This window comes from Pseudomonas sp. PvP089 (genome assembly GCF_017875165.1).
Classification (GTDB): Bacteria; Pseudomonadota; Gammaproteobacteria; order Pseudomonadales; family Pseudomonadaceae; genus Aquipseudomonas; species Aquipseudomonas fortuita.
Window position 1 is genome coordinate 1,482,501 of the sequence record NZ_JAGGME010000001.1, and the last position, 57,420, is coordinate 1,539,920.

Sequence of the window (57,420 nt, forward strand, 5' to 3'; positions counted from 1 at the left end):
TCAAACCATGCACCGAAGCTACGGGTATCACCTTTTGGTGATGCGGTAGAGGAGCGTTCTGTAAGCCTGTGAAGGTGAGTTGAGAAGCTTGCTGGAGGTATCAGAAGTGCGAATGCTGACATGAGTAACGACAATGCGAGTGAAAAACTCGCACGCCGAAAGACCAAGGTTTCCTGCGCAACGTTAATCGACGCAGGGTTAGTCGGTCCCTAAGGCGAGGCTGAAAAGCGTAGTCGATGGAAAACAGGTTAATATTCCTGTACTTCCAGTTATTGCGATGGAGGGACGGAGAAGGTTAGGCCAGCCTGGCGTTGGTTGTCCAGGTTTAAGGTGGTAGGCTGGAATCTTAGGCAAATCCGGGATTTCAAGGCCGAGAGCTGATGACGAGTTGCCTTTAGGCGACGAAGTGGTTGATACCATGCTTCCAAGAAAAGCTCCTAAGCTTCAGATAACTGGGAACCGTACCCCAAACCGACACAGGTGGTTAGGTAGAGAATACCAAGGCGCTTGAGAGAACTCGGGTGAAGGAACTAGGCAAAATGGCACCGTAACTTCGGGAGAAGGTGCGCCGGCGAGGGTCAAGGACTTGCTCCGTAAGCCCATGCCGGTCGAAGATACCAGGCCGCTGCGACTGTTTATTAAAAACACAGCACTCTGCAAACACGAAAGTGGACGTATAGGGTGTGACGCCTGCCCGGTGCCGGAAGGTTAATTGATGGGGTTAGCGCAAGCGAAGCTCTTGATCGAAGCCCCGGTAAACGGCGGCCGTAACTATAACGGTCCTAAGGTAGCGAAATTCCTTGTCGGGTAAGTTCCGACCTGCACGAATGGCGTAACGATGGCGGCGCTGTCTCCACCCGAGACTCAGTGAAATTGAAATCGCTGTGAAGATGCAGTGTATCCGCGGCTAGACGGAAAGACCCCGTGAACCTTTACTATAGCTTTGCACTGGACTTTGAATTTGCTTGTGTAGGATAGGTGGGAGGCTTTGAAGTGGGGACGCCAGTTCTCATGGAGCCATCCTTGAAATACCACCCTGGCAACTTTGAGGTTCTAACTCAGGTCCGTTATCCGGATCGAGGACAGTGTATGGTGGGTAGTTTGACTGGGGCGGTCTCCTCCCAAAGAGTAACGGAGGAGTACGAAGGTGCGCTCAGACCGGTCGGAAATCGGTCGTAGAGTATAAAGGCAAAAGCGCGCTTGACTGCGAGACAAACACGTCGAGCAGGTACGAAAGTAGGTCTTAGTGATCCGGTGGTTCTGTATGGAAGGGCCATCGCTCAACGGATAAAAGGTACTCCGGGGATAACAGGCTGATACCGCCCAAGAGTTCATATCGACGGCGGTGTTTGGCACCTCGATGTCGGCTCATCACATCCTGGGGCTGAAGCCGGTCCCAAGGGTATGGCTGTTCGCCATTTAAAGTGGTACGCGAGCTGGGTTTAGAACGTCGTGAGACAGTTCGGTCCCTATCTGCCGTGGACGTTTGAGATTTGAGAGGGGCTGCTCCTAGTACGAGAGGACCGGAGTGGACGAACCTCTGGTGTTCCGGTTGTCACGCCAGTGGCATTGCCGGGTAGCTATGTTCGGAAGAGATAACCGCTGAAAGCATCTAAGCGGGAAACTTGCCTCAAGATGAGATCTCACTGGGATCTTGAATCCCCTAAAGGGCCGTCGAAGACTACGACGTTGATAGGTTGGGTGTGTAAGCGCTGTGAGGCGTTGAGCTAACCAATACTAATTGCCCGTGAGGCTTGACCATATAACACCCAAGCAATTTGCTGACGCAGATTGCGGTGGTGAAGATGATACGAACCGAAAGTTCGCAACAAACCACAAACATCACATATCCGAATTCGCTGGGCTGTCCATCTGGACATTCTGGCTACAGAATTTCTTGACGACCATAGAGCATTGGAACCACCTGATCCCATCCCGAACTCAGCAGTGAAACGATGCATCGCCGATGGTAGTGTGGGGTTTCCCCATGTGAGAGTAGGTCATCGTCAAGATTCATTTCGCAAAACCCCTATCTGCGCATGCAGGTAGGGGTTTTGTCTTTGTGGGCAAAAAATTCAGCCCAGCTCGAATCCCTGTGGGAGCGGGCTTGCCCCGCGAACACGGGCGAAGCCCGTGCCATTCACCTCGCTGCTTGTTTCGCGGGCACGCCCGCTCCCACAGCGACCGCGTATGCTTTCATAGTCGCTGCGACAATATTGCAGTCACATTAACGTGACTTTCCCGTACCAACCCTACGTCAAGACTTTGATTCAGGGCACTCCTGCCCCTGAACCTGGTGATGCCAGCGCACCGTGCTGCGCATTTCCGGACTTCCACCGTCCCATCACTTGAGGTAGCAAGCAAGATGGCCAAGGCCGCCGATGTCGTTGTGCAATGCCTGGAAAACGAAGGTGTCGAGTATGTGTTCGGCATTCCCGGTGAGGAAAACCTCGACCTGCTCGAATCCCTGCGCAAGTCGAAGATCAAGCTGGTACTGACCCGCCACGAGCAGTCTGCAGGCTTCATGGCTGCCACCTACGGCCGCCTGACCGGCAAGACCGGCGTCAGCCTGTCCACCCTCGGCCCCGGCGCCACCAACCTGGTCACCGCCAGCGCCTACGCCTACCTGGGCGGCATGCCGATGATGATGATCACCGGCCAGAAGCCGATCAAGAAGTCCAAGCAGGGCCGCTTCCAGATCATTGACGTGTGCGGCATGATGGACCCCATCACCAAGTACACCCACCAGTTCGCCTCGGCCGACAACATCCCGGCCCGCATGCGTGAAGCCTTCCGCCTGGCCGAAGAAGAAAAGCCGGGTGCGGTACACCTGGAACTGCCGGAAGACATCGCCGCCGAGCAGACCGACGCACTGCCGATCCCGCGTAGCCTGCACCGCCGCCCGCTGGCCGAACACAAGGCTGTCGAAGCGGCGGTGGAGAAATTGCAGAACGCCCGTAACCCGATCCTGGTGATCGGCGCCGGTGCCAACCGCAAGATGACCGCCAAGGTCCTCAAACAGCTGATCGACAAGACCGGTATCCCGTTCATCACCACCCAGATGGGTAAAGGCGTGGTCGACGAGCGCCACCCGCGCTTCCTGGGCAACGCTGCGCTGTCGTCGGGTGACTTTGTTCACCGCGCCGTCGAAGCCGCCGACCTGATCATCAACATCGGCCACGACGTGATCGAAAAGCCGCCGTTCTTCATGGTCCGTGGTGGTACCGAAGTCATCCACATCAACTTCCGCTCCGCCGAAGTCGATGCCGTGTACTTCCCGCAGGTCGAAGTGATTGGTGACATCGCCAACGCCGTGTGGCAGATCAGCGAAGCGCTGAACGACACGTCGCACTGGGACTTCACCCGCCTGCTGGCCATCCGTGAAGCCAACGAAGCGCAGATCGCCGAAGGGGCTGACGACAACCGCTTCCCGGTCTACCCGCAGCGCCTGGTGGCCGACATCCGTCGTGTACTGCCGTCCGAAGGCATCGTTGCCCTGGACAACGGCATCTACAAGATCTGGTTCGCCCGTAACTACAAGGCGCACAAGCCGAACACGGTGCTGCTGGACAACGCCCTGGCGACCATGGGCGCCGGCCTGCCATCGGCCATGGCGGCACACCTGGTGCACCCTGACCGCCCGGTGATCTCGGTGTGCGGGGACGGCGGCTTCATGATGAACAGCCAGGAACTGGAAACCGCAGTCCGCCTGGGCATGCACATCACCGTGGTGATCCTGCGTGACGATGGCTACGGCATGATCCGCTGGAAGCAGGCCAACATGGGCTTCACCGATTTTGGCCTGGACTACGGCAACCCGGACTTCGTCAAATACGCCGAAGCCTACGGTGCCAACGGTCACCGCGTGGAAAGTGCCGAAGGCCTGCTGCCACTGCTGGAACACTGCATCAAGACCCCGGGCGTGCACGTGATCGACTGCCCGGTCGATTACAGCGAGAACGACCGCATCCTCAACAGCGAGCTGCGTGAGCGTGCGCTGGCGGTGTAAGGCATAACGCCCGCATCGTAACTTCAAGCTGGCATCCACATGAGCCTTGCGGTTCTGTGGGTGTTGGCGGGTGGTGCATAACCACCCCTGAACTGATCTCGCAATTGGTCATTCTCAGGTTCTTCAACTCATGGAGAACACCAGAACATCACAGTTGGTTCTATAAGATTGCAGGGGATTGCCGTTTCAAGGACCTGCCTATCTGGGGCTTGCGGCCCTGGACGAAAGCTTCTTGTATCTGGACGTCGGCATGGGAGGGATCTCGCTTTATGACCACCTTCTGAAAAGAGCTGACGGGCTGCTGACAGATACGTCCGTGTGCGCGGTGCAGAGGCTGGAAAATGGCCGGGTCAGGGTCGGATATCGCCTTCTCAGTTGACGCCGGGTGGATCGAGCCGTGTTTGCGCACGGCAATTGATACGGTCATCAACCTCTGCAACAACACTTCAGCGCAATTCAATGGTGGCTTTACCCTTAAGCACTACCCACATTATCAGGTTGGGAAATAGCGGCGTACGGGGCATTTTGTAGGGGGAGTCCTACTGCGATCATGCGATTGCCCTACGGTCCCATAGGACCCTCCTGACTGTCCCTCCCAAGCCCAACATCGCTTTACTGGTGTCCTTCCAAAACAACCACAAAAAGGAAGCCGCCATGTCTGAGTCCTGTTCCCCCGTCAGCCCTGTACGTATCGCTGTCATCCAGTACGACCCCCAGGTCGGTCTTGAGCATTGTGAGCGCAACTTGGGTAATGGTCTGGCACTGGCCCGGCGCGCAGCACGCGAAGGCGCCAACCTGATAGTGCTGCCTGAGCTGGCCAATACCGGCTACACCTTCAACTCCCGCGCCGAAGCCTATGCCCATGCACAGACGCTGCAGGACGGCCCCAGTCTGAAAGCCTGGGCAGACTTCGCCAGGGAATACCAGGTTTACCTGGCCGCAGGTTTTTCCGAGCGCGACGGGCTGAAGCTCTACGACAGCGCCGTACTGTTTGGCCCTGAAGGCCGGCTCGGGCACTACCGTAAGGCGCACCTCTGGAACCAGGAAAAACTTTGGTTCACCCCCGGCGATCTGGGGTTCCCGGTATTCGAGACGCCGATTGGCCGTATCGGCCTGCTGATATGCTGGGACATATGGTTCCCGGAAGTCCCGCGTCTGATGGCGGGGCAAGGCGCCGACATCATCTGCAGCCTCAACAACTGGGTATGGACCCCGCCACCCTTGTTCGATAAAGCAGGGCGCTGCATGGCCTCGTACCTGACCATGACCGCAGCGCATGTCAACAACGTTTATATCGCCGCCGCGAACCGTGTCGGGAGCGAGCGGGGCGGGCGCTTCCTGGGGGGCTCGCTGATCGCCGGTACCAATGGCTGGCCGATCGGCGAAGTGGGCAGTGCAGAGGCCGAAGAAATTCTCTATGCCGATGTAGATCTGAGCAGTGCACGCTCGGCGCCGATCTGGAACAACCTCAACGACCTGCCGCGGGACCGGCGTATCGACCTCTACGATGCCAATCTTGGTTACCGCTTGCACGCGCCAATGCCACGTTGAGGAGTCGCAAATGAACACGCTACTCTTCTCAGGACAGCAGCGTTGGCCTGTGTTGATTTTTGCCTGTCTGCTGCTGGCGCTCGTTGCGAGCCTTGCCCATGGGCAATGGCCGGATTATGCAGTAATGGTGGCGACGCTCGATCAGCCCCTGAGCCGCTTGCGCTGGATCGTCGGTGATATCAGTGAGGTGGCATTCTACAAGCATGAGCTGCCCGCACTGGGCCTGCTGCTGGGCGCTTGCCTGGCGCACTGGGCCCACGTGCGAGGGTACCGCTGGCAGGGCTTTGCGATTTGCTATGGCAGCGGGTTATGGCCATGGGTGTTCACCAGTTCGTTCCTGGGCTTGCTGCTCAGCCACGCGTTGTGGGGGTGGACCTTGGCCAGTGGCAACTGGCAACCCACCTTCGTCGCCTTCGTGTCATTGCCGGCGGCCATGGTGATGCTGTTTGGTGCGGGCTGGCGGGTGACGATCACGGGGGCGGTACTGGGGGCTCTACTGGTCACACCGGCCAGCCTGCTGATAGTCAACTACCTGTGCTATCCCCTGCAATTGCCAGTGGTAGTTGGCAACGTGAGTGGCATGGCAGTGGCAAGTGTCGTGGCTTTCATCCTGTGCAAGCGCTTCCCTTCATGGGTACGCCAATGCCGTGAACCCACCCCAGTGGAACCGGTCGTCAACAAGCCAGACTACGGTGTGGTCTGGACGCTGCGGCGCGGGCTGGCCGATTTCAGCGAAGCGCCTTTTTTTGGCAATGAACTGGCCAGCCTCGGGCTGCTGCTGGGCGTGTTGCTGGCGTACCTGTTGGCCCCGGCTGCACCGTCATACGGTTCGATGCTGGTGATGCAGATAGTGGCTGGGCAGGCCCTGGCATCGCTGGTTGGGGTCGTAACCTGGCGAGGCCAGTGGCAAGCCCGCGGGTGGTACCCTACTTACATTCCGATCGTATCGGTCGTCCCGGCCGCATTGCTGACGCATGGCGGCGGCTGGCAAGTGGCGATGGCCAGCGCGGTGCTGGGTGCGCTGGTGGCTCCGCCGCTGGCGGTGGCGATCACGCAGCGCTTGCCTGCTTATGTGCATGGCTACATCGGAAACGTGGTATCGATGGCCATCAGCACCTTGGGGATCGTACCTCTGGTTGGGTTACTTGTGGGGGGAGAAGCATGAGTGAACATTCGAGCCTGCCCAGGCTGTCGATCGCCAGCCTGGGGGGCACAGTCAGTATGCAGGCGGGGGCTGTTGGGTGTGGTGTAACGCCAAGCCTCGACTGCGAGCAGCAATTGCTTAAAGTCCCCCAGTTGCGCGAGATGGCGCAGTTGAACGTAGCTTCACTGTGCCTGGTCCCGAGTGCATCGCTGGCCTTCGCGACGTTGCTGCAAGTGCGGGCATGGGCCCGGTGCGAGGTGGAGCGCGGAGCCCAGGCTGTGGTAGTGAGTCAAGGGACCGACACCCTTGAGGAAACGGCCTATTTTCTGGATCTGCTCTGGCCGTTCGATGCGCCATTGGTGATGACCGGTGCCATGCGCTCGGCCAGCCAGCCGGGCAACGATGGCCCGGCCAACCTGTTGGCTGCGGCTCAGGTTGCATTGGCACCGGGCAGCTGCGGGCGAGGTGTGCTTGTGGTGATGAATGACCAGGTCCACTGCGCGGCAAGGGTTCGCAAGACCGCCAGCATGGCGATAGCGGCATTCGAATCGCCGGGGTGTGGCCCATTGGGCGAAGTGGTGGAGGGGGCTGTGCTGTATCACCATGCGCCAGGACGCCGGGAAGTGCTGCCGTTACCGCATCGCACCGACCAGCGCGTTGCCCTGCTGGAAGCCTGCCTGGACGCAGACACGGCGCTGCTGCACGCGGTGGCCACATCGGGTTATGAAGGCTTGGTCATCGCCGGCTTCGGCGCTGGGCATGTCAGCGCGAGTTGGTCCGATGTGCTGGAACACGTGGCGCCCACCTTGCCGGTAGTGGTGGCCACACGCACAGGTAATGGGCCAACCGCCCGGGCAACCTATGGATTTGCCGGTGCAGAGATCGATCTGCAGAAAAAAGGCGTGCACATGGCCGGGCAACTCTGCCCGCGCAAGTGCCGCATCTTGCTGTGGCTGCTGATCGGCACCGACCGGCGACATGAGCTGCAGGACTGGTTGCACGCCTGACCGATCTGCCCGCGCCATGTATCACGCGGGCAGCCCTTGCGGCCTTGCTGTGCTAGGGTGCACACACTTTTGCTTCCCAGGATTCTGACCCATGCTCCCCGTACTCAGCGAAAAAGAACTCGACCGTCTCGAAGACCTGTTGATCACCTACGGCAACGACTATTCCGTGCTGAACCTGGCCGAGCTCAATGGCTTTTTCACAGCACTGGCCAGCTCGCCGGTGACCGTTTTCCCCGAGCAATGGCTGCCCGCAGTGGCCGGTGGCAAGGTACCGAAGTTCAAGAAGCCAGCGCACGAGGAAGCGTACACCGCGTTGATGTTGCGCTATGCCAATCAGGTGAATGAGGAACTGTCTGACAACGTCGACCATTTCGAGCCGCTGTTCGAGGAAACCGAGGGCGAGGCAGGCACGGTGATCGTTCTGGAGGAGTGGTGCTTCGGCTATATGCGCGGCACCCAGGTTGCCGGTTGGGGCGAGTTGCCGCCAGAGCAGGACCCATTGCTCAAGGCCATTTCCCTGCATGGGCTTGAAGATAACTTCGAGCTGCTAGACCAGATGAGCGAAGCCGATATCCAGGACTGTGTTCCGCAGGTGGTCGAGGCTGCACGTGGATTGTTCCGGCATTTCAAGAAGTTGCACTGACCTGATGTTTGTTTGCTAGCGCTGGCCTGCCCGTACTTGCGCAGAGGAAACCATTATTCCGCCCCGCGAAATTATGGTTTCCCTTGCGCGCTGATTCTGCTGCCAGCCGATCCAGTGCAGCATAGGCTCCACCAGCCCATCCCGGTGCTGACCAGGAGCAAAACCCATGTCGAACCCGATCAAGCTCTACAACTTCCCCAAGTCTGGCCATGCCCACCGCATCGAATTGATGCTCTCGCTGCTCAACCTGCCCACCGAGCTGGTGTTCGTCGACTTGGCCAAAGGCGCGCACAAGCAGCCGGATTTTCTGGCCCTCAACCCGTTCGGCCAAGTCCCGGTCATCGATGACAACGGCACGGTGATCGCCGATTCCAATGCCATCCTCGTCTACCTGGCCAAAAAGTACGACAACGGCACCTGGTTGCCCGAAGAACCCGCTGCCGCCGCCCGTGTGCAGCGCTGGTTGTCGGTGGCTGCCGGCCCGCTGGCCTTTGGCCCCGCTGCTGCGCGCCTGGTGACCGTGTTCGGCGCTGCGTTCAACACCGACGAAGTCATTGCCCGTGCCCATACCCTGCTCAAGGTGATCGACGCCGAGCTGGCCAAGGCGCCATTCCTGGCGGGCAGCACGCCCACCATCGCCGACATCGCCAACTACTCGTACATCGCCCACGCCCCCGAAGGCAACGTGTCGCTGGAGCCCTATGCCAACGTGCGCAGTTGGCTGGCACGGATCGAGTCGCTGCCGGGCTTCGTGCCCATGCCACGTACTGTGATCGGGCTGCAGACCAGCGCCTGATACCTCCCCTTCGAGAGGAACGCCACCATGCAACAGCCCCCGGACCACCGCCCCTCGCCCTGGCATGCGGGCGAGAAAACCCTGCAGGAAAAGGCCGGTGTAGCAGAGCGCATGGAGGCGTTCGGGCAAAAGGTCATTCGTGACTACATGCCCGACCAGCACCGTAGTTTCTATCACCAGTTGCCGTTCATGGTCGCCGCCAGTGTGGACGCCTTGGGTCGGCCTTGGGCCACCCTGCTGGAAGGGCCGGAAGGGTTCGTCAGTTCGCCCGACCCTCGCGTGCTGACGATCGACACCACGCTGCCAGCAGATGACCCCGCCACGCCGGGGCTGGTAGCCGGGCAGGCGGTCGGCCTGCTGGGTATCGAACTGCACACCCGTCGGCGCAATCGCATCAACGGGCAGATCCGCCAGGCTGCCGAAGGGCAACTGCAGGTGAGGGTGGAGCAGTCGTTCGGCAACTGCCCGCAGTACATCCAGTTGCGTGACTACACCCGTGTCGCCGAGCCCGCCCAGGCGCGTGTCGATGCGACAACGCTGGACGCCAAAAGCGTCAGCATGATCCAGGCCGCCGACACGTTCTTTGTCGCCAGCTATGTCGAGCAGGGTGACAGCCAGCGCTCTGTGGATGTCTCTCACCGTGGCGGCCGGCCAGGGTTCGTCAAGGTCGAGGGTAATCGGCTGATCATTCCCGACTACGCGGGCAACCTGCACTTCAACACCTTGGGCAACTTGTTGGTGAACCCGCGGGCCGGCTTGCTGTTCATCGACTTCAGCAACGGCAACGTGCTGCAGCTGTGCGGGCGTGCCGAGGTGCTGCTGGACAGCCCGGCCATCCAGGCCTTCGAAGGTGCCGAGCGGCTGTGGACGCTGGAAGTGGAGCAGGTAGTGTGGCGCCCGGCGGCGGTTTCCCTGCGTTGGGCGTTCAAGGAGTACGCACCGACCAGCCTGATGACGGGCACCTGGGCCGAGGCAGATGCACGCCTGCAGCAACGCCAGCGACAGCGTCAATGGCAGGCCTGGCGTGTGCTGCGGGTGGAGCAGGAGAGCCGCGATATCCGCTCGTTCTACCTTGAGCCGCCGAGTGATAGCAGTGTGGCCTTTGCGCCAGGGCAACACATTCCGGTGCACGTGCAGATCGACGGTGAGGCCGCGATGATCCGGACCTACAGCTTGTCGAGCGCACCGTCCGATGGCTACCTGCGTATCAGCGTAAAAGCGCAGGGGCCCGCCTCTCGGCACCTGCATGAGCGCGTCAAGCCAGGTGATGTGCTGGATGTGCGCGCGCCTATGGGCAGTTTCACACTGGATGAGCAGAGTACGCGCCCGCTTGTGCTGATTGGCGCGGGTGTGGGGATCACGCCGTTGCTGGCCATGCTGCGTGAGCAATTGCGCAAAGGTCATGCACGGCGAATTCATTTGTTCCATGGTGCTCGCAGCCTCGCCGACTTGCCATTCGGGCGGGAACTGGCGGGCCTGCGCCAACAGGCTGGGGGCTTGCTGCACGTTCATCGCGCCCTGAGTCAGCCAGAAGACCATGCCGTGGTCGGGCAGGATTATGAGTTTGTCGGCCGGCTGGGTATCGAGCAGGTCAAGGCGACGCTGGCGCTGGACGACTACGATTTCTACCTGTGCGGCCCGGGCAGTTTCACTCAGGACCTGTATGAAGGGCTGCGTTCGGTGCATGTGCCCGATGCGCGCATTCACGCTGAAGCCTTTGGGCCGTCGACGCTGCGGCGGCACACGGATGCAGGCCAACCTACCTTGCAACAGCCGCCCTCGGCAAGCGAGCCAGTACCCGTGTACTTCGCAGCGTCGGCCAAGGAAGCGCGATGGGTACCGGGCAGCGGCACCCTGCTGGAGCTGGCCGAGGCACGGGGGCTTGCGCCCGAGTTCAGTTGCCGGGGTGGGTCGTGCGGTACCTGCAAGACCAGGCTGGTAAGCGGCCAGGTGCATTATCCGAACCCGCCGGCAGAGCTGCCGGGGGCGGGATCGGTGCTGATCTGTTGTGCGGTGCCGGCGCAGGTGGAGGAGGGGGTACAGGCGCTGGTGCTGGATATCTGATATGCCTGTCCTGGCCTCATCGCCGGCAGGCAGCACAGAACAGCCGAATATCCGATAATCCCGGCACCCCAAATATTCAGGAGCCCGCATGGACCAGATCCACCTGATGAAGGTGTTCGTCGCGGTAGGTGAGCTGGAAAGCTTCGCCGCTGCCGCCCGGCGCCTGGACATTTCCCCGGCCGCCGTCACCCGCGCCGTCAGTGCCCTGGAAGACCAGCTTGGGGTCAAGTTGCTGCTGCGCACTACCCGTAGTGTGCGGTTGACCGAAGCTGGCGGCCGCTACCTGGAGGACACCCGGCATATTCTGGCCAGTATCCATGAGGCCAACGAAGCGGCCGCCGGCATTAACGCCACCCCCAAAGGCGACCTGGCAGTAACCGCCCCGATTCTGTTCGGCAAGAAGTTTGTCATGCCGTGTATCGTCCGCTACCTGCAGCAGTACCCGGACGTCGATGTTTCTGCCTACTTCCTCGACCGCGTGGTGAACATGGTCGAGGAGGGCATGGACGTGGCCGTGCGCATCGGCCCATTGCCCGACTCCGGGTTGAAGGCGTTGCGGGTCGGCAGGGTACGGCGCATGTTGTGTGCGTCCCCCGACTACCTGGCGCGCCATGGCGTGCCGAAGCATCCCTCCGACCTGGCCGGGCATGCCGTGATCGGCACCACCAACCTGTCGCCCCGTGCCGGCTGGCGCTTTGGCGTGACTGAAGAGCCAACCCTGGTGCGCATGAAGCCGCGCCTGACGGTGACCAGCAATGACGGGGCGATCGCTGCCGCCAGCGGCGGGCTGGGGATTGCCCGCCTGTTGTCGTACCAGGTGGCAGATGAGCTGGCCAGTGGGCAGTTGCAGGTGATCCTGGCGGAGTACGAGGAGGCGCCCTGGCCGATTCATGTGTTGCATCGCGAGAGCAAGTACGGCTCTGCCAAGGTCAGGGCCTTCATCGACATGCTAGCGCAGGCGCTGCGGGCCCAACAGCTGGACTGAGATCGTACAACACGGGGCGAAACATTAAGAAATAATAAGTGTTGTACGATGACCTATGACGTGGCACTCTTTCGCCTGAAACAATTTGTCGCAAATACCGCTGCCGGTGTTCGCGCCAATCGCTCGCCAGTCTAAAAACAAGAAATTCAGGTGAACCATGAAGATGAAAGGCATCCGTTGGTGGATGGTCAGCCTTGTCACGGCTGGGCTCGTCGTCAACTACCTCGCCCGCAACACCCTCTCGGTGGCCGCCCCCACCTTGATGACCGACCTCTCCATCAGTACCGAACAATACGCCAAGATCGTCGCCAGTTGGCAGGTGTGCTACGCCCTCATGCAGCCGGTAGCCGGCTGGTTCATTGATTTCATTGGCACCAAGCTGGGCTTTGCCGTGTTCGCCATGGCCTGGTCGCTGGCCTGTGCTGGCGCGGCCCTGGCCACCGGCTGGCAGAGCATGGCCTTCATGCGCGGGCTGCTGGGCATGACCGAAGCCGCCGGATTGCCGGCCGGGGTCAAGGCAACCACCGAGTGGTTCCCGGCCAAGGAGCGCTCGGTGGCGATCGGCTGGTTCAATATCGGCTCATCGCTGGGCGCCTTGCTGGCACCGCCGCTGGTGGTGTGGGCGATTCTGCACAGTGGCTGGCAGCTGGCATTCGTGATTGTTGGCGTCTCCGGCATCGTCTGGACCCTGCTGTGGATGCTGTTGTACAAGCACCCGCGCGACCAGAAACGCCTGAGTGATGAGGAGCGCGACTACATCCTGGCCGGGCAGGAAGCGCACTTCAAACAGGACAGCCGCGAGAAGGGCGCGTGGAAGCGCATCTTCAAGGCGCGCAACTTCTACGCCATCGCATCGGCGCGGATCCTCTCCGAGCCGGCCTGGCAAACCTTCAATGCCTGGATTCCACTGTACCTGATGACCGAGCGGCACATGAACATCAAGGAAGTGGCGATGTTCGCCTGGCTGCCGTTCCTGGCTGCCGATATCGGTTGTGTGCTGGGTGGGTATCTGAGCCCGCTGTTCCACCGCTACTTCAAGGTGTCGTTGTTCACCTCGCGCAAGATGGTCCTGGTGTTTGGGGCCAGTTGCATGATCGGCCCGGCCTGCATCGGCCTGGTGGAAAGCCCTTACACGGCGATCCTGTTGCTGTGCATTGGCGGGTTTGCCCACCAGACGCTGTCAGGGGCGCTGTACTCCATCACTTCCGACTCGTTCAGCAAGGACCAGGTGGCCACGGCGACCGGCATGGGCGGCATGTGCGGTTACCTGGGGGCAGCAGCGTTTACCCTGGTGTTCGGGGTGCTTGTCACGCAGATTGGCTACAGCCCGCTGTTCGTGGTGCTGGCGGCGTTCGATATTGTGGCGGCAGTGCTGGTGTGGAAGGTGGCGCGGGAGGTGCGGGGAGATGTATCCAGCAAGCCAATGGTGAGGGCTACCGAGGCATTGGCTTAAGGCGTGAGAATTTGGGGCCGCTTTGCGGCCCATCGCTGGCAAGCCAGGCTCCCACAGGTACTGCGCATCCGGTCGGGTGGGAGCTGGCTTGCCGGCGATGGGCTGCGCAGCAGCCCCCATCAAGGCAACACAATCAAAGGGGTCGATACTGCATCCTGAACCCCAGGCTCATTCCTTCCCCCCGCTGCAACAACCGCAACCCCGGCCGCCCTGGCAGGTGATGCGCATTGACCGGGTGGCTTACCGGTTCAAAGCAGAAAAAACCTTGCCCCTGCGGGCAAAACAGCAAGAATTGCTCAGCCCCGCTGGCACTGCACGCCAGTCGATAACCCGCGCTTGGCTGTTCGATCACACACTCTCCGGGCCAGCCACTGAAGGCATGATCGACCACCGTCTCGGGCAAACGGCCCAAGGCATTGAAGCACCACTGCTCGGGCACCTGGGCCTGGTACGACGGCAAACGCCCGGGCTCGGCCAGCCACACCTTGCGTGCCGTGGCATACAGCTGGGTATCGGGATACCGCGGAAAGTAAGGGTGCAACCCCAAGCCATACCAGGTTGCCGCCTCATCCAGATGGGTGACATGCAGGTCCAGGTTCAGGCACCCCTCGTGCAAGTGCACGTCCAGCGTGGCCAGGTAGGCAAACGGCACTTCACTGTGCAGCGTCAGGCGCGCGCGTCGCTCGCTGTGGTGCTCCACCTGCCAGGCCTGCTGCCAGGCACTGCCATGAATCGGATAAGGGTCATGCCCGGTATTCGGTGCCAGTGGCTGCCAACCCTCGGGCCGGGCAAAACCACCCTCCGCAATACGGTTGGACCAAGGCGCCAGCGGGTAGCAGGCGAGGCGTCGTGGCGTACCACTTTCCAATGCGGCCAGGTCGGAATGGCGCAGCAGCGCTTGCCCGCTCGCTTTCACTTCCCAGTTGACCAGGCTGGCGCCCAGCTCCGGAGCCAGGCTCAGGCGGGTCAGGCGGTCCTGCAGGTGCAGTTCGGTCACAGCCATTCAAGGCTCCTTTCAGATGAACAATCAACTGGCCCGACGGTAGGTGAGCAGCACGATGCCGCACACCACCACGGCGCCGCCGAGTAATTGCAGGGTGCCGAGCTGCTGGTCGAGCAAGGCCCAGCCCAGCAGCAGTGTGGCGATGGGCTCGACGTTCATCACCGGTGCGTTCTGCGCCATGTTCAGCTTTGGTACGCAGACGAACAGCAAGGTGAAGGCCAGGCCATACAGCACCACCAGGCAGGCCAGAGCCACCCAGCCACTGCTGCTGCCCGGCAGTGACAAGCCTGACGGCATCACGCCGCTTGCGCCTGCAACCAGCATGCTGGAGAACACGATCAGCAAGGTCAGCAGGCTGCGCACGGGGCCGCGCACGCTGGCCAGCTTGTGGTCGGTGATCCACAAGGCGCAGGCAAAGGCACAGGCGGCGCCAAAGGCCAGGCTGACCCCAGGCACCCAGTGCGGGTTGGCCACGCCGCTGTCGGCCAGGCGTGCCGGCACATCCAGCGCCAGCACCAGGCCGCACAGGATCAGGCCCATGAACAGCACGGTGCGGCCCGTGGGGCGAGCGCCGCCCAGCGCCCAGGTGAGCAGCGCCAGCAGCATCGGGAAGGTGTTGCCCACCAGCAGCGCCAGGGCTACCGGAATGCGCGCCACCGCCGAGTACAGGCACAGGCTTTGGGTGGCGATCAGCAGGCCGAGCAGCAGTTGCCAGTGCCGGGTGCCTGCGGGCAGGCCCAGCGCCTGGCGTTGCCACAACAGCAGGCAGGCCAGCACCAGCAAGGTGATGCCTGAGCGGCAGAGAATCGCCAGCAGCACGCCGGTGCCGTCATCGAAGGCAATGCGCGCGGCGATGTGGTTGCCGGCGAATGAACAGGCCAGCAGGGCGAGCAGGGCGATGGCCAGTTTGCGCGGGAATAGAGGTACAGCCGAGGAGGGAACAGCCATGTGCAGGATCCATTTGCAGAAAGAACCAGAGGGCTGCTTTGCAGCCCATCGCCGGCAAGCCAGCTCCCACAGGGGTTGCGCAGGGCTGGAAGGCTGCACAATCCTGTGGGAGCTGGCTTGCCGGCGATGGGGCGCAGAGCGGCCCCGATTGCAGTTACAGCACCACGCTAGGCAGCCACAGGGAGATGGCCGGTATGTAAGTCACCGCCATCAGCACCAGGAACAGCGCCAGGTAGAACGGCAGCAGCGCCTTCACCGTCGACTCGATGCTCACCTTGCCGATGGCCGAGCCCACGAACAGCACGGCGCCCACCGGTGGCGTTATCAGCCCGATCCCCAGGTTCACCAGCATGATCATGCCGAAGTGCACCGGGTCTACACCAATACCGGTAATCACCGGCAGCAGGATCGGCGTAAGGATCAGGATCAGCGGCGCCATGTCCATCACCGTGCCCAGCAGCAACAGCATGAAGTTGATGCACATCAGGATCACATAGCGGTTGTCCGACAGGGTCAGGAACGCCGTGGTGATCTTCGACGGGATCTGCATCAGGGTCATCACGTAGCCGAAGCTGGCGGCGAAGCCGATCAGGATCATCACGATGGAGATGGTCCGTACCGTGCGGTGCATCAGCTTGGGCAGGTCGCGCCACTTGTAGTCGCGGTAGATGAACATGGTCACGAAGAATGACCACACCACCGCCACGGCTGCCGATTCGGTCGCGGTGAACACGCCCGACAGGATGCCGCCGAGAATGATGACCATGGCCATCAGGCCCCACAGCGCCTCACCGGCAATCTTCAACGCCTGGCGCAGCGGGATCACTTCGCCCTTGGGGTAGTTGCGCTTCTTCGCGAAGATCAGGCACAGGCCCATCATCACCGCGCTCAGCAGCAAGCCGGGCATCACGCCCGCCATGAACAGCGAGGCAATGGATACCGTGCCGCCCGCCGCCAGCGAGTACAGCACTGAGTTGTGACTGGGCGGGGTCAGCAGCGCCTGCACCGAGCCACTGACGGTCACGGCGGTTGAGAATTCACGCGGGTAACCTTTGCGCTCCATCTCCGGGATAAGCACAGAGCCCACCGAGGCGGTGTCGGCCACCGACGAGCCGGAAATTGCGCCGAAGAAGGTCGAGGCCATGATGTTGACCAGCGACAGGCCGCCACGCACGAAGCCCACCAGCACCCCGGCAAAGGCCACCAGCCGTCGTGACATGCCGCCTTCGGCCATGATTGCGCCGGCCAGCACGAAGAACGGAATGGCCAGCAGCGAGAACTTGTTAACCCCACTGGCCACCTGGATCATCATCGCTTGCAGCGGGATGTCGATCCACCAGGCGCCGATCAGCGCCGACAGGCCCAGGGCGTAGGCCACCGGCATACCGATCAGAATCAGCACGATGAAACTGCCCAACAGAATGAACGCTTCCATTTATGCAGCTCCTTCGTTTTCTTCGACCAGGTCAAAGCGCACGACCTTGCGGTTGCTCTGATCGCCCAGCAGGAGTTTTTCCAGCACGAACACCAGCGTCAGCACGCCGCCGACCGGGATCGGCGCGTAGGTCATGCCCACCCGCACACCGGGCAGCGAGGCCAGCGACTGGTTCCAGGTGGTGATGCACAGCCGGGTGCCGTAATAGGTCATGAACACGCACACCACGATCATCAGCAGTTGTACCAGCAGGGCGACCAACTGGCGCTGCAGCGGCGGCAACCGGTCGGTGATCATCCCCACCGCCATGTGCGCCCCGGCGCGATAGCTGGCGGCGGCACCAACGAAGGTGAACACCACCATCAGCAGGATCGAGACTGGCTCTGGCCAGCTGGAGCCGGTGCCCAGCACGTAGCGGGCGAAGATGCCCCACGGGATGATCAGCGTCATGGCCAGGATCGACAGGCCCGCGATCCAGATGCAGCTGCGGTACAGCGTGTCGTTCACGCTCAGGAAAAGCGATTTCATAGGCATCACCAAAGCGGCAGGGCGGCGGGCGCCGCACTGCCGAGGTCGTCTTGGAAGGGGCTGGTATTACTGGACGGCGTCGATACGCTTCATCAGGTCGGCGTACGGCGCGCCGTACTTCTCGCGCACCGAAGCGGTGGCGTCATAGAACGGCTTTTTGTCCACGGTAATGAACTCGACACCTGCGGCCTTGAGCTTCTCTTCGCTGGCGGCGGACTTGGCATCCCACAGCGCGCGTTCTTCCATCTGCGCCTCACGTGCAACCTTTTTCACCAACGCCTGCTGCTCGGGGCTGAGCTTGTTCCAGGTGGTCTTGGACATCACCACGGGTTCCGGCAGGATCAGGTGGCCGGTCAGGGTGTAGTACTTGGCGCTCTGGAAGTGGTTGTGCTCAAGCAGGGTAGGCGGGTTGTTCTCGGCGCCATCGATCACGCCGGTTTGCAGGGCGCTGAAAATTTCCCCGGTGTCCATGGCGATGCCGTTGCCGCCCATGGCGTTCATCATGTCGATGAACAGCGGGTTGCCCTGTACGCGAATTTTCATGCCCTTGAGGTCTTCCAGGCTGCGTACCGGCTTCTTCGTATAGATGCTGCGCGAGCCGCCGTCCATCCAGGCCAGGGCTACCAGGTTGAAATCGGAGTTGGTGATCTTGTCGAGGATTTCCTGGCCGATCTCGCCGTCGATGATCTTGCGCATGTGATCATGGTCGCGGAACACGAACGGCATGTTGAACACGTTCACGTCCGGCACCACCGGGCCGACGATCCCCAGGCTGACGCGGGTCATCTGCACGGCACCGATCTGCGCCTGTTCGATCACTTCCTTTTCCGAACCCAGCACACCGCCGGCAAACATCTTGAAGGTGATGTCGCCATTACTGGCCTGCTCGAGCTTTTTGCCCATGTTCTGTTCGGCGACCACGGTCGGGTAGCCGGCCGGGTGAATTTCGGCGAACTTGATGTCCAGTGCCGAAGCAGGCATGGCCACGCTAAAGGCAAACGGGAGTACGGCAAGGAGTAGCTTGCGTTTGAACGTCATGATGAAACTCCGTGGTTTTTATTATCCGGTTTCGTGTGTGCAAGTGTGGGTGCGGCAAGGGGCGTCAGCCCCGGTAGGCAGGTTCCTCCAGGCCCTTGGTGCCAGGGTTGAGGGCAAATACCCCGCCAGCGAGGGGCTGGTCGCTGAGGTCTGTGCCTGCTGGGCGGATGGACGTGACGTACAGGGTGTCGAAGTTGGCGCCCCCAAAGGCGCACATTGCCGGCTTTTTCACCGGTACGCTCAGCGAGCGGTCGAGGCGCCCGTCTGGGGTGAAGCGGTGGATCTGCCCAGCATCGTTGCCGCAGATCCAGTAGCAGCCGTCCTGGTCGATGGCCGCGCCATCGGGGCGCCCTGGGTAGCCGCGCATGTCGACGAACAGCCGCTTGTTGTGCGGCGTGCCGCTGTCGATGTCGTAGTCGAAAGCCCAGACCTTCTGCACGTTTGGGTGCGAGTCGGACAGGTACATGCGCGTGCCGTCGGGGCTGAAAGCCAGGCCGTTGGGCACGATCATGCCGTCTTGGTGCAGGTGCAGCTGGCCTTCACCATCATGGCGGTACAGCGCACCCACATGGGCACCTTGCTGCATATCCAGCAGCATGGTGCCGGCCCAGAAGCGGCCTTGGCGGTCGCAGCGGCCATCGTTGAAGCGCATGCCGGCCTGGGCGTGCGGCACGCTGCTGAGCAGGCGGCTATCAAGGCTGCCGTCGGGCTTGGCCTGGAGCTGGAAGATGCCGCTTTCCATGCCGGCGACCCAACCCTGGCCGCTGCGGGCGATGCAGGCCAGCATCTCGTCACCCTGCCAGACCTGGTGTCTGCCATCGGCCGCTTGCCAGCAGTGCAGCTGGCGGGCGGGAATGTCGACCCAGTACAGGGCCTGCTCGCCTGGGTCCCACACGGGGCTTTCGCCTGTGCTGTTACGGGCGTCAACGATCAATTCACAGTTCATGGCCGTGCCTCCTGGCGTGCGTGGGTCAGTCGAACGGGCCGGCGACGGCGAAAGCGCCGCCCTGGTAGACCATGCTCGGGTCATCTGCGGCGGGCGCCGGCTGGGCTTCTACTGCGGCGCGGAAGGGCTCGGAGCTGTCCTTGGGCACATAGCCAAGGTGCTCGGCATGGCGGTTGTCCCACCACACGGTGCGGTTGTCGGAAGCGCCGTAGACGATGGTGTGGCCAACGTTGGGGGTGAAAAGCCCGCGCTCGATCAGCTGCACCAGGTCGTCATAGCTCAGCCACGTGCAGAGCATGCGTGGGTTCTGGGGCTGCGGGAACGACGAGCCTATGCGAATGCTGACAGTCTCGATGCCGTAGCGGTCGAAGTAGAAACTGGCGACATCCTCGCCGTAGCACTTGGACAGCCCGTAGTAACTGTCGGGGCGACGCGGGGAGTGGGCGTCGATACGCTCATCCTGGCGGTAGAAGCCGATGGTGTGGTTGGAGCTGGCGAAAATGATGCGCTTTACCCCGTGCTTGCGCGCCGCCTCGTAGACGTGGAACACGCCGCAGATGTTGGGGCCGAGAATGTCTTCGAAGGAATGTTCGGTGGACACGCCGCCGAAGTGGATGATGGCATCCACGCCTTCGACCAAGGCATGTACCGCAGCCTTGTCGGCAAGGTCACAGGTGATGACTTCTTCATGCGGGCCCGCAGCGGGGGCCATGGCGCTGATGTCGGAAAGGCGCAGGACCTCGGCGTAGCCTTGCAGGCGTTCGCGAAGGACCTTGCCCAGGCCGCCTGCGGCTCCGGTGAGCAGCAGGCGATTGAGGGGGGTAGTGGTCATGGCCGGCTCTTGTTGTTAATTGTTGTAGGTTGTCGTATGACTTTGCTGATTATTGGCGGTGGGTTCGGGTGTTGTCAATGAGGCCTGCGTCTCTTTATGGCCTGTCAGGCCCCTATCGCCGGCAAGCCAGCTCCCACAGCTACTCCACTTGGCTGGAAATTACTGCGGCCTGGTGGGAGCTGGCTTGTCGGCGATAGGGGCAAAGCGGCCCCAATTTCAATCAGTGCCGGTCTTCTCGGTTACAAGAGCGACAGCGGGTAGTTGAAGATCAGCCGGTTCTCATCGAACTCGTTATTGCTGTAATCCCGCCGAATCGACGAATTTCGCCATTTCACGCTCAAGTCCTTGAACGCTCCGCTCTGGATCACGTACGCCAGTTCGGTCTCACGCACCCACTCCTTGCCATCGGTCACGCCCCCGCTATGCACGTCGCGCCCGCTGATGTAGCGGTTCATCAGGGTCAACCCCGGTACTCCGACGGTCACAAAGTTGAAGTCATGACGCACCTGCCACGAGCGCTCGTTGGCATTGTCGAAGCTGGAGTTGTAACTGTCGTTGGCCAAGGTCCCACCGCTGGTGCCGTTTACCCGCATCCAGGTATCACCATCGACTTTCTGCAGCCCCACCCAGAACGTGCTGCCGCCGTACTTGGCCGAGAACATCCCCGAGTAGGTCTTGTTGTCCAGCTGCCCGGCGCGCTCGGAGCCGTCCTCGTCGCCATGGAAGTAACCCAGGTTCGCACCCAGGGTCCAGTCACCTACCGGCTGGCTGTGGCTCAGTTGCAGGTATTGCTGCTGGTACACGTCCTTGAGCACCGCATTCCACAGCCCCACCAGCGTGCGGTCCTGGTTGAACTTGTACTCGCCACCGACGAAGTTGAAACGGTCTGATACGCCGCCGCCGTAGCTCATGTCTTCCATACTGGCGTCGTTGCGCGGGCTGTTGCCGCGGAACTGGCCGCCGTACAGGGTCAGCCCTGCGATTTCATTGGAGGTCACCTGCCCGCCACGGAAGGTCTGCGGCAACGAGCGACCGTCGTCCGAGCGTAGAATCGGCAGCACCGGCATCCACTCACCGATCTTCAGCTCGGTCTTGGAAATACGCGCCTTGCCCGCCACCGCCAGGCGCCCGTAGTCGTCTGCTGGCTTGCCATCGTCATGGCGCGGCAGCAACGCCGTGCCGTAGGTGCCGCCACCGCCATCGAGCTTGACCGACCACAGCCCCAGCACATCCACGCCAAACCCGATCGGGCCCTCGGTGAACCCCGAACGGGCATCGAGAATGAAGCTTTGCGTCCACTCCTCGGCCTTGCTCTGCGGGTTGCTGGGGTTGGTGAAGTTGCGGTTGATGTAGAAGTTGCGCAGCCCGAGGGTGGCCTTGCTGTCCTCGACAAAGCCCGCGGCCAGGCTGGTGCCCGGCAGGCCGGCGATGACCCCGGCGCCAAGCAGGGCGAAGGGCAGGGTGTGGCAGATTTTCATTATTGTTGTGCTCCCGAAGGGTGTGGCAGCCCGTCCACCGGGCACGCGCAAGCGGCCTGCGGCAGGGGCGGGTAGTTAACGGGCCGGTCAGGGCCAGGGGTGAATGCGCAGTAACCGGGCGCTACGTACCGGCAGGTGTACGCGAGCTGGCCGGGCGAAGAGGGCTGTGCAACAGACGTGGGTAGAGCGGGATGGGTGTCGACATGGGATCGTCCACTGATTGTTGTTTTTGTTATGTGTTGTCGTACAACTGTGGGCGATTATTAGCAAGTGAGAGGTGAGCTGTCAACGGCTGATAGCTGAGCAGGTAGGGTCCTGGTTGCTGCGTTCCCCGCGCCGTACGCGGGATATGGTTTACAAATCAAATCCGATTGGCTGTGGACCCTGCCGTTAGCCCGCGCTATCTTCAGATCTGGCCTCGCCCTCGCCCACGTAGACTGGCATGTCCAGTCCCGGCATCCTCGTTGGTGCCGAACCCCTCCTGTCGGCGTGGGCGGGGCCTCTTCCTTTTTCGCAATGCTCCCCGACTGATATCGAGCGCTCCCTGGCGCCATGGCCGCCAGCTACCTTGGCAAATCTCCCCTGCTACGCGATTCCCTGTAGGAGCGGCCTTGTGTCGCGAAAGGGCCGCACAGCGGCCCCGGCAAACAATCCACCATTGCAGAATCACCAAGATCAGTGCATTGTAATGACAATCGTCTTTACATGAGGGCCAAGTCATGGCTTCCATCAACATCCGCGTCGACGATGATCTCAAAGCCCGCGCCTACAAAGAGCTCGAGCGCCTCGGTGTAACCCCCTCCGAACTCATGCGACAGGCTCTGCAATATGTCGCTGAGCGGGGCAAGCTACCCTTCAGGCCAGTCCTGATGACCGAGGAAGATGAAGACCTCATTGCTACCGTACAAGAGCGGCTTGCTTCTGCGCAGCGCGTGAGGGTCCAGCTGGATGACCTATAGCCTCGACTTCGATGCCCGCGCATTGAAAGAGTGGAAGAAGCTGGGCGATACCGTGCGTCAGCAGTTCAAGAAGAAACTGGCAGAGGTCCTGCTGAACCCTCGAATCGAGGCAAACCGCCTTCACTCGCTGCCGGATTGCTACAAGATAAAGCTTCGCAGCAGCGGGTTTAGGCTGGTCTATCAGGTCATTGACCAAGAGTCATTGACCAAGAGGTCGTGGTTTTTGTCGTCGCTGTCGATCGCCGTGAAAGAGACCAAGCTTACAAAAAGGCTGCTGAGCGACTTGAGTAGGCTTCAAGGATTTGGCGGGCCCAGATCGCAATCTCAAGGTAAATCACCGCCTCAAAGCTAGAGCTCTACTTCTGTGGGAGCGGGCATGCCCGCGAAGAATCCGACTCGGTGTATGGCACCGGCTTCGCCGGTGTTCGCGGCGGTTCCACGCCTCGATGAACCTGCTCCCACACGTCCCCCGTCAGCCCAGATTGCTCATGGCCAAGTCGGCTGGACCGGCTTGCCAAGTAACTTCAGCAAACCGCGGTCTCTGTGGGAGCGGGTTCACCCGCGAAGAGGCCTGCACAGGCAAAATTGCTCGCTAAACCCCATGCATCCGCAGCGCCCGCTGCGCACACTCCCGCCAACTCAATTTGCGCTTCTCCAGCGGCCCCGGTAGCTCCACTTCCCCGGCCAGCACCACCGGCATATCCCGCATCCTCACCCAAGGCTCACTCTGCCAATACAACAACGTCGCGCTTCGTCCACCAGGCCAGCACATATGCCCCAGCCGCGGCCCATCGTCCACCCCTTCAGCCTGAGCATCACGCAGTACCGCCACCACCTCATGTGTCAGCCACCGGCGCAAATGACGGTTCTCCGGCACATGGTGATGCGCCAGCAAGGTATAGGCCCCGGACTCGCTGACCATGGTGGTCTCCTGGTACTTGCCATAGCGGAGCAGTTGCACACTGCGATACTGGTCCGGGTCGAGCTTACGCATGCAGTGTTCGTCGAAGAAGTGCCCGCTCAGCCGGCCGAGTTCGTGAGCGCAGAACCAGGCTTGGGATTCGAGCCAGAGGGTGTGGAGAGGGCGGTTGTGGCGGGTGAAGAGTGTAGGTGTCTTGAGACTGTCCATGTTTGGCCATCCTGAATTGGAGAGCCGTTGCTAACGGGAACGGAATTCCGCTGCGTGTGCGTTCTTAAGCGCATGATTGGAAGCTAATGAAAAAAAGCCCAGCAGTCAATTGAGTGATGGATCTGGCGCCAATGATGGCTTTGTGATATTGCTTGGCTTCGCTGTTCGAGGTGAATTTTCTATCAGCAATGGAATTGACGAAGTTACAACGATTTCTATAGGTGAGTTAAGGACGGTTGGATGGTGAATTTGCGCGATGATATCTGGGTCAATGATGTAAGCTCCTATTTGAATGAGGTCTTTGGGCTCGGTTCTAAGCATCGGAACTCGGTTCGTTGTTATCGGGGTCAGGCTGATCTTAGTTGGGATCTGAAACCATCAGTCATGCGTGGGCTTCAGGGCGACGCAGAATATGCCATGTTTAGTGAGCTCATGCTGGAGGCGCCTTCAGAGTTTAATGGTGATAAAGCGATGTTTGATAAGTTGGTACGCGCTCAGCACTATGGGCTGCCAACTCGTCTGCTGGATGTTTCTCTAAATCCGCTTGTAAGCTTGTATTTCGCATGCTGCGAAGAGGAGCATCGAGATAAAAATGGTGTGGTCCTAATATTCGATTTTCGAAATGTTCGCGTGAAATTTTCAGATAGTGATTCCATCAGTTTGGTTTGTAATTTAGCTAGGCTCTCTGAGGTTGAGAAAAATTCTATTATCGATTTTGATGAGCGCTCAGATGATGTAGAGGGTTTTAGAGCGCTTGCTGCCATGAAGCGCCTCACCCAGTTTGTTAGAATCGAAAAGCCGTACTTTCTAGACTCGGCTAAGCCTGAGGATTTGTTCAAGTATTTTTTTGTATACCCTGCTAAAAATAATAGACGAGTAATAGCCCAGTCAGGTGCTTTTATAGCTGCTGGCTTATTGAAGTACAAGGGTCTGGAAAAGTCAGTTGGGTTTAATATTAGGAAAATAATTGTGCCGGCTGACAAGAAGTGGTCGATTGTTAAGCAGTTGGATGCGTTAAATATAAACTCTCGTACCATGTTTCCTGAGGTTGAGTTTGCGTCAAAGTATATCAAGGATAAATGGATTAAGCGGCGCGCCTGGTGAAGTGAGTTCTGGTGTTTTTCGAGTTTTCGGAAGTGCCAATAAAAAGGCTGCCAATTGGCAGCCTCCTTGATGCTCAGCCCGGATGATCAGTCCCAGCTCAACGCCCCACCCGTCTGATACTCAATCACACGCGTCTCAAAGAAGTTCTTCTCTTTCTTCAAGTCCATGATCTCGCTCATCCATGGGAACGGGTTGGTAGTCCCTGGATACTCTTCCTTCAGGCCAATCTGGGTCAAACGACGGTTGGCGATGAACTTGAGGTAGTCCTCCATCATCGCCGCGTTCATGCCCAGTACGCCGCGTGGCATGGTGTCACGGGCGTATTCGATCTCCAGCTGGGTCCCTTGCAGGATCATCTGGGTCGCTTCTTCCTTCATCGCCGCGTCCCACAGGTGCGGGTTTTCGATCTTGATCTGGTTGATCACGTCGATGCCGAAGTTCAGGTGCATCGACTCGTCACGCAGGATGTACTGGAACTGCTCGGCAACGCCGGTCATCTTGTTGCGGCGGCCCATGGACAGGATCTGGGTGAAGCCGCAGTAGAAGAAGATGCCTTCCAGTACGCAGTAGTAGGCGATCAGGTTGCGCAGCAGCTCTTTGTCGGTTTCGACGGTGCCGGTGTTGAATTCCGGGTCGGAGATGGCGCGGGTGTACTTCAGGCCCCAGGCGGCTTTTTTAGCGACCGACGGGATCTCGTGGTACATGTTGAAGATTTCGCCTTCATCCATGCCCAGCGACTCGATGCAGTACTGGTAGGCGTGGGTGTGGATCGCCTCTTCGAAGGCCTGGCGCAGGATGTACTGGCGGCACTCCGGGTTGGTGATCAGGCGGTACACGGCCAGGGCCAGGTTGTTGGCAACCAGCGAGTCGGCGGTGGAGAAGAAGCCCAGGTTACGCATGACGATGCGGCGCTCGTCTTCGGTCAGGCCATCCTGGCTCTTCCACAGGGCGATGTCGGCGGTCATGTTGACCTCTTGCGGCATCCAGTGGTTGGCGCAACCGTCCAGGTACTTCTGCCAGGCCCAGTCGTACTTGAACGGTACCAGCTGGTTGAGGTCGGCGCGGCAGTTGATCATGCGCTTTTCATCTACGGCAACGCGGGCCGAGGAGCCTTCCAGCTCGGCCAGGCCTTCGGCAACGTCGAGGGCGTCGAGGGCAGCCTTGGCACGTTTGACGGCTTCGGAGTCAGAAGCGGTGGCCGCACGGGCTTCCAGGGCGGCGGCACCACCGGCGCTGTCGAGCTTGTCGAGGGTGGCGGCGGCAGCGGCCTGCGCAGGGGTGTTGCCTTTGGCGGCTACTTCGCCGTCTTCTTTGTCGAATTCGTCCCAGCTCAGCATGGTTTGGCTCCTGCTTGAGGGTCGCCCTGGGGCAACCGGTTGGATTTAAAGAATGTGATGCCTGACGCAAGGCCGTAACGGCGAATGGACAGCTCGAGAGGCTGACTCTCGTTTACATCTGAATGTGTTCTGGCTTGTACCTGGCCAGGCCTCGGGGAGGGGCCAGGACAATGAATGGCGCTCTTTTCAGAGGGCGCAAAGTATACCGGAATTCGCCTTCGATCGGGGCGCATGTCTTGCGGGCGAGGGTAACTTTTTCGACCGGGTTTGCGTGCGTCCGTTCACGAAATGGCTGTGTTCTTCTACGGGGGGAGAGTGTAGCGCCAACCTATATCTTGTGCCAGTTTAAATTTACAGGCACACCATATAGTGTTTTATGGGTTTATGTTGTGTGTGCCGGCCTCATCGCCGGCAAGCCAGCGCCCACTGGCAGCGCGCCCGGCTGCAGGGCGATGCACTACCTGTGGGAGCTGGCTTGCCGGCGATGAGGCCCGGTCAGGCAACACTAGCTGCGGTGGGTGTGCAGCGTTTCGACAATGTGTGTCTTGGGCTGCTTGCGAGCTTCTTCGACCGAGGTAAAACGACCGGTTTCAGCATTACGACCAATCTTGCGAGTAGTTGCCACTTTTTTCCGCGCCATGGGCTTGCGTCCTTTTTAGAGAGGTCTTGTCCTTTTACCGAACCGCGTACGCAGCGGGAAAAGGGCAGGGCTTCTCAGTGACGCGGATACAAAAATGCCGCGCGGGGCGCCCGTAGGCACCCCGCGCGGCATTCAGGCCTTACTGGCAGGCTTCGCAGTCAGGCTCGTCGATCGCGCAGGCCTTCGGCACTGGCGCTGGGCCGGCTGCCTGGACCGGGGCGCTGTCGCCACCGCTGGAAACGGCGTTGAGCTTGCCGGTGTTGATGGTCGACTTCTCGGTGCTGGTTGCAGCCAGGGCACGAAGGTAGTAGGTGGTTTTCAGGCCACGGTACCAGGCCATGCGGTAGGTCACGTCCAGCTTCTTGCCCGAGGCGCCAGCGATGTACAGGTTCAGCGACTGAGCCTGATCGATCCACTTCTGGCGACGGGAAGCTGCGTCGACAATCCACTTGGTCTCGACTTCGAACGCGGTGGCGTACAGGTCTTTGAGCTCTTGCGGGATACGCTCGATCTGCTGCACCGAACCGTCGTAGTACTTCAGGTCGTTGATCATGACCGAGTCCCACAGGCCGCGGGCCTTCAGGTCGCGGACCAGGTACGGGTTGATCACGGTGAACTCGCCCGACAGGTTCGATTTCACGTACAGGTTCTGGTAGGTCGGCTCGATCGACTGCGACACGCCGGTGATGTTGGCGATGGTCGCGGTTGGCGCGATGGCCATGATGTTCGAGTTACGAATACCTTTTTGCACGCGGGCACGCACCGGCGCCCAGTCCAGGGTCTCGTTCAGGTCGACGTCGATGTACTTCTGGCCACGGGCTTCGATCAGGATCTGTTGCGAGTCCAGCGGCAGGATGCCTTTGGACCACAGCGAACCCTGGAAGGTCTCGTAGGCGCCACGCTCGTCGGCCAGGTCGCAGGATGCCTGGATCGCGTAGTAGCTGACCGCTTCCATCGACTTGTCGGCGAACTCGACGGCAGCGTCGGAGCCGTAGGCGATGTGCTGCAGGTACAGTGCGTCCTGGAAGCCCATGATGCCCAGGCCGACCGGGCGGTGCTTGAGGTTCGAGTTACGCGCCTGCGGCACCGAGTAGTAGTTGATGTCGATCACGTTGTCGAGCATGCGCACGGCGGTGTTCACGGTCCGTTGCAGCTTGGCAGTGTCCAGCTTGCCGTCAACGATGTGGTTCGGCAGGTTGATCGAGCCCAGGTTGCAGACCGCGATCTCGTCCTTGTTGGTGTTCAAGGTGATCTCGGTGCACAGGTTCGAGCTGTGGACCACGCCCACGTGCTGCTGCGGCGAACGCAGGTTGCACGGGTCCTTGAAGGTCAGCCACGGGTGGCCGGTCTCGAACAGCATCGACAGCATCTTGCGCCACAGGTCTTTGGCCTGGATGGTCTTGAACACCTTGATCTTGTTGTACTCGGTCAGGGCTTCGTAGTACTCGTAGCGCTCTTCGAAGGCCTTGCCGGTCAGGTCGTGCAGGTCTGGCACTTCCGAAGGCGAGAACAGGGTCCACTTGCCGTCATCGAAGACGCGCTTCATGAACAGGTCAGGGATCCAGTTGGCGGTGTTCATGTCGTGGGTACGACGGCGGTCATCACCGGTGTTCTTGCGCAGCTCGATGAACTCTTCGATGTCCAGGTGCCAGGTTTCCAGGTAGGCACACACGGCGCCCTTGCGCTTGCCACCCTGGTTGACGGCAACGGCGGTGTCGTTGACCACTTTCAGGAACGGTACAACGCCCTGCGACTTGCCGTTGGTGCCCTTGATGTAGGAGCCCAGTGCACGCACCGGGGTCCAGTCGTTGCCCAGGCCACCGGCGAATTTCGACAGCATGGCGTTGTCGTGGATCGCGTGGTAGATGCCCGACAGGTCGTCCGGCACGGTGGTCAGGTAGCAGCTGGACAGCTGCGGGCGCAGGGTACCGGCGTTGAACAAGGTCGGGGTCGAGGCCATGTAGTCGAAGGACGACAACAGGTTGTAGAACTCGATCGCACGGGCTTCCTTGTCTTTCTCTTCCAGCGCCAGGCCCATGGCCACGCGCATGAAGAATACCTGCGGCAGCTCGAAGCGTACGCCATCCTTGTGGATGAAGTAGCGGTCGTACAGGGTCTGCAGGCCCAGGTAGGTGAACTGCTGGTCGCGCTCGTGGTTGATCGCCTTGCCCAGTTTTTCCAGGTCGAAGTCGGCCAGGGCCGGGTTCAGCAGCTCGAACTCGATACCTTTGGCGATGTAGGCCGGCAGGGCCTTGGCGTACAGGTCAGCCATCTCGTGGTGGGTGGCGCTGTCGGCAACGCTGAGGAAGCCCAGGCCTTCGGCACGCAGGGTGTCCATCAGCAGACGGGCGGTCACGAACGAGTAGTTCGGCTCGCGCTCGACCAGGGTACGGGCGGTCATCACCAGGGCGGTGTTGACGTCCTTGATGGCGACGCCGTCGTACAGGTTCTTCAGGGTTTCGCGCTGGATCAGGTCGCCATCGACTTCGGCCAGGCCTTCACAGGCTTCGCTGATGATGGTGTTCAGTCGGGCCATGTCGAGCGGCGCCAGGCTACCGTCAGCCAGTGTAATGCGGATGCTTGGGTGCGGCTCGACCACGGCGTCGGTGTTGGCGCGGGTGGCGCGCTCCTTGGCGCGCTGGTCGCGGTAGATCACGTAGTCGCGGGCGACTTTCTGCTCGCCGGCGCGCATCAGGGCCAGTTCTACCTGGTCCTGGATTTCTTCGATGTGGATGGTACCACCCGATGGCATGCGACGTTTGAACGTGGCGGTGACCTGCTCGGTCAGGCGCGCAACGGTGTCGTGGATGCGCGACGAAGCGGCGGCGGTGCCGCCTTCAACTGCGAGGAACGCCTTGGTGATGGCAACGGTGATCTTGTCGTCGGTGTAAGGGACGACAGTGCCGTTACGCTTGATCACGCGCAGTTGGCCAGGGGCGGTGGCGGCCAGATCCTGGTTGGAATCGGCGGCCTGCGGCACCTTGGCCTGCGGGTTCTCGCGAGTTGTGTCGGTTTGCATGGGTGGGTGTCTCCACAGTTTCTATATTGTTCAGGCGCCTTTTGGGCGCCCACCGTTCCGTCCACTTGCTCGATGACCCGGCGGGGGATGCGCAATGCATGCGCATCCGCCCGCACGGGCGTACCGACTTCGGGACAGACTCAGGAATAAGGGGCAATAGCTTGCCGCTCCCTGGCCGAAGTCAAAGGTTTTGGGCAGGGCCCAAAAACTGTTGCTGATGGATGCCAGGGCTGGCCTGCAACACCCATACCCGAACAAGGCCCTGGAGGGGCTTGCCTCGGTCGCCTCCGCAGGAGCGGTTTGGCTGCTGAAATCACCTGAAGTTCAGCTCGTAAAATCGCTTGATTTTGCGGGTTGACTTTTGTGTGTGATTTTGCACGAAACCCTATATGTAGTGGTTCGCTGCGTTCGGGATACAAGATAATGCGGTATTGGGGGCTTTGCAAGGCGAGCGCCTGTGGATAACTTGTGCGTACTTTGTGTGTGAATGGTGGGTATTCGCTGTAGGCCTTGTGCCAAGTGGTTTGCAGTATTTTTCTGCGTGGTGACGCCCTTGGGCAGTTTTTTTCGGGCGGGATACCTGTCACAAAAAACGGTTCAGTTCAGGGGGGCGGTATTGCATGTCTGAAGATCTGGGGTGCCTGGGAGATCGAGCGCCGCCCGCGCGGCGCATCGCGAGCGGGCGGCGCTTGGTCTCGCAGGCGCCACCCATCTACAGCCATACTCTCAGCTGCCCTTACACGATCCCAAGAACAACAAGGCCAAAGCCATGGACCACCCCGTACCCCGCATCCTCATCGTCGAAGACGACCAGCGCCTGGCCGAGCTCACCGCCGAGTACCTGCAGGCCAACGGCTTCGAGGTCGTGGTGGAGGGCGATGGCGCCCGCGCCGCGCGGCGCATCGTCGACAGCCAGCCCGATCTGGTCATCCTCGACCTCATGCTGCCCGGTGAGGACGGCCTGAGCATCTGCCGCCGGGTGCGCAACCAGTACCCTGGCCCGATTCTCATGCTTACCGCACGCAGTGACGAACTCGACCAGGTCCAAGGCCTGGACCTTGGGGCCGACGACTACGTTTGCAAACCCGTACGCCCACGCCTGCTGCTGGCGCGTATCCAGGCTCTGCTGCGCCGCAGCGAAGCCGTGGACAGCAAGCGCCAGGGCCTGGCCTTTGGCGCCCTGCGTATAGACAACCGCCTGCGTGAAGCGCGCCTGGGTGACCAGCTGATCGAGCTGACCGGTGCCGAATTCGACCTGCTCTGGCTGCTGGCCAGCAACGCCGGGCGGGTACTGACCCGCGAACAGATCTTCACCGCGTTGCGTGGCGTCGGTTACGACGGCCAGGACCGCTCCATCGACATACGTATCTCGAAAATCCGCCCCAAGATCGGCGATGACCCGCTTCAGCCACGGCTGATCAAGACCCTGCGCAGCAAAGGCTACCTGTTTGTCGGCGAGGCACCATGAACAACTCGATCTTTTTGCGCATCTACGGCGGCATGCTGGCTGTGCTGGTGCTGGTTGCCCTGCTCGGCGTGCTCAGCCTGCACCTGGTGAATGAAGTGCGCGCTGCCCAGCACCGGGAGGGCCTGGCACAGGGCACCTTCAGCCTGATGGCTGACAACCTGGCACAGCAGAATGCAACCGAACGCAAGCGCTCGCTGCTGATCTGGGAGCGACTGCTCGGCGTGCCGCTGGCGCTGCAACCGATGACGGCGCGCAGCCTCGACGGTGGCCAGCGGGCGCGCCTGTACCGCGGCCTGGTGGTGGTCGAAAAGACTGGCCCGCATGCGGCGCAAGTGCTGCGCAAGGTTGGCCAGGAAGACCTGATGCTGGTGGCGCAGATCAAACAGATAAGCGAGCAACTGGCGCGGGCCACGCTGTACCTGTTGGCCGATGAACTGGTGCGCTACCCGATCACCGAGCAGCAGCAGCGGCTGGCACAGATCAAGCAGGAAAAGGGCTTCGGTTTTGGCGTCGCCCTGCAGCGCATCGAACGGGTAAGCCTGGACGATGACCAGCGGCGCCGGGTAGAGGAGGGCGACACGGTCATGGCGCTGGGCAAGGACGGCGACTCGATTCGTGTGTTTGCTGGGCTGGCGGGCTCGCCCTGGGTACTGGAAATCGGCCCGTTGTACCAGCTAAACCCGTATCCGCCGCAGTTGCTGGTCCTGATTACCTTTCTCGGCCTGTGCCTGATCGGTCTGGTGGTCTACCTGCTGGTACGCCAGTTGGAGCGCCGTGTGTCGGGCCTTGAGATTGCCGCCACACGCATCGCCCAAGGCAGCCTGGACACCCGTGTGCCCGCCGGTGACGCCGACTCGGTAGGGCGCCTGGCTGCCGCCTTCAATGGTATGGCCGAGCACCTTCAGCGCTCGCTGACCATGCAGCGCGAGCTGGTGCGGGCGGTATCCCACGAGTTGCGCACGCCCGTTGCGCGCCTGCGCTTTGGGCTGGAGATGATCGAAAGTGCCGCCACCGAACAGGCGCGGGCCAAGCACCTGGCGGGCATGGACGGAGATATTCAGGACCTCGACAAGCTCGTCGACGAAATGCTGACCTACGCCCGCCTGGAGCAAGGCGCGCCGGCCTTGAAGTTTCAGCGGGTCGACCTGGACGTCTTGCTCGCGCGGGTAGTCGAAGAGCTGGCGCCGTTGCGTGCCGAGGTACGGGTAGTGCGCGGCGATTGCCAGGGCGCGGATGCCGAAGGCGCCTGGGTCGAGGCCGAGCCGCGCTACTTGCACCGGGCGTTGCAGAACCTGGTCAGTAACGCCATGCGCCATGCGGCGTCTGAGGTGCGCGTGAGCTACCAGTTGGGGCAGCAGCGGTGCCGTATTGATGTCGAAGATGACGGCCCCGGGATCCCCGAGGGCTTCTGGGACCGCATCTTCACCCCGTTCACCCGACTGGACGACAGCCGCGCCCGTGCTTCGGGTGGGCACGGCCTGGGCCTGTCGATCGTGCGGCGAATCATCTACTGGCACACGGGCCGTGCGACGGTGGGGCGCAGCGAAGCGCTGGGTGGCGCCTGCTTCAGCCTTAACTGGCCACGGCAGCAGGCGCCACTGTGAAGGTCAGACGCTGACCAGGCTGAGCAGGTGGCCGTCCTGCAGGCAGAACTGGCCCTGCAACACTGTGCCATGGCGCCACTGCGGCGACAGGTCGGTGAGCAGGCGCAGCTGAGCCAGGCCTTCGGTGGACCAGTCGATCACTTCGGCATGCTCGAAATAGAAGCGCTGGCGGGTCAGCGGGTAGAGGGTCTTGAACAGGCTTTCCTTCAGCGAGAAGGTCAGGGTGACCGTCAGGCCGAGCTGGCGGCGGTCCAGGCGTTCGAGCTCGGGCGGGGTGAGGATTTCGGCCATCAGCCGCTCGGCGCGCTCGTCATCCAGCAAGGCCTCCTGATCCAGGCCCAAGCCCTGGCAGCTGCGCTCGGCGGCGACCACGGCGGCGGCCCAGCCCTTACCGTGGGTGATCGAGCCATGGATACCCGCCGGCCAGATCGGCGAGCGGTCCTCATGGGTGCCAGGCACGTAGTCGCGACCGTCCAGGCCCTGCAGCGCGGCGCGCGCGCATACGCGACCGGCCAGGTACTCAGCCTGGCGCTTGGCCACCGAGCGCTGCAGGCTGGCGCTGGGCACGAGCCCGGCGCGCTGGAAGTCGTCGGGTGCCAGGCGGGCAGGGTCGAAGGCGCAACTGACCAGCACCGCGCCGGGCAGCGGGCGGGGCAGGGGCCAGTGGTGCTGGAGCGGGGCGCAGCAGGCGGGGAGAATGTTCATGGGGCTATTGTGCCAGCCGCAGCGGCGGTGTGGGAGGTGGAACAGCAGGGGGCTGCTGCGCAGCCCATCGCCGGCAAGCCAGCTCCCACAGGTGTTGCGCAGCGCTTGAGGTTTGCGCTAATCCTTATTTGAACACCTGCTTGAAGAACGCCTGCATATCCGCCCAAGAGCTCTCGTCCGCAGCCTTGTTGTAGCCTATGTCCGGTCCGCCATGCTCACCATGGCTCAAGCGGTCGGCATCCGGGTTGGTGAAGCCATGCTTGGCCCCCGGAATGTTGACGAACTGGTAGTTGACCTTGGCGGCGTCCATTTCCGCTTTGAACGCATTGACCTGCTCTTGGGTGACCATGCTGTCTGCGGCGCCGTGCTCGACCAGTACATAGGCCTTCACCTTGCCAGCCTGGGCCGGCGTCTGTGTGGCCAGTGCACCGTGGAAGCTCACCACTGCATCGAGCTTGTCCACGCCGCGTCGTGCTGCATCGAGCACCACCTTGCCGCCGAAGCAGTAACCGACGGCACCTAAACTGCTCTTATCGGTGTAAGGCTGTAGTTCCAGCAGTTTCAGGCCGGCGTCGAAGCGCTTGGCGGCCGCCGCCGGGTCTTTCATCGCTTCGGCCATGAACGCTTGGGCATCCTGCGGATGTTCGGTCTGCTTGCCATCGCCATACATGTCGATGGCCAGCGCACTGTAACCCAAGGCCGCGAGGTCACGGGCGCGGCGCTTGGCATAGTCATTCAGCCCCCACCATTCATGCACCACGACGATGCCCGGACGCTTGCCTTGGACTGCATCATCATAGGCGTAGTAGCCGATCAAGCGCTTGCCCTCGGCGTCCTGATAGGGGATCTCGCGGGTCACTATTGCCGCCTGGGCGAGGGCGGCGCTGCACATCAGGGTCAGGGCCAGCAGGGCACGCATCTTTACTACTCCTTGTCTTGCAGACAGTTCGTTCAGCCGGTGTTCAGCCAGGGTTCAGTCACGGTTCAGGGTGCCTTCCTTACTCTAGCTTCCAGACCGAAACAGCGCACCCAACTGGAGTATCCAGCCATGAAAACCTTCAACACCCTGCTTGCCGCCATGGCCGTCTGTGCCGCTGGCATCACCACTGCCCAGGCCGCCGACGACAACTTCGCCAGCCTGACCTACGGCCAGACCAGCGACAAGGTTCGCAAATCCGGCCTGCTGCAGCGCAACACTGACCAGCTCAACGCCGATGGCATCATCGGCAAGGACGACACCTGGGGTGTACGTGTGGGCAAGATCAACGGCCAGGGCCGCTACTACATGACTTATGACAACGTTTCAGGCGACCACAGTGGCCTGAAGTTGCGCCAGGAAAACCTGCTGGGCAGCTACGACTTGTTCCTGCCGGTGGGCGATACCACCAAACTGTTCGGCGGTGGCAGCCTGGGCATGACCAAGCTCACCCAGGACTCGCCCGGGGCCAGCCGGGATACCGACTACGGTTATGCCTACGGCCTGCAGGCCGGCGTGATCCAGGACATCACCGACAAGGCTTCGGTGGAGCTGGGCTATCGTTACCTGCGCACCAATGCCGCGACGGAAGTGGGCGCGCATGGCGGGCCCAAGGACGGCACCCTGCGCCTGACCAGCAGTGCGCAGACTTATCTGGCCGCAAGCTACAAGTTCTGACGCGCGAGCCGCGTTATCCTGTACCGGCCCTTTTGCGGCTAAAGCCGCTCCCACAGGGATCGCACAGTTCCTGAGACGTGTGCAGCACCTGTGGGAGCGGCTTTAGCCGCGAAAGGGCCGGCACAGGCAATACACACAAGGAGCTGCACATGAAATTGCTGGTGGTCGAGGACGAAGCCCTGCTTCGCCATCACCTCTACACCCGCTTGGGCGAAAGCGGCCATGTGGTCGAGGCGGTCGCCGATGCCGAGGAGGCGCTGTTCCAGGCTGGGCAATACCACTTCGACCTGGCCATCATCGACCTGGGCCTGCCCGGTATCAGTGGCCTGGAGCTGATCACGCGCCTGCGTAACCAGGACAAGACCTTCCCCATTCTCATCCTCACCGCCCGCGGCAACTGGCAAGACAAGGTCGAGGGCCTGGCCGCCGGTGCCGACGACTATCTGGTCAAGCCGTTCCAGTTCGAAGAGCTCGAAGCGCGGCTGAATGCCCTGTTGCGCCGCTCCAGCGGCTTCACCCAGTCGACCATCGCTGCTGGCCCCTTGGTACTCGACCTCAACCGCAAGCAGGCTACCCTCGACGACCAGCCCTTGGCGCTGACTGCCTACGAGTACCGGATTCTCGAATACCTCATGCGCCATCATCAGCAGGTGGTGGCCAAGGACCGCCTGATGGAGCAGCTGTACCCGGGGGACGAGGAGCGCGACCCCAATGTGATCGAAGTACTGGTTGGCCGCCTGCGCCGTAAACTTGAGGGCGAGCATGGCTTCAAGCCCATCGACACCGTGCGCGGCCTGGGTTATCTGTTCACCGAGCGCTGCCGATGATCCGCTCGCTGCGGGTACGCCTGATGCTGGCCGCAGCCGTGCTGGCATTGCTGTTCATGTTGGCCCTGCTGCCGGCCTTGCAGAAGGCCTTCAGCCTCGCCCTGCAGGAATCGATCGAGCAGCGCCTGGCTTCGGATGTGACCACGTTGATTTCCGCCGCGCGTATCGAGCATGGCCAGCTGCAGATGCCGACGCTGCTGCCGGACGAGCGCTACAACCTGCCTTACACGGGCTTGCTCGGCTACATCTTTGACCGCGATGGCAACCTTGTCTGGCAGTCGCGTGCCACCGCCGATCGGCACATCAACTACCGCCCCCGATATGACGGGCGCGGCAACGAGTTTGCCCGCATTCACCAGGCAGATGGCGAAGAATTCTTCGTGTACGACGTTGAGATCAAGCTGCTGGGGGGGCAGAGCGCTGCTTACAGCATTGTCGCCCTGCAGCCGGTGAGCGAGTACAAGGCTACCCTCAATGGCCTGCGGGAAAAGCTCTATCTGGGCTTTGGTGCTGCCTTGCTGGCGCTGATGGTATTGCTATGGGCTGGCCTGACCTGGGGCCTGCGCTCGTTGCGCCGGCTGAGCCGCGAGCTGGATGAAGTGGAGTCGGGCACACGCGATGGCCTGAGCGGCGAGCACCCTCGTGAGTTGTTGCGCCTGACCCGCTCGCTCAACCGTCTGTTGCGCAGTGAGCGTGAGCAGCGCACGCGCTACCGCGATTCACTGGACGACCTGGCGCACAGCCTGAAGACGCCACTGGCGGTGTTGCAAGGTGTGGGCGAAAGCCTGCAGCAGCGTAGCGGTGAGCGCGAGCAGGCGCGGGTGCTACAAAGCCAGATCGAGCGCATGAGCCAGCAGATCGACTATCAGTTGCAACGTGCCAGCCTGCGCAAGAGCGGCCTGGTACGCCACAGCGTGAGGCTGCGGCCGTTGCTCGATAGCCTGTGCAGCACCTTGGCCAAGGTGTACCGGGACAAGCGGGTGAACGTGACGCTGGAACTGCCCGATGCGGCGCAGGTGCCGATGGAGCAGGGCGCCTTGCTGGAAATGCTGGGCAACCTGCTGGAAAACGCCTACCGCCTGAGCCTGGGCCAGGTGCGGGTTAGCCTTGAGCAGGCGCCCGGGCAGTTGACCTTGTGTATCGAAGACGATGGGCCCGGGGTGCCGGCCGACCAGCGTGAGCGCATTCTGGAGCGCGGTGAGCGGCTGGACAGCCAGCACCCGGGCCAGGGCATCGGGCTGGCGGTGGTCAAGGACATTGTCGACAGCTATGACGCCGAGCTGAGCCTGGGGGACTCGTCCTTGGGGGGCGCGGCGTTCAGAATCACTTTCCACCTCGATTGATTGGCCGGCACTTCTGATTCAGGAGGGCGGATTCCCGCCATACCCCGTGTACAAAAACCGCCACCGGGCGGAAATCCGCCAGCCTTCCTCAGGCAAATCGCCCTGTCGTTGGGCATTTATCCCCAGCAAATGCGGCCCTTGCACCCTTCATGGGCATTTTGGCACCACCCTTGCTATTGATCATGGCAGAGGCCTGCCCAGGCAGCTCGAACACAACGACAAATCCCTCCAAGTGCAGGAGGGTTAGCGATTCAGGTGCCGCATCACCCTGGGAAGGGTGAACCGGCACACTTGAGGAAAATGAGCCATGACGACACGTCAGCCGCTGTACAAATCCCTGTATGTCCAGGTGATCGTTGCCATCACCATCGGCATCCTGCTCGGCCACTACTACCCGGAAACGGGCGTTGCCCTCAAACCCTTGGGTGACGGCTTCGTCAAACTGATCAAGATGGTCATCGCCCCGATCATCTTCTGCACCGTGGTCAGCGGCATCGCCGGCATGCAGAGCATGAAGTCGGTTGGCAAGACTGGCGGCTACGCGCTGCTGTACTTTGAAATCGTCTCCACCATCGCCCTGATCATCGGCCTCGTCGTCGTCAACGTGGTCAAGCCAGGCGCTGGCATGCACATCGACGTCAGCACCCTGAACGCCAGCAGTGTGGCTGCCTACGCCGCCGCCGGCGCGCAGCAGACCACCGTCGGCTTCCTGCTCAACGTCATCCCTAACACCGTGGTCGGCGCCTTCGCCAATGGCGATATCCTGCAGGTGCTGATGTTCTCCGTGCTGTTCGGCTTCGCCCTGCATCGCCTGGGCAGCTACGGCAAGCCGTTGCTGGATATGATCGACCGCTTCGCCCATGTCATGTTCAACATCATCAACATGATCATGAAGCTGGCCCCGATCGGTGCTTTCGGCGCCATGGCCTTCACCATCGGCCAGTACGGCGTTGGTTCGTTGGTGCAACTGGGTTACCTGATGGCCTGCTTCTACATCACCTGCCTGCTGTTCGTGCTGGTGGTGCTGGGCGGTATCTGCCGCGCCCATGGCTTCAGCGTACTCAAGCTGATCCGCTACATCCGTGAAGAGCTGCTGATCGTGCTGGGTACTTCCTCCTCGGAATCGGCCCTGCCCCGCATGCTGGCCAAGATGGAGCGCCTGGGCGCCAAGAAGTCGGTCGTCGGCCTGGTCATTCCGACCGGTTACTCGTTCAACCTGGACGGCACCTCGATCTACCTGACCATGGCTGCGGTGTTCATCGCCCAGGCCACCGATACCACCATGGACATCACCCACCAGATCACCCTGCTGCTGGTGCTGCTGGTGGCTTCCAAAGGTGCTGCCGGCGTGACCGGTTCGGGCTTCATCGTGCTGGCCGCCACCCTGTCGGCTGTTGGCCACCTGCCGGTAGCTGGCCTGGCGCTGATCCTCGGCATCGACCGCTTCATGTCCGAAGCCCGCGCACTGACCAACCTGGTGGGCAACGCCGTTGCCACGGTGGTCGTGGCCAAGTGGGTCAAGGAAATGGACAACGACAAGCTGGCCTCCGAACTGGCCTCCGGTGGTGCACCGCTGGTCGATACCCGTCCGACCGATGACCTGGGCGTGGCAGAAGGCCCAGCGCGCTGATCGCGCGGCTGTAGTACGAAAAAGGCGACCTTCGGGTCGCCTTTTTAATGTGTGTGGTTCGCCTCGGTGCGCGGTCAGGCCGGCACCACCTCCAGCACCCGGATCACATCCGGCTGAGGGTAATGCCACCTCACCTGCACATCCCAGAACTTCACCCCGTAGACCCGTTCGGCCGGCGGTACCTGGTAAGCCGGTCTCGGGTCTTGCGCCAAGCATTGTTCAATCAGTTCTACCAGCGGTTCAGCCAGGCGCAGTGCATGCTCGCGGGCCTGGGGCAGGGCGTTGTCGCCCCACTGTACGGCAATTGCGGCGGGCGCTGCGTTGGCCATCTGGTTGCTGGCGTCTGCAATGCTGTCGGCATACGGCACATAGGGCTTGATGTCCAGTACCGGCGTGCCATCGAGCAGATCGATGCCGGACAGCAACAGGCGCCCCGGCTCCACACCCTCCAGGCGTACCACCGACTGGCCGATGCCGTTTGGCCGGTGGGTTGCACGGGTGGCGAACACCCCCATGCTCTTGTTGCCGCCCAGCCGCGGTGGCCGCACTTTCAGGCGCGGCTTGTCCTCCAGGGCCTGGTGGAACAGGAACAGCAGCCAGACATGGCTGACCTGCTCCAGGCCTTCGACCGCATCCCCTTGGTCGAACGGCGGCAGCAGTTCGAGCACGCCGCGCGCGGCAGGCGCCAGTTGGGGCTGGCGCGGGATGGCGAATTTTTCCTTGAAGCAGGAGCGGACGATGCCGACCGGAGCAACCGTATGCTGCATGGCCAATCAGCCGCGCACGCGCTGGGTCAGGCCTTTGAGGAAGTTGCGCAGCAACTGGTCGCCGCATGGGCGATAGTTTTCGTGGCCGGCTTTACGGAACAGCGCGCTAAGTTCAGGCTTGCTGACCGGGAAATTGACCGACTTGAGGATCGTGTGCAGGTCGTCTTCCTTCAGTTCGAAGGCCACCCGCAGCTTCTTGAGGATGAGGTTGTTGGTCACTGGCAGCTCTACCGGCTGCGGCGGGCGGCTGTCGTCCTTGCCGCGGCGGTGGATCACCAGGCCATCGAGAAAGTGTGCCATCACCCGATCAGGGCAACGCACGAAGCCTTCCTCTTCTTCCTTCTTCAGGTAGGTGGCCAATACCTGAGGGTGCACTTCGAGGCCGGAAAGGCCGATGATCTCGGCCATCTTGGCGTCGTTCACCTTGAGCATGTAGCGCAGGCTGCGCAGGACGTCGTTGTGGTTCATTGCTGCAGAATCCTGTTCAGGTGCCACGCTGGTGCGTGGCGTATTGCTTAGAAACGTTCGGTGGTCGCCATGTAGCGCCATTGGCCCAGGGGCAGCTTGCCCATCGACACCCCGCCCAGGCGAATGCGGCGCATGCTGACCAGTTCCAGGCGCAGGTAGGCGCACAGCTCGGCGATTTGCCCGGGCTGGGGGTTTTTCACGACCATGCGCAGGTGGGTCTCGTTCTGCCAGCTGGCCTTGGCCTTGGGCAGCTCGCGGTCATTGCGCGTAGCACCGCGCGCCAGGCGTTCCAGCGCCTGAGGTGTGGTCTCGCCGCGCACTTCGACAATAAACTCCTGCTCCAGGCGACGCAGGTCAGCCTCGATCTTGCGGCTGACCCGCCAGTCCTGGGTGAATACCTGCAGGCCGCTGGCGCCGCGCTCGAGCGGTGCCACGCAGGCCTGCCGGGTGAAATGCCCGTGCAGGGCGCGCACACCTTCGCGGTGCGCCTCGCTGAGGTTGCCCATGTTCATGCTGGCGCGGGCGCTTTCGCTGTCCACGCCGGCCGCCTGGTTGAGCAGCAGGGTTACCGGCTCCAGCGCTTCGACCCGGGCACCCGGGAGCAGCTCGACGTGCTGGTGTTCGACCTTGAACTGCGGCTGCTCGACCACCACGCCGTCGACTGTGACCCAGCCGCCTTCGATATAGAGCTCGGCATCGCGGCGGGAGCAGCCAAGTTGCTCGATAAGGCGTTTGGACAGGCGGACGGGTTCGGACATGACGGCAATTCGCAAAGGCAGGGAAAGGCCAGCATTGTACCTGCCTGAGCGGCAGAGGGGCTGGGAATCTGTGTCATTTACGCCATTTTGCAAAGGCGCATGTGCAGCAGCGGGTAGGGCTGGCCCAAGCCGTCGGTTTCCGATCGGCCGATCACCTCGAAGCCTTCATGCAGGTAAAAGCCCAAGGCCTGAGGGTTTTGCTCGTTGACGTCCAGGCGCTCGGCATTCAGCTCGTTGATCGCATAGTGCAGCAGGCGCTTGCCTACCCCTTTGCCACGGTACTCAGGCGCAACAAACAGCATGTCCACGCGCCCGTTGGCGACCCCGGCAAAGCCACAGATGCGTTGCCGGTCCTTGCAGCAGATCAGCATCACCGCGTCGAGGTAGCGGCGCAGCACCTGTTCGCGCAGTAACACGATGTACCCCTCTGGCAGAAAATCGTGAGTGGCACGCACCGAGTCCTCCCAGATCTGTACCAGCTCGCCGTAGTCGCGCAAGTGCGGGGTTTGCAGCGTCAGTAGCGATTGCATGCCGGTGGTCCTCCATGGCGATAGGGAAAACATAGCAGGCCAACCACCGGTCGGCTTGTCCGTGCTGTGCTTGAACGGTGGGGGGCAGGGGTCTATTAATTAAGCGTGGGAAAAAATCCCACAAAAAGAAAATTCGAAAAAGATTCGTACTGATCTGGCGTTCTCGTGGCGACTATCTGGAGACGGACCATGCAAATCCACCTGCTGTTCAAGAAGGCTTTAATCGCGGCTGCTGTAGCGGGCGTGCTGTCGACGGCCGTTGTTTTGATCCCTGACTCGATTTCTCATGGCTCCAGCGCCTACGCCAAAGATGGCGGTGGCGGTGGCGGTGGCGGACACGGAGGTGGAAGCGGTGGTGGTGGGGGTGGCCACGGAGGTGGAAGCGGCGGTGGAAGCGGCGGTGGAGGGGGTGGCCACGGTGGTGGCGGAAGCGGCGGTGGTGGTGGCCACGGTGGTGGGGGCGGAAGCGGCGGTGGAAGTGGCGGCGGTGGTGGCCACGGCAGTGGAGGAGACGGCGGTGGCCATGCCGGCAACAGTGGCAGCGGCCAGGGCCACGCCGGTGATTCAAACGCTGGGCGCAGCGGCAACCATGCTGAAGCGGGTGACGATCATGGCAATCATGTGGGGGGTGAGCCCGGTGACGATCACGGCAATCACGTGGGCGGCGAGCCCGGTGACGATCATGGCAACCATGTCGGCGGCGAGCCTGGCGATGATCACGGCAATCACGTTGGTGGTGAACCTGGTGATGATCACGGCAACCATGTGGGTGGCGAACCGGGTGATGACAACAGCAGGGGCTGACAGGCGTTGATCAGCCCAACTCTGCCCGCTTCGCTGTTAAGCGCACTGCGGCGTGTCATGCGCCCGCTGGTGCGCTTGATGTTGCGCAAAGGGGTTAGCTATACGATGTTCGCCGACCTGCTCAAGGAAGTGTTCGTCGACGTAGCCCATCGTGAGTTTGGCCTGGACGGCGCCCCGCCCACCGACAGTCGCATCAGCCTGCTCACGGGTGTGCATCGCAAGGATGTCCGGCGGCTGCGCAGCGAAGGTGGCACGGCACTCGAGGCCTTGCCGGCGAACATCACCCTGGGCGCACAGTTGGTCAATGCATGGACCACCCGCCCGCCGTTCTGCTCGGCACCTGGCCAGGCCCTGGCACTGCCGCGTTTGGCAAGTGTGGGTGGCGAGTGTTCATTCGATGCCTTGGTGGCCACGGTCAGCACTGATATCCGCGGGCGTGTGGTGCTGGATGAGTGGTTGCGCCTTGGCATCGTCCGGCTTGATGAGCAGGATCGTGTGCACCTGGAAGCCAAGGCGTTCGTGCCGCAGAAAGGTTTCGATGAAAAAGCCGCGTACTTCGGCCACAACCTGCATGACCATGCCTGCGCAGCGGTGCACAACCTCAGTGGCCAGGGCCTGCCGTTCTTCGAACGCAGTGTGCACTACGATGCTTTGAGCCCGGCCAGCGTCGAGCACGTGCGTGAAGTGGTTGCCAAAGATGGCATGCAGACGCTGCTGGCCTTCAGCCGGCTCGCAGCAGAGCTGGAAAGCGTTGATGTGCCCAGCGCGGAGCAACGTCAGCGCATCACTGTCGGGCTTTATTTCTACACTGAAGCTACCGACCCCGAATTGTCCAAGACGCCAGGCCCATGACGCCCCTCACGCGCTGCCTCCGTGTCGTTGCCTTTGCCCTGGTCCTGGGGTTGAACCTGGCGGCGCCTGCCGATGTGGTCGCAGCACCGGTTTGTGTCAGCCGCGACGAAGTGGGCATGGCCGGTGCCACAGGCCTGCAGTTTCCGGGGGGGACAGGCGGTACCGGTGCACGCAGTGGAAACGGTGGTGTCGGCGGCACTGGCGCGCCCTTCCCGCAACGTCCTGGCGGCACCGGCGGTACTGGCGCGGTGGCCGAAGGTGTGGACGGCACCTACTCTGATAACGGTAATGGCGGGGTAGGCGGTACCGGTGCGCCGATCCTGCGCCCAGGCGGTACCGGTGGTACCGGCATCGTCGGCACCATCACCGGGTTTGCTTCGATCTGCGTCAATGGCATGGAAGTGCACTATGGCAAAAACGTGCCGGTGAGTGAAAACGGTGCACCCGCCAGCAGTGCTCACTTGGCGATCGGGCAGGTTGTAGCGGTGGAGGCAATTGCCACCCAGCGCGGTCTCCAGGCAGGGCGTATCTCGATCCTCAACGTCTACGAAGGGCCGCTGACGGCGCTCCCCAATGCTTCGGCCCCCCTGCGGGTGATGGGCCAGCCTGTGCGGCTCGCCGAAGGCGCGCGGGTGGCTGAAGGGCTGCGTGCGGGCGAGCCGGTCCGGGTCAGCGGCTTGCGCGATGCCACGGGCGAAGTGGTGGCAACCCGTATCGAACGGGCGCCGGGCCTCAGGGAGGCCAGTGCCATTGGTGCAATCGACCGCCCAGGCAGCCTGCAAGGGTTGACGCTGGGCACCCGCGTAGCCCCCGCGCGGGAAGTGCTGGTGCGCGGCCAGTGGACCGGGCGCCAGCTGGAAGTGGCACAAACCCGCCCAGACCCGAGCCTGCCGTTTGCTGGCCGTGTACAGCAGGCGGTGGTCGAAGGGCTGGTGCAGCGCGTTCAGGCACGGCAACTGGTGGTCGCGGGCATTAATGTGACGCTGGGGCAGGGTACTGTGATTGTCGGCAGGCAGCCTGCAGGATTGGCGCTCGATCAACGCGTTCGGGTGAGCGGCGTGCTCAGTGGTACTCACGAGTTACGGGCCACCCGTGTGGAATTCCAGGATGACCGTGCTGACAACCCGGGCCGAGGCCATTCGGGGCATGGCGGCGAGCACGGCAGCAGTGACTCAGCCGGCTCCGACAACAGCGGCCATGGAACAAGCGAGGCGACCAGCGTTCGCAGCGAAAGCAGTGATGATCACAGAGGGCGCAGTACCGTTGAAGACGCCAGTGGTCACGGCAGGTCTGAAAGCGTGGACAAGTCTGGTAAGTCAGAGCATGTCGAAACCGTGGAGCAGCCCGAGAGCAGCAACAGTGGCAAGGGTGATCGGGTAGAGAAGGTTGAAGTCGAGAAAGTGGAAAAGGTTGAGAAAGTAGAAAAAGTTGAGAAGGTCGAGAAAGTGGAAAAGCCTGAAAAGGTCGAGAAAGTAGAAAAAGTTGAGAAGGTCGAGAAGGTGGAAAAGCCTGAAAAGGTAGAGAAAGTCGAAAAGCCTGAAAAGGTCGAGAAGGTGGAAAAAGTCGAGAAAATCGAAACCATCGAAAGGCCGCAAAAGGTAGAGACCGTCGAAAAAGTAGAGCATCCGGAGCGATCCGGGCGTTAGGCAACTAGGCTGGGGAAGTCCGACCACACTTCCCGAAGGGGTACTGAGGTGCAGATGAGACCCGCGCTCCCTCTTTTTGCCTGCCTGCTGTCATGTACCAGTGCGTCGACCGTGGCCGATACCTTCAGCACCGCCATCGGCATGGACTATTCAAGTGGCGACTATGGCACAGGTACCACTTCGGAAATCTGGTACGTCCCCGTGGTCGGCAAATATGAAACCGGCCCCATGACCTACAAGGTCACCGTGCCCTGGTTGCGCATCACCAACCCGGAAGTAGGCCCCAATGGTGACCCCTTGCCCGGAGGTTGCCGGGATGTGGAGAGCGGGCTGGGTGACACGGTCGCCAGCGCCGGGTATGCCCTGCTAGATGGCAGTGACGGGGGCCTGATGCTCGACCTGATCGGCAAGGTCAAATTCCCAACCGCCGATGAAGACCAGTGCCTTGGCACCGGTGAATATGACTACACCGCCCAGGTCGACATCACCAAGGGCTTTGGCCCGGTCACCGGTTTCGCGACATTGGGCTGGAAGAAGTTCGGCGACCCGCCCGACAGCGATTTCGACGACCCGGTATTTGTCAGCCTCGGCTTCGCCCTGCCAGTGGCTGCGGGTACTTCGGCGGGCGCCTCCTACGACTGGCGGCAGAAAGTGGTCTCGACCGGTTCGCAGATCAAGGAGCTCACCCTGTTCCTGACCCACAAGCTCAACCAGCAATGGAAAGTCCAGCTCTACGCGGTTAAAGGCTTCTCTGATGCGAGCCCGGATGCAGAGGGTGGCCTGATGCTGTTTCACACGTTCTGACGAAAAAAGCCCCTGCTCGCGTCATTCCTTGCGTGGAATGGCAGGGCAGGGGCTTTTCATGTTTCAGCCGCTTTAGATGGGCTCTGCCCACATGTCGTATTCGTCGGCATCCACTACACGGCAACGCACTTTGTCGCCCGGCTTGAAGCCATGGTCGCCATCAATGAAAACGCTGCCGTCGATTTCCGGGGCATCGAAGAAACTGCGGCCAACCGAACCTTGCTCCTCGACTTCGTCGATCAGCACGTCGATTTCCTTGCCGATGCGCAGTTGCAGGCGGGCGGTGCTGATGGCCTGCTGGTGGGCCATGAAGCGGTCCCAGCGCTGCTGCTTGATGTCGTCCGGCACTTCTTCCAGGCCCAGGTCGTTGGCCGGGGCGCCTTCTACCGGCGAGTACTGGAAGCAGCCCACACGGTCGAGCTGGGCTTCAGTCAGCCAGTCCAGCAGGTACTGGAAATCTTCCTCGGTCTCGCCCGGGAAGCCGACGATGAAGGTGGAGCGGATTACCAGCTCAGGGCACTGCTCGCGCCAGTTCTTGATACGCGCCAGGGTGCGGTCTTCGAAGGCAGGGCGCTTCATCGACTTGAGCACTTTCGGGCTGGCATGCTGGAACGGGATGTCCAGGTACGGCAGGATCTTGCCGGCGGCCATCAGCGGAATCACGTCGTCGACGTTCGGGTAGGGGTACACATAGTGCAGGCGTACCCAGGCGCCCAGGCTGCTCAGGGCCTCGCACAGCTCAAGCATGCGGGTCTTGACCGGGCGGCCGTTCCAGAAGTCGGTCTTGTACTTGACGTCTACGCCGTAGGCGCTGGTGTCCTGGGAAATCACCAGGATCTCCTTGACCCCGGCCTTGACCAGGCGCTCGGCCTCGCTCAGCACTTCACCTACCGGGCGGCTGACCAGCTTGCCGCGCATCGACGGGATGATGCAGAAGCTGCAGCTATGGTTGCAGCCTTCGGAAATCTTCAGGTACGCATAGTGGCGCGGGGTCAGCTTGATGCCCTGTGGTGGCACCAGGTCGATCAGCGGGTTGTGGTCCTGGCGCGGCGGCACGACTTCGTGCACTGCGTTAACCACCTGCTCGTACTGCTGTGGGCCGGTGACCGACAGTACACTCGGGTGCACGTCACGGATACTGCCTTCCTCGACACCCATGCAGCCGGTGACGATGACCTTGCCGTTTTCCTTGATCGCTTCGCCGATCACTTCAAGCGACTCGGCCTTGGCGCTGTCGATGAAGCCGCAGGTGTTGACCACCACCACGTCGGCGTCCTCGTAGGTGGGCACGACTTCATAGCCTTCCATGCGCAGCTGGGTGAGGATGCGCTCGGAATCGACCAGGGCTTTTGGGCAACCCAGGCTTACGAAACCTACCTTGGGGGTGGCGGGCGTGGTGGACATGACTAACCTCGGTATTGAATACAGGTCGCCCGGCCGGAATCGCGGGCGATCTTGACGGGCGCTTTTTAGCGCCTCTGATCAAAAAGTGCGCAATTCTAGCGAGCGCAAGGTCGCTTGACCAGCAGAAATACGACGAACGCTGCGCTATGCTTCGCGCCGTTGCGTGATGGTGCCTTCGAGGGCCTGGCGCGCGAGTGAATACTAAAGGCCGAGATGGCCGTCTGCGGGAGTGGTCGATGGTTCAGGCAAGCAGTCACGCCGAGGGCGGGCACGCGGCAAAGCAGGGCGCGGCTCGCTCGCTTGGCCTGCTCGTGGCGGCGGTCGGGGTGGTTTATGGCGATATCGGCACCAGCCCTTTGTATACCCTCAAGGAAGTCTTCACCGGCGGTTACGGAGTGCCGGTCAACCACGATGGCGTGCTGGGTATCCTGTCGCTGATCCTGTGGTCGCTGTTGTGGGTGGTGTCGTTCAAGTACGTGATGTTCATCCTGCGGGCCGACAACCAGGGCGAGGGCGGCACCATGGCGCTGACCGCGCTGGCGCGGCGGGCCACGGCTGCCTATCCGCGGTTGCGCACGCTGATGGTGATCTGCGGCTTGATCGGCGCGTCGCTGTTCTACGGCGACAGCATGATCACCCCGGCAGTATCGGTGCTGTCGGCCGTGGAGGGCATGGGCCTGGCGTTTGACGGTATCGACCACTGGGTGGTGCCGATTTCGCTGGTGGTGCTGGTGGCGCTGTTCCTGGTGCAGAAGCACGGCACCGACAAGATCGGCAAGCTGTTTGGCCCGATCATGGTCACCTGGTTCGTGGTGCTGGGCGCATTGGGCGTGCACGGTATCTCTCAGAGCCCGGAGGTGCTCAAGGCCTTCAACCCAGGCTGGGCAGTCAACTTTTTCGTGGTGCACCCGGGCATGGGCGTGGCCATTCTTGGCGCGGTGGTGCTGGCGCTGACCGGCGCCGAGGCGCTGTACGCCGACATGGGGCATTTTGGCCGTAAGCCGATCGCCCGGGCCTGGTTCATCCTGGTGCTACCCGCGTTGGTGCTCAACTATTTCGGCCAGGGTGCACTGCTGCTGCAAGACCCGGAGGCAGCGCGTAACCCCTTCTACTTGCTGGCGCCGAACTGGGCCCTGCTGCCGTTGGTCGGGTTGGCCACAATGGCCACTGTGATTGCCTCGCAGGCGGTCATTTCCGGGGCCTTTTCCCTGACCCGCCAGGCCATCCAGCTGGGTTACATTCCGCGTATGCATATCCAGCACACCTCCAGCGACGAACAGGGGCAGATCTACATTGGTGCCGTGAACTGGACGTTGATGGTGGGCGTGGTGCTGCTGGTGATCGGCTTCGAGTCGTCCGGCGCCCTGGCGGCGGCCTACGGTGTGGCGGTGACCGGCACCATGCTGATGACCACCGTTCTGGTATCGGCGGTGATGCTGCTGCTGTGGAAGTGGCCGCCGGTGCTGGCCGTGCCGATCCTGGTGGGCTTCCTGCTTGTCGATGGGCTGTTTTTCGCTGCCAACGTGCCGAAAATCGTCCAGGGCGGTGCCTTTCCGGTATTGGCCGGCGGGGTGTTGTTCCTGCTGATGAGCACCTGGAAACGCGGCAAGCAGATCCTGGTAGAACGCATCGACGAAGGTGCGCTGCCGTTGCCGTTGTTCATCAGCAGTATTCGCATTCAGCCGCCGCACCGGGTCGAAGGCACGGCGGTGTTCCTCACTGCACGGTCTGATGCCGTGCCCCACGCGCTGCTGCACAACATGCTGCATAACCAGGTGCTGCACAGCCAGGTGGTGTTGCTGACTGTGGTCAGTGAGGACCGGCCGCGGGTACCGGAACAGGAGCGCTTCGAGGTAGAGGCTTATGGTGACGGGTTCTTCCGTGTGGTGTTGCACTTTGGCTTCATGGACGAGCCGGACGTGCCGGCGGCATTGAAGCTGTGCCATCGGGACGATCTGGACTTCACCCCGATGCGCACTACCTACTTCCTGAGCCGCGAAACGGTCATCGCTTCACGTCTGGAAGGCATGTCGCGTTGGCGGGGCAACCTGTTTGCGTTCTTGCTGAAGAACGCCAACGGTAACCTGCGCTTCTTCAACCTGCCGCTGAACCGGGTGATCGAACTGGGGACCCAGGTCGAGATCTGACTGCCAGGAGGAGGCTTGCCCTGGGGACAAACCGGGGAAACGCGGTGCCTGGCACCGGCTTTGCCGGTGTTCGCGGGACAAGCCCGCTCCCACAGGTACGGCGCAGGCTCAGGGCTTATGTAATACCTGTGGGACTGGCTTGCACAATGCTTGAAAGCTGGCGCGATCACTGTGGGAGGAGGCTTGCCCTGGGTACAAACCGGGAAACGCGGTGCCTGGCACCGGCTTTGCCGGTGTTCGGGACAAGCCCGCTCCCACAGGTACAGCGCAGGCTTAGGGCTTATGTAATACCTGTGGAACTGGCTTGCACAATGCTTGAACGCTAGCGCGATCACTGCGGGAGGAGGCTTGCCCTGGGTACAACCGGGGAAACGCGGTGTCTGGCACCGGCTTTGCCGGTGTTCGCGGGACAAGCCCGCTCCCACAGGTACGGCGCAGGCTTAGGGCTTATGTAATACCTGTGGGACTGGCTTGCACAATGCTTGAACGCTGGCGCGATCACTGCGGGAGGAGGCTTGCCCTGGGTACAAACCGGGAAAACGCGGTGTCTGGCACCGGCTTTGCCGGTGTTCGCGGGACAAGCCCGCTCCCACAGGTACGGCGCAGGCTTAGGGCTTATGCAATACCTGTGGAACTGGCTTGCACAATGCTTGAAAGCTGGCGCGATCACTGTGGGAGGAGGCTTGCCCTGGGTACAAACCGGGAAACGCGGTGTCTGGCACCGGCTTTGCAGGTGTTCGCGGGACAAGCCCCACACAGGTACGGCGCAGGCTTAGGGCTCGTGTAATACCTGTGGAACTGGCTTGCACAATGCTTGAAAGCTAGCGCGATCACTGTGGGAGCGGGCTTGCCCCGCGAACACCGGCAAAGCCGGTGCCATCCCATGCGCAACCTGCTTCGCGGAGCTCAGGCACATTCAGTTCTGTTCGGCGACGCTGGATTTACCTTGGCGTGTCTCGATCTCACCAATCAAGCGCTTGGCCAGCGCCGGGTAGTTCTCATCAAAGTGGTGCCCGCCAGGCAGCTTCAGGCGTTCACCCACCGCGGTCTTTTCGGTGCAACCGCTCTCATCGCTCTCTTCCACGCCATACACGCACACCACCTTGGAGGCTGGCAGTTTGGCCATTTCCGGTCCGGTTGGTGCTTCCTGGCCTTCCTTGCCCAGCCAGCCCTCGACCTCGATCTCGAAACTGCCGCTGCGGGCAAAGGCCAGCAGCATCACTGCGTCGATACGTTGCTGGTCTTCCACCGGCAGGCGGTTGTAGATTGCCGGCAGCACATCGGCACCGAACGAATAACCGGTGAGGACAAAGCGCTTGGTGCCCCACTTCTGTCGGTAGTGCTGCATCAGCTCGGACAGGTCGGCAGCGCTTTGCTCCGGGGTTTTGTGCTGCCAGTAATAGCGCAGCGTGTCGATACCCACCACCGGGTAGCCCAGCTTGGCCATTTCTCCGGCAACATCGCGGTCAAGGTCGCGCCAACCGCCGTCACCGGAGAGGAACAGGGTGACCGTGTCGGTGGTCTGCCCGGCCGGCACTTCCACCACAGGGATGGCCAGGGCGTTGCCGTCGTGACCTACCAGGGCCTGGGTCAGCTGGGCCTTGAGCACTTGGGGCAGATGGATGTCGTAATCGCTGATGCTGGTTTCGGCGTTGACCTGGTCGCGCACGAAGGCGGCGCTGGCGTCATCCGGGTTGTCGTTCCAGGCGACGTTCCAGTGGCCGTGGGCAGCCGCCTTGGGCAGGGGGGACTGGCAGCCAGGTTGCTCCAGGTTGAAGTCCACGGAAATGGCCCGGGCCTTGTCATTGTTCTGGTTGGCCAGCCAGCGCCAGGCCTGGGCGGCGCCAGGGCCGATACCGGCGACCAACGTCGGCTTTTCCGGCAGCTCGGCCAAGCCCTGGTCCATCGCCTGTTGCTGCTTGCTGCAATCGTTAGGCGGCAAAATCACCTGCACCATTTGGGCTTCAGCGGCCTGGCTCAGGTCGAGCAACTGCTTGTCCGTCAGCGCCTGATCCTGTGGCACACCGATGGCCACCCGGGCCTTGGGGTGCACACCTGGGGTCACGCGGGTGATGCTGGTGCCATTGATGCTCAATTGCTCCAGGCGCGCTTCGGGGGCGGGGCGCGTCCATAGCCAGAACGCCAGCGCACCCCCCAGGGCGGCCAGCAGCAGGGGAACCAGCAGGTACAGCCAAAAGCGTCGGGTCATCAACGTTTCACCAATCCAGTCAGGCCGCCTGCAATCAGGGCGGCAGTATCAGCCAGTGCCACCAGCGGGTCGAGCCCGGCCGGCACGGCCATGTAGCGGGGTTCCCAATCCGGTTGGAACTTGTCCTTGAAGCGTCGAAGCCCCTGGAAGTTGTAAAGCTGCTCGCCACGGCGGAACACCATCGAGCCCAGGCGCTGGGTCAGAGGCGCGCCACGCCGCGGCTGAAGGCCGGAAAGCGGCACCATGCCCAGGCTGAAGCGGGAATACTCATGGCTTTTGTAGTGCAGGATCAGGCCGATCATCATGAACTCCATGGTCAGCTTCGGTGCCTCGGGGTGCGCACGCATCAGGTCGAGGCTGGCCAGTTCGTTGCTGTGGGTCTCCAGCAGGTTGGCGAAGGCCACCGGCCGACCCTGGAAGCGGATCAGGGCAATGCGGAAGTGCTGCAGGTACTCCGGGCTGAAGCGCCCCAGCGAAAAGCCTTTCTCGCGCACGTTCTTGCCGCAGAGCCAGGCATCGGAAATTTCCTTCAGCTCTGCCAGCGGGGCCTGGCCGGGCTCGTGGATTTCCAGGCTCAGGCCGTCGCGGCCACCACGGTTCCAGGTGTAGCGCAGGTCCTTCATTTCCTTGCCCTTGGCTTCGAGATCGAAGCGGCGCAAGTCGACCCGGGCTTCCTCGCCCAGCTTCAGTGCAGTCAGGCCAATGTCCATATAGAACGGCAGGTTTTCCGCGCGTACCTGGTAGAACACGGGCCGGGCGTGGTGCAGGTCGCACAGGTCGCGGAACTGCCAGATCATTTCGGCGCGCTCCTGGGCCGGCCCGATCGGGTCGTACAGGGCCACCAGGCTGCGGCCGCGACGGGCATACATAAGGAAGGCATTGTCGCGGGGGTGGAACAGCAACGCCTTGTCGCCAGTCAGGGCCAGGCCGCCGTCGGGCTGGTCGGAAGCCAGCAGAATACGGTTGGCGCGCTGCAGTTCTTCCTCGTCGGGCAGGTGGATCACCGGCGGCGCGGTGCGCAGCAGCCAGGTCAGCGCCAAGGCGGCCAGCAGCAAGGCACTGCCCATGGCGGCGCGCAGGCCACGCGGGGCATCGGCATCAAGGGTGAACTGCCACCACAGCTGGTGGCTGTAGGGCACATCCTGGTAGGCGAACAGCAGCAGCCACACCGATGCGCCGACTGCACAGGCGCTGGCCACCAGGAACACCGGCGAAAACGGCAGCTCCAGCAGGCGGCTGGGCCGGTAGAAGGAGCGACGGAACAGGGCCAGCAGGGCGGCGGTGAAGGTCAGCAGGCAAGCCTCTTCCCAGTCAAAGCCCTTCAATAGCGACAACAGGGCGCCGACCAGCAACAGCACGGTGGTCAGCAGCCAGGCGGCGGACAGGCGCCGGCGCAGGCCCTGGGCCAGCAGCAGGCACAGCACGCCGATCAGGCTGGCGCCAAAGTGCGAGGCATCGATCAGCCGGTGCGGCACCAGAAAGCCCATGTGCTCCAGGCGCGTGTCGATTTCGGGGGTGACGCCAGAAAACAGCAGCACCATCCCGGACAGGAATACCAGTATCGACAGGATCGGTGCGGCCATCCCGGAGGCGGCTTTGATGGCCTGCTGTGCGAACAGCAGGCGCCGGGCTTCATTGGCCAGCAGCAGCACGCACGCCAGTAGCAGTGGCAGCACCACATAAATCAGCCGATACAGCAGCAACGCGGCCGCCAGTGGCGCGGCACCGAGCTGGTCGGCAAAGGCGGCGAGCAGGATAGCTTCGAACACCCCGACGCCGCCCGGTACGTGGCTAAGCACGCCTGCGGCCAAGGCCAGCAGGTACACCAGCACAAACGCGCCGAAGGGGGGGGCCTCGGGCAGCAACAGGTACAGCACGGTGGCAGCTGCTGCCACATCCAGCGCGGTGATCAGCAATTGCAGGGCGGCCAGGCGTGCGCCCGGCAGGCGCAGCGTACGGCGGCCCAGTTGCACCAGCAGGTTATTGGCCAGCGGCTGTTCGGCCAGGCGCCGGCGGTACAAGCCGAACACCAACAGGGCAGACGCCACAAGCACGGCGGCAGCGATACCTGCCAGCAGGCCTGGCGCCAACCCCAGTGCGGTCGAGGCTGCGGGCAGGTCGCTCAAGGTTGCCAGGGCGGCCAAGGGCGGCAACGCGCAGCCCAGTGAAAGGCTGGCAAATACTGTCATGCGTGCGACTTCGCCAGCCCCCAGCCCCTGACGTGCATACAGACGGTAGCGCACCGAGCCGCCCGAAAGCATCGACAGACCGATGGCGTTGCCGATGGCAAAGGCGCTGAAACCACCCAGCACCAGGCTGCGTGCCGGCAGTTTCACGCCCGCATAGCGGCTGGCCGACCACTCGTAACCCAGCAGGATCACAAAGCCGATCACGGTCGCCAGCAAGGCACCCAGCACCGACTGGGCCGGCACGCTGAGCATGGCATCGTGCAAGGCGTAGATATCCAGCTCGCTCAGCAGGTGGCGGCAGGCAATCAAGGCCATGGTGAACAGCACCAGGGTCACGACCAGGCCGATGGGCTGGCGGTAGCGGCTCACGCGTTCGAGCAAGGGCAGGCGCTGCACGGCACCGGGTAGCGCCGAGGCGAGCGGCACCGGAGGTTCGGGGTTGTGAGAGGTCATGGATTGCCCCGGCCATGCAGCGCGAGGTAGAGGAGAGGTACGGCCAAGTGAAAGTCCCTTAGGAAAACGTATCCAATATTACTCCGGGCTCAGGCGCTTTTAGCGGCCTGGCCGGGTTAAAGATAGTTCATCCTGGGCACAATGTCTCAAGCCTGCGGGTTGGCTGGAGGCCGGGGGAAAATCGAAGCAACGAAAAGCATCGAGCGCAAACGCAACAAACCCCGCGCTGCTGTTAGACAGGCGGGGTTTGTTCTGACGAATATGGTTGCGGGAGCCGGATTTGAACCGACGACCTTCGGGTTATGAGCCCGACGAGCTACCAGGCTGCTCCATCCCGCGTCAGTGGGGCGTATTCTACAGCGTGTGGCTTGTATGTCAAGCGCTAAGCTTTGATTTTTCGAGGTTTTTCCGATGATGCTTTTTCAGCGGACAAAGAAAAAGGCCACTGGGTTAACAGTGGCCTTTTCTTGAACTTGGTTGCGGGAGCCGGATTTGAACCGACGACCTTCGGGTTATGAGCCCGACGAGCTACCAGACTGCTCCATCCCGCGTCTGTGGGGCGGATTCTACAGTTTTCTGAAGGTGTGTCAAGCGCTAAGCTTTGATTTATCGAAGGTTTTTCGGCGTTACTTTTTTGAAGGCAAAGAAAGAGGCCACTGTATGAACAGTGGCCTTTTCTTGGATCTGGTTGCGGGAGCCGGATTTGAACCGACGACCTTCGGGTTATGAGCCCGACGAGCTACCAGGCTGCTCCATCCCGCGCCTGTGAGATCGAATTGTACGGATTTAAGCCCGGGTGTCAAGCAGTTTCGTTGGAAAAACCTTTTTTGTTCAATCCCTTAGCGCTTGCTGGCAGCAAGCAGGTCAGGCGCGACGGGGCTTTCAGGCAGTTTGTCGTGTGAGGGCGAGGGTGAGGTGTATCAGTGGGGCGCATGCGATACTATCTGTATGAATTTACAGTGCTGACGGCCATCCATGTCCTTGCGCAAGATCATCCATGTCGACTGCGATTGCTTCTACGCCGCGATCGAAATGCGTGACGACCCACGCCTGGCCGGGCGGCCCATGGCGGTTGGGGGCTCGCCCGAGCGTCGCGGGGTGATCGCCACCTGCAACTATGAGGCACGTGCCTATGGTGTGCGCTCGGCCATGTCGTCACGGCATGCGCTGAAGCTGTGCCCCGACCTGTTGATCGTCAAGCCGCGCTTCGAGGCCTATCGAGAGGCCTCGCGGGAAATCCACGCGATCTTCCGTGACTACACCGAGCTGATTGAGCCTTTGTCGCTGGACGAAGCCTATCTGGATGTGAGCGACAGCCAGTGGTATTCGGGCAGCGCCACGCGCATCGCCGAGGATATTCGCCGACGCGTCGCCCGCACCTTGCATATCACGGTGTCGGCGGGCGTGGCGCCAAACAAGTTCCTGGCCAAGATTGCCAGTGACTGGCGCAAGCCCAATGGGCTGTTCGTGATTACCCCGGGCGAGGTGGAGGCCTTTGTTGCCGCCCTGCCGGTGGCCAGGTTGCATGGGGTGGGCAAAGTGACGGCAGATAAACTGGCACGGCTGGGCATCGAAACCTGCCTTGACCTGCGGGAATGGTCACGCCTGGCATTGGTGCGTGAGTTTGGCAGCTTTGGCGAGCGTTTGTGGGGGCTGGCGCGGGGTATTGATGAGCGCGCCGTACACAATGACAGCCGCAGGCAGTCAGTCAGCGTTGAAAACACCTACGACACTGACCTGCCGGACCTGGCCAGTTGCCTGGCGCGGTTGCCTGAGCTGCTGGAAAGCCTTAACGAACGTATCGCCCGTATGGACAGCAGTTATCGGCCGGACAAGCCGTTCGTCAAGGTCAAGTTCCACGACTTCAGCCAGACCACCATGGAGCAGGCAGGGGCTGGGCGGGACCTTGAAAGTTATCGGCAACTGTTGGGGCAGGCGTTTGCCCGTGGTGGCAAACCGGTGCGCTTGTTGGGGGTAGGGGTAAGGCTGCGCGATATGCGCGGAGCGCATGAGCAGTTGGAGTTGTTTACGCCTGAATAAGAAGGGGCCGCATCGCGGCCCCTTCATTTACTGCGCGCCGGGGTCTGCCACCAACCGGCCAGTGGCCTTGGTCAGCGATTGCAGAAACTCCTGCTGCAGTTCCGGATCGTTGCGGGTCAGCTCGATCAGGCTTTGTTCCATTTCACTGGCTTCTTCTTCAAGGCCCAGCTCCGACAGACGCTTGACCCGGTGTACCCACTGGCCAACATCGTCATCCTCAAGGTCATCGAAGATCAGCTCATGGGCTTCGAGCAGCTTGTTGCGCAGGGTGGCGCTGACCAGCAGGCTGGCATCACCCCGTACGGCGTTGTCTTCATCGAGTACCTGAAGGTGCAGGGTGCCGACGTGGTTGAGGTTCTGCTCGGAGAACGGGCTGTCGAGCAGGTTCAAACGCAGTACGCCGTTCCTGTCGGTGGTCAGTTCGTGGGTCATCTTGCCGGCCTTGACCTCGACCAGGCGTTCGCTCCAGGGCACGCTGGTGGACTCCTCGCGTTTACCTTTCTGCACTTCGCTGATCCCTGCGAGGTTCTGCTGGGCACGCCCGTTGGACGGCACGTTCATGAACGGGTTGAGCCCGTCCACGCCGTAGCTGAGCCAGTCGTGGGTGATGCTTTGCGGCAGGTTGCCCAAGGTAAAGACGTTGACCACATTGGCGCCAACGCCCGCCACCACGGCCACTGCGCCCAGCGGGATCTCGTAGACCTCCCGCCAGGGCTGGTAGGGCGTGTAACGGTCGTAGCGACGGGTGACTTCGAACTCGGTGACTTCGAAGCGCTTTTGCTCATGCACGCGCACACGCCGTTGCGGAAGCTCCATCACCTTCGGCTCGCCGACATCGATCTGCAGGGTGTGCTCGAGCAATTTGCGCTCGACGCGCTCCTCATGGTCGCTGCGCTGGGACATCTGGTTGGCGCAGCCGCTGACGAGCAGGGCGCCGCACAGTGCGGCGCCCCCCAGGGTAAAGGTACTTCGCTTGAACATGATCACTCGTGCATTGGTTATCAGCGGCGAACGCGGGCCTGCAGGAAGCTCAGCACTTCATTGAGCGGCAACGCCTGGGCGTCCTGCTC

At 61.8% G+C, this 57,420-nt stretch carries 46 protein-coding genes, 3 tRNA genes, 2 rRNA genes and 1 pseudogene (2 of these 52 running past the window's edge); 26 read left to right on the top strand and 26 right to left on the bottom strand.

Annotation, left to right across the window (positions count from 1 at the left end; all coding sequences use genetic code 11):
• The 11 genes from J3A71_RS06775 to J3A71_RS06825 form a co-directional block, all read left to right on the top strand.
• Window positions 1-1,762: ribosomal RNA gene (locus tag J3A71_RS06775) — 23S ribosomal RNA — on the top strand (it extends 1,130 nt beyond the left edge of the window).
• 134 nt (window positions 1,763-1,896) lie between these two features.
• Window positions 1,897-2,012, top strand: a 5S ribosomal RNA gene (rrf, locus tag J3A71_RS06780).
• Window positions 2,013-2,365: 353 nt separating this feature from the next.
• Window positions 2,366-4,009, top strand: coding sequence for an acetolactate synthase large subunit (locus J3A71_RS06785; protein ID WP_023049034.1), 1,644 nt, complete (start codon window positions 2,366-2,368; stop codon window positions 4,007-4,009).
• 654 nt (window positions 4,010-4,663) lie between these two features.
• Entirely contained in the window at window positions 4,664-5,560 is an 897-nt protein-coding gene (locus J3A71_RS06790) for a nitrilase family protein (protein WP_096426680.1), read from the top strand.
• Between the two features lie 10 nt (window positions 5,561-5,570).
• Entirely contained in the window at window positions 5,571-6,725 is a 1,155-nt protein-coding gene (locus J3A71_RS06795; protein ID WP_102667822.1) for a hypothetical protein, read from the top strand.
• A complete protein-coding gene (locus tag J3A71_RS06800) occupies window positions 6,722-7,711 on the top strand; it encodes an asparaginase (RefSeq protein WP_096426678.1) in 990 nt (329 codons plus the stop codon). The genes J3A71_RS06795 and J3A71_RS06800 overlap by 4 nt, the downstream gene beginning before the upstream one ends.
• Window positions 7,712-7,802: 91 nt before the next feature.
• Entirely contained in the window at window positions 7,803-8,354 is a 552-nt protein-coding gene (locus tag J3A71_RS06805; RefSeq protein ID WP_016488699.1) for a UPF0149 family protein, read from the top strand.
• 166 nt (window positions 8,355-8,520) lie between these two features.
• Entirely contained in the window at window positions 8,521-9,150 is a 630-nt protein-coding gene (locus J3A71_RS06810) for a glutathione S-transferase (RefSeq protein WP_016488698.1), read from the top strand.
• 27 nt (window positions 9,151-9,177) lie between these two features.
• Window positions 9,178-11,214, top strand: coding sequence for a pyridoxamine 5'-phosphate oxidase family protein (locus J3A71_RS06815; RefSeq protein ID WP_096426677.1), 2,037 nt, complete (start codon window positions 9,178-9,180; stop codon window positions 11,212-11,214).
• Window positions 11,215-11,302: 88 nt separating this feature from the next.
• A complete protein-coding gene (locus J3A71_RS06820) occupies window positions 11,303-12,199 on the top strand; it encodes a LysR family transcriptional regulator (protein WP_049275914.1) in 897 nt (298 codons plus the stop codon).
• 157 nt (window positions 12,200-12,356) lie between these two features.
• Window positions 12,357-13,652: an MFS transporter gene (locus J3A71_RS06825; RefSeq protein ID WP_016488695.1), complete on the top strand. Its 1,296-nt coding sequence runs from the start codon at window positions 12,357-12,359 to the stop codon at window positions 13,650-13,652.
• A gap of 133 nt (window positions 13,653-13,785) precedes the next feature.
• Here the strand turns inward: J3A71_RS06825 and J3A71_RS06830 are convergent, their stop codons facing one another.
• The 8 genes from J3A71_RS06830 to J3A71_RS06865 form a co-directional block, all read right to left on the bottom strand.
• Window positions 13,786-14,655, bottom strand: coding sequence for an aldose 1-epimerase (locus tag J3A71_RS06830; RefSeq protein ID WP_016488694.1), 870 nt, complete (start codon window positions 14,653-14,655; stop codon window positions 13,786-13,788).
• A 24-nt stretch (window positions 14,656-14,679) separates the two neighbouring features.
• Window positions 14,680-15,603 (bottom strand): DMT family transporter, encoded by a 924-nt coding sequence (locus J3A71_RS06835; RefSeq protein WP_016488693.1) that lies wholly within the window; start codon window positions 15,601-15,603, stop codon window positions 14,680-14,682.
• Between the two features lie 154 nt (window positions 15,604-15,757).
• Complete coding sequence (locus J3A71_RS06840) at window positions 15,758-17,038, bottom strand: TRAP transporter large permease (RefSeq protein WP_016488692.1); 1,281 nt, start codon at window positions 17,036-17,038, stop codon at window positions 15,758-15,760.
• A complete protein-coding gene (locus tag J3A71_RS06845; protein ID WP_003254832.1) occupies window positions 17,039-17,566 on the bottom strand; it encodes a TRAP transporter small permease in 528 nt (175 codons plus the stop codon).
• 66 nt (window positions 17,567-17,632) lie between these two features.
• The gene (locus tag J3A71_RS06850) at window positions 17,633-18,604 is read right to left on the bottom strand and encodes a TRAP transporter substrate-binding protein (protein WP_016488691.1); all 972 of its coding nucleotides are present in this window, start codon (window positions 18,602-18,604) and stop codon (window positions 17,633-17,635) included.
• A gap of 64 nt (window positions 18,605-18,668) precedes the next feature.
• Window positions 18,669-19,550, bottom strand: coding sequence for an SMP-30/gluconolactonase/LRE family protein (locus tag J3A71_RS06855; RefSeq protein ID WP_096426675.1), 882 nt, complete (start codon window positions 19,548-19,550; stop codon window positions 18,669-18,671).
• Window positions 19,551-19,575: 25 nt separating this feature from the next.
• Entirely contained in the window at window positions 19,576-20,382 is an 807-nt protein-coding gene (locus tag J3A71_RS06860) for an NAD(P)-dependent oxidoreductase (RefSeq protein WP_023047838.1), read from the bottom strand.
• Between the two features lie 239 nt (window positions 20,383-20,621).
• Window positions 20,622-21,860, bottom strand: a complete 1,239-nt coding sequence (locus J3A71_RS06865) for an OprD family porin (RefSeq protein WP_004577198.1) — start codon at window positions 21,858-21,860, stop codon at window positions 20,622-20,624.
• 719 nt (window positions 21,861-22,579) lie between these two features.
• On the opposite strand from J3A71_RS06865, the gene J3A71_RS06870 reads away from it, so the two are divergent.
• Window positions 22,580-22,819: a type II toxin-antitoxin system RelB/DinJ family antitoxin gene (locus J3A71_RS06870; RefSeq protein ID WP_023047837.1), complete on the top strand. Its 240-nt coding sequence runs from the start codon at window positions 22,580-22,582 to the stop codon at window positions 22,817-22,819.
• Window positions 22,809-23,110, top strand: a pseudogene (locus tag J3A71_RS06875) (type II toxin-antitoxin system RelE/ParE family toxin). The gene J3A71_RS06870 and the pseudogene J3A71_RS06875 overlap by 11 nt, the downstream one beginning before the upstream one ends.
• 301 nt (window positions 23,111-23,411) lie before the next feature.
• Here J3A71_RS06875 and J3A71_RS06880 read toward each other — a convergent pair.
• Window positions 23,412-23,948 (bottom strand): Bro-N domain-containing protein, encoded by a 537-nt coding sequence (locus J3A71_RS06880; RefSeq protein WP_096426674.1) that lies wholly within the window; start codon window positions 23,946-23,948, stop codon window positions 23,412-23,414.
• 240 nt (window positions 23,949-24,188) lie between these two features.
• On the opposite strand from J3A71_RS06880, the gene J3A71_RS06885 reads away from it, so the two are divergent.
• The gene (locus J3A71_RS06885; RefSeq protein ID WP_096426673.1) at window positions 24,189-25,052 is read left to right on the top strand and encodes an FRG domain-containing protein; all 864 of its coding nucleotides are present in this window, start codon (window positions 24,189-24,191) and stop codon (window positions 25,050-25,052) included.
• Between the two features lie 86 nt (window positions 25,053-25,138).
• On the opposite strand, the gene J3A71_RS06890 is transcribed toward J3A71_RS06885, so the two are convergent.
• The 3 genes from J3A71_RS06890 to J3A71_RS06895 form a co-directional block, all read right to left on the bottom strand.
• Complete coding sequence (locus tag J3A71_RS06890; protein ID WP_003254823.1) at window positions 25,139-26,389, bottom strand: ribonucleotide-diphosphate reductase subunit beta; 1,251 nt, start codon at window positions 26,387-26,389, stop codon at window positions 25,139-25,141.
• Between the two features lie 505 nt (window positions 26,390-26,894).
• On the bottom strand, window positions 26,895-27,029 hold the full coding sequence (locus tag J3A71_RS31660) for a hypothetical protein (protein ID WP_023048542.1): 135 nt from the start codon (window positions 27,027-27,029) through the stop codon (window positions 26,895-26,897).
• A 139-nt stretch (window positions 27,030-27,168) separates the two neighbouring features.
• Entirely contained in the window at window positions 27,169-30,048 is a 2,880-nt protein-coding gene (locus J3A71_RS06895) for a ribonucleoside-diphosphate reductase subunit alpha (RefSeq protein WP_016488686.1), read from the bottom strand.
• 769 nt (window positions 30,049-30,817) lie between these two features.
• On the opposite strand from J3A71_RS06895, the gene J3A71_RS06900 reads away from it, so the two are divergent.
• Window positions 30,818-31,516 (top strand): response regulator transcription factor, encoded by a 699-nt coding sequence (locus J3A71_RS06900; RefSeq protein ID WP_096426672.1) that lies wholly within the window; start codon window positions 30,818-30,820, stop codon window positions 31,514-31,516.
• Entirely contained in the window at window positions 31,513-33,120 is a 1,608-nt protein-coding gene (locus tag J3A71_RS06905; RefSeq protein ID WP_096426671.1) for an ATP-binding protein, read from the top strand. Before J3A71_RS06900 ends, J3A71_RS06905 begins: the two co-directional genes overlap by 4 nt.
• A gap of 3 nt (window positions 33,121-33,123) precedes the next feature.
• On the opposite strand, the gene J3A71_RS06910 is transcribed toward J3A71_RS06905, so the two are convergent.
• Both J3A71_RS06910 and J3A71_RS06915 read right to left on the bottom strand, forming a co-directional pair.
• Entirely contained in the window at window positions 33,124-33,825 is a 702-nt protein-coding gene (locus J3A71_RS06910) for a 4'-phosphopantetheinyl transferase superfamily protein (RefSeq protein WP_016488683.1), read from the bottom strand.
• A gap of 124 nt (window positions 33,826-33,949) precedes the next feature.
• A complete protein-coding gene (locus J3A71_RS06915) occupies window positions 33,950-34,744 on the bottom strand; it encodes a dienelactone hydrolase family protein (protein ID WP_016488682.1) in 795 nt (264 codons plus the stop codon).
• Between the two features lie 129 nt (window positions 34,745-34,873).
• Here J3A71_RS06915 and J3A71_RS06920 point away from each other — a divergent pair, with 129 nt between their 5' ends.
• The 4 genes from J3A71_RS06920 (at window position 34,874) to J3A71_RS06935 (ending at window position 39,279) form a co-directional block, all read left to right on the top strand.
• Window positions 34,874-35,479: an outer membrane beta-barrel protein gene (locus J3A71_RS06920; RefSeq protein ID WP_096426670.1), complete on the top strand. Its 606-nt coding sequence runs from the start codon at window positions 34,874-34,876 to the stop codon at window positions 35,477-35,479.
• A 149-nt stretch (window positions 35,480-35,628) separates the two neighbouring features.
• Window positions 35,629-36,306, top strand: coding sequence for a response regulator (locus J3A71_RS06925; protein WP_016488680.1), 678 nt, complete (start codon window positions 35,629-35,631; stop codon window positions 36,304-36,306).
• Window positions 36,303-37,649 carry an ATP-binding protein gene (locus J3A71_RS06930; protein ID WP_096426669.1) on the top strand — a complete coding sequence of 449 codons (1,347 nt, stop codon included), beginning with the start codon at window positions 36,303-36,305 and terminating at the stop codon, window positions 37,647-37,649. The genes J3A71_RS06925 and J3A71_RS06930 overlap by 4 nt, the downstream gene beginning before the upstream one ends.
• 307 nt (window positions 37,650-37,956) lie before the next feature.
• Window positions 37,957-39,279: a dicarboxylate/amino acid:cation symporter gene (locus tag J3A71_RS06935; RefSeq protein WP_016488678.1), complete on the top strand. Its 1,323-nt coding sequence runs from the start codon at window positions 37,957-37,959 to the stop codon at window positions 39,277-39,279.
• A gap of 74 nt (window positions 39,280-39,353) precedes the next feature.
• Here J3A71_RS06935 and tsaA read toward each other — a convergent pair whose 3' ends face one another.
• The 4 genes from tsaA to J3A71_RS06955 all read right to left on the bottom strand — a co-directional run bounded on the left by tsaA (window position 39,354) and on the right by J3A71_RS06955 (window position 41,802).
• Window positions 39,354-40,046, bottom strand: coding sequence for a tRNA (N6-threonylcarbamoyladenosine(37)-N6)-methyltransferase TrmO (tsaA, locus tag J3A71_RS06940; RefSeq protein ID WP_016488677.1), 693 nt, complete (start codon window positions 40,044-40,046; stop codon window positions 39,354-39,356).
• A gap of 6 nt (window positions 40,047-40,052) precedes the next feature.
• Window positions 40,053-40,514: a DUF1456 family protein gene (locus tag J3A71_RS06945; protein WP_016488676.1), complete on the bottom strand. Its 462-nt coding sequence runs from the start codon at window positions 40,512-40,514 to the stop codon at window positions 40,053-40,055.
• Between the two features lie 47 nt (window positions 40,515-40,561).
• Entirely contained in the window at window positions 40,562-41,272 is a 711-nt protein-coding gene (locus J3A71_RS06950) for an rRNA pseudouridine synthase (RefSeq protein WP_016488675.1), read from the bottom strand.
• A 77-nt stretch (window positions 41,273-41,349) separates the two neighbouring features.
• Entirely contained in the window at window positions 41,350-41,802 is a 453-nt protein-coding gene (locus tag J3A71_RS06955) for a GNAT family N-acetyltransferase (RefSeq protein ID WP_016488674.1), read from the bottom strand.
• Window positions 41,803-42,088: 286 nt separating this feature from the next.
• Between J3A71_RS06955 and J3A71_RS06960 the strand changes: the two genes are divergently transcribed.
• From J3A71_RS06960 to J3A71_RS06975, 4 genes are read left to right on the top strand one after another with little or no spacing between them, the layout of a single operon-like run.
• On the top strand, window positions 42,089-42,616 hold the full coding sequence (locus J3A71_RS06960) for a hypothetical protein (RefSeq protein WP_157754422.1): 528 nt from the start codon (window positions 42,089-42,091) through the stop codon (window positions 42,614-42,616).
• On the top strand, window positions 42,613-43,458 hold the full coding sequence (locus J3A71_RS06965) for a DUF6502 family protein (protein ID WP_096426668.1): 846 nt from the start codon (window positions 42,613-42,615) through the stop codon (window positions 43,456-43,458). Before J3A71_RS06960 ends, J3A71_RS06965 begins: the two co-directional genes overlap by 4 nt.
• The gene (locus tag J3A71_RS06970; RefSeq protein ID WP_096426667.1) at window positions 43,455-45,104 is read left to right on the top strand and encodes a DUF5666 domain-containing protein; all 1,650 of its coding nucleotides are present in this window, start codon (window positions 43,455-43,457) and stop codon (window positions 45,102-45,104) included. The genes J3A71_RS06965 and J3A71_RS06970 overlap by 4 nt, the downstream gene beginning before the upstream one ends.
• A 54-nt stretch (window positions 45,105-45,158) precedes the next feature.
• Window positions 45,159-45,908, top strand: a complete 750-nt coding sequence (locus tag J3A71_RS06975) for a hypothetical protein (RefSeq protein ID WP_016488670.1) — start codon at window positions 45,159-45,161, stop codon at window positions 45,906-45,908.
• 72 nt (window positions 45,909-45,980) lie between these two features.
• Here the strand turns inward: J3A71_RS06975 and rimO are convergent, their stop codons facing one another.
• Entirely contained in the window at window positions 45,981-47,312 is a 1,332-nt protein-coding gene (rimO, locus tag J3A71_RS06980; protein WP_016488669.1) for a 30S ribosomal protein S12 methylthiotransferase RimO, read from the bottom strand.
• 236 nt (window positions 47,313-47,548) lie between these two features.
• Between rimO and J3A71_RS06985 the strand changes: the two genes are divergently transcribed.
• Window positions 47,549-49,459 (top strand): potassium transporter Kup, encoded by a 1,911-nt coding sequence (locus J3A71_RS06985; protein ID WP_023048903.1) that lies wholly within the window; start codon window positions 47,549-47,551, stop codon window positions 49,457-49,459.
• Between the two features lie 916 nt (window positions 49,460-50,375).
• On the opposite strand, the gene J3A71_RS06990 is transcribed toward J3A71_RS06985, so the two are convergent.
• The 5 genes from J3A71_RS06990 to J3A71_RS07010 form a co-directional block, all read right to left on the bottom strand.
• Complete coding sequence (locus tag J3A71_RS06990; protein ID WP_070086528.1) at window positions 50,376-51,668, bottom strand: AcvB/VirJ family lysyl-phosphatidylglycerol hydrolase; 1,293 nt, start codon at window positions 51,666-51,668, stop codon at window positions 50,376-50,378.
• On the bottom strand, window positions 51,668-54,310 hold the full coding sequence (gene mprF, locus J3A71_RS06995; RefSeq protein WP_016488666.1) for a bifunctional lysylphosphatidylglycerol flippase/synthetase MprF: 2,643 nt from the start codon (window positions 54,308-54,310) through the stop codon (window positions 51,668-51,670). The genes J3A71_RS06990 and mprF overlap by 1 nt, the downstream gene beginning before the upstream one ends.
• 262 nt (window positions 54,311-54,572) lie before the next feature.
• Window positions 54,573-54,649: transfer RNA gene (locus J3A71_RS07000), tRNA-Met, on the bottom strand.
• A gap of 135 nt (window positions 54,650-54,784) precedes the next feature.
• A tRNA-Met gene (locus J3A71_RS07005) sits at window positions 54,785-54,861 on the bottom strand.
• Between the two features lie 134 nt (window positions 54,862-54,995).
• Window positions 54,996-55,072: transfer RNA gene (locus J3A71_RS07010), tRNA-Met, on the bottom strand.
• A 219-nt stretch (window positions 55,073-55,291) separates the two neighbouring features.
• Between J3A71_RS07010 and dinB the strand changes: the two genes are divergently transcribed.
• The gene (gene dinB / locus J3A71_RS07015; RefSeq protein ID WP_161775550.1) at window positions 55,292-56,350 is read left to right on the top strand and encodes a DNA polymerase IV; all 1,059 of its coding nucleotides are present in this window, start codon (window positions 55,292-55,294) and stop codon (window positions 56,348-56,350) included.
• A gap of 27 nt (window positions 56,351-56,377) precedes the next feature.
• On the opposite strand, the gene J3A71_RS07020 is transcribed toward dinB, so the two are convergent.
• Window positions 56,378-57,331, bottom strand: coding sequence for a hypothetical protein (locus J3A71_RS07020; RefSeq protein WP_060519884.1), 954 nt, complete (start codon window positions 57,329-57,331; stop codon window positions 56,378-56,380).
• 20 nt (window positions 57,332-57,351) lie between these two features.
• On the bottom strand, window positions 57,352-57,420 hold the 3' portion of the coding sequence (locus J3A71_RS07025) for a proline--tRNA ligase (RefSeq protein WP_016488663.1). 1,647 nt of this gene lie beyond the right edge of the window; the window shows 69 of its 1,716 coding nt (coding positions 1,648-1,716); the start codon falls outside the window, past its right edge — the gene reads right to left on this strand; the stop codon is at window positions 57,352-57,354.

Bases quoted from the DNA above. Each gene is read 5' to 3' on its own strand.
- J3A71_RS06920 (WP_096426670.1), top strand. From the start codon at position 34,874: ATGAAAACCTTCAACACCCTGCTTGCCGCCATGGCCGTCTGTGCCGCT.
- J3A71_RS06970 (WP_096426667.1), top strand. From the start codon at position 43,455: ATGACGCCCCTCACGCGCTGCCTCCGTGTCGTTGCCTTTGCCCTGGTC.
- J3A71_RS06805 (WP_016488699.1), top strand. From the start codon at position 7,803: ATGCTCCCCGTACTCAGCGAAAAAGAACTCGACCGTCTCGAAGACCTG.
- J3A71_RS06860 (WP_023047838.1), bottom strand. From the start codon at position 20,382: ATGACCACTACCCCCCTCAATCGCCTGCTGCTCACCGGAGCCGCAGGC.
- J3A71_RS06855 (WP_096426675.1), bottom strand. From the start codon at position 19,550: ATGAACTGTGAATTGATCGTTGACGCCCGTAACAGCACAGGCGAAAGC.
- J3A71_RS06960 (WP_157754422.1), top strand. From the start codon at position 42,089: ATGGCTCCAGCGCCTACGCCAAAGATGGCGGTGGCGGTGGCGGTGGCG.
- J3A71_RS06785 (WP_023049034.1), top strand. From the start codon at position 2,366: ATGGCCAAGGCCGCCGATGTCGTTGTGCAATGCCTGGAAAACGAAGGT.
- J3A71_RS06870 (WP_023047837.1), top strand. From the start codon at position 22,580: ATGGCTTCCATCAACATCCGCGTCGACGATGATCTCAAAGCCCGCGCC.
- J3A71_RS06900 (WP_096426672.1), top strand. From the start codon at position 30,818: ATGGACCACCCCGTACCCCGCATCCTCATCGTCGAAGACGACCAGCGC.
- J3A71_RS06890 (WP_003254823.1), bottom strand. From the start codon at position 26,389: ATGCTGAGCTGGGACGAATTCGACAAAGAAGACGGCGAAGTAGCCGCC.
- J3A71_RS06955 (WP_016488674.1), bottom strand. From the start codon at position 41,802: ATGCAATCGCTACTGACGCTGCAAACCCCGCACTTGCGCGACTACGGC.
- tsaA (WP_016488677.1), bottom strand. From the start codon at position 40,046: ATGCAGCATACGGTTGCTCCGGTCGGCATCGTCCGCTCCTGCTTCAAG.
- J3A71_RS06800 (WP_096426678.1), top strand. From the start codon at position 6,722: ATGAGTGAACATTCGAGCCTGCCCAGGCTGTCGATCGCCAGCCTGGGG.
- rimO (WP_016488669.1), bottom strand. From the start codon at position 47,312: ATGTCCACCACGCCCGCCACCCCCAAGGTAGGTTTCGTAAGCCTGGGT.
- mprF (WP_016488666.1), bottom strand. From the start codon at position 54,310: ATGACCTCTCACAACCCCGAACCTCCGGTGCCGCTCGCCTCGGCGCTA.
- J3A71_RS06790 (WP_096426680.1), top strand. From the start codon at position 4,664: ATGTCTGAGTCCTGTTCCCCCGTCAGCCCTGTACGTATCGCTGTCATC.
- J3A71_RS06885 (WP_096426673.1), top strand. From the start codon at position 24,189: ATGGTGAATTTGCGCGATGATATCTGGGTCAATGATGTAAGCTCCTAT.
- J3A71_RS06825 (WP_016488695.1), top strand. From the start codon at position 12,357: ATGAAGATGAAAGGCATCCGTTGGTGGATGGTCAGCCTTGTCACGGCT.
- J3A71_RS06820 (WP_049275914.1), top strand. From the start codon at position 11,303: ATGGACCAGATCCACCTGATGAAGGTGTTCGTCGCGGTAGGTGAGCTG.
- J3A71_RS06945 (WP_016488676.1), bottom strand. From the start codon at position 40,514: ATGAACCACAACGACGTCCTGCGCAGCCTGCGCTACATGCTCAAGGTG.
- J3A71_RS06815 (WP_096426677.1), top strand. From the start codon at position 9,178: ATGCAACAGCCCCCGGACCACCGCCCCTCGCCCTGGCATGCGGGCGAG.
- J3A71_RS06810 (WP_016488698.1), top strand. From the start codon at position 8,521: ATGTCGAACCCGATCAAGCTCTACAACTTCCCCAAGTCTGGCCATGCC.
- J3A71_RS06865 (WP_004577198.1), bottom strand. From the start codon at position 21,860: ATGAAAATCTGCCACACCCTGCCCTTCGCCCTGCTTGGCGCCGGGGTC.
- J3A71_RS06935 (WP_016488678.1), top strand. From the start codon at position 37,957: ATGACGACACGTCAGCCGCTGTACAAATCCCTGTATGTCCAGGTGATC.
- J3A71_RS06850 (WP_016488691.1), bottom strand. From the start codon at position 18,604: ATGACGTTCAAACGCAAGCTACTCCTTGCCGTACTCCCGTTTGCCTTT.
- J3A71_RS06985 (WP_023048903.1), top strand. From the start codon at position 47,549: ATGGTTCAGGCAAGCAGTCACGCCGAGGGCGGGCACGCGGCAAAGCAG.
- J3A71_RS06925 (WP_016488680.1), top strand. From the start codon at position 35,629: ATGAAATTGCTGGTGGTCGAGGACGAAGCCCTGCTTCGCCATCACCTC.
- J3A71_RS06835 (WP_016488693.1), bottom strand. From the start codon at position 15,603: ATGGCTGTTCCCTCCTCGGCTGTACCTCTATTCCCGCGCAAACTGGCC.
- J3A71_RS06845 (WP_003254832.1), bottom strand. From the start codon at position 17,566: ATGAAATCGCTTTTCCTGAGCGTGAACGACACGCTGTACCGCAGCTGC.
- J3A71_RS06950 (WP_016488675.1), bottom strand. From the start codon at position 41,272: ATGTCCGAACCCGTCCGCCTGTCCAAACGCCTTATCGAGCAACTTGGC.
- J3A71_RS07020 (WP_060519884.1), bottom strand. From the start codon at position 57,331: ATGTTCAAGCGAAGTACCTTTACCCTGGGGGGCGCCGCACTGTGCGGC.
- J3A71_RS06840 (WP_016488692.1), bottom strand. From the start codon at position 17,038: ATGGAAGCGTTCATTCTGTTGGGCAGTTTCATCGTGCTGATTCTGATC.
- J3A71_RS06830 (WP_016488694.1), bottom strand. From the start codon at position 14,655: ATGGCTGTGACCGAACTGCACCTGCAGGACCGCCTGACCCGCCTGAGC.
- J3A71_RS06975 (WP_016488670.1), top strand. From the start codon at position 45,159: ATGAGACCCGCGCTCCCTCTTTTTGCCTGCCTGCTGTCATGTACCAGT.
- J3A71_RS31660 (WP_023048542.1), bottom strand. From the start codon at position 27,029: ATGGCGCGGAAAAAAGTGGCAACTACTCGCAAGATTGGTCGTAATGCT.
- J3A71_RS06895 (WP_016488686.1), bottom strand. From the start codon at position 30,048: ATGCAAACCGACACAACTCGCGAGAACCCGCAGGCCAAGGTGCCGCAG.
- J3A71_RS06795 (WP_102667822.1), top strand. From the start codon at position 5,571: ATGAACACGCTACTCTTCTCAGGACAGCAGCGTTGGCCTGTGTTGATT.
- J3A71_RS06915 (WP_016488682.1), bottom strand. From the start codon at position 34,744: ATGCGTGCCCTGCTGGCCCTGACCCTGATGTGCAGCGCCGCCCTCGCC.
- J3A71_RS06930 (WP_096426669.1), top strand. From the start codon at position 36,303: ATGATCCGCTCGCTGCGGGTACGCCTGATGCTGGCCGCAGCCGTGCTG.
- J3A71_RS06880 (WP_096426674.1), bottom strand. From the start codon at position 23,948: ATGGACAGTCTCAAGACACCTACACTCTTCACCCGCCACAACCGCCCT.
- J3A71_RS06905 (WP_096426671.1), top strand. From the start codon at position 31,513: ATGAACAACTCGATCTTTTTGCGCATCTACGGCGGCATGCTGGCTGTG.
- J3A71_RS06990 (WP_070086528.1), bottom strand. From the start codon at position 51,668: ATGACCCGACGCTTTTGGCTGTACCTGCTGGTTCCCCTGCTGCTGGCC.
- J3A71_RS06910 (WP_016488683.1), bottom strand. From the start codon at position 33,825: ATGAACATTCTCCCCGCCTGCTGCGCCCCGCTCCAGCACCACTGGCCC.